Here is a 54,404-nt window from a genome sequence, read left to right on the forward strand (position 1 = left end):
CATGCGGTGGAAGGGCGTCCGCCCGACCGTCCGTGGTGTCGTCATGAACCCGGTCGACCACCCGCACGGTGGTGGTGAGGGCAAGACCTCCGGTGGCCGTCACCCGGTTTCGCCGTGGGGTAAGAAGGAAGGTCGTACTCGTTCGCCCAAGAAGGCGTCGAACAAGTACATCGTCCGCCGCCGCAAGACGAACAAGAAGCGCTAGGAGCGGGTTTAGATGCCGCGCAGTCTCAAGAAGGGGCCCTTCGTCGACGGCCACCTCGCCAAGAAGGTGGACGCACAGAACGAGGCAGGCACCAAGAACGTCATCAAGACCTGGTCCCGTCGCTCGATGATCGTCCCGGCCATGCTGGGTCACACCATCGCGGTGCACAACGGCAAGATCCACGTCCCGGTGTTCGTCACCGAGTCGATGGTCGGCCACAAGCTCGGCGAGTTCTCGCCGACTCGCACCTTCCGCGGCCACGTCAAGGACGACCGGAAGTCGAAGCGCCGCTAACGCGGAGTGACTGACTATGACTTACACCGAAGGGACAACCATGGAAGCCAGGGCCCAGGCGCGGTACATCCGCGTCACGCCCATGAAGGCCCGCCGCGTGGTGGACCTCATCCGTGGCATGGACGCCACGGAGGCTCAGGCGGTCCTGCGTTTCGCCCCGCAGGCCGCGAGCGTGCCGGTCGGCAAGGTGCTGGACAGCGCCATTGCCAACGCCGCACACAACTACGACCACACCGACGCCTCTTCGCTGGTCATCAGCGAGGCGTACGTGGACGAGGGCCCGACCCTGAAGCGGTTCCGTCCGCGCGCCCAGGGCCGTGCCTACCGGATCCGTAAGCGGACCAGCCACATCACCGTGGTCGTCAGCAGCAAGGAAGGAACCCGGTAATGGGCCAGAAGGTAAACCCGCACGGGTTCCGGCTCGGCATCACCACGGACTTCAAGTCCCGCTGGTACGCCGACAAGCTGTACAAGGACTACGTCAAGGAAGACGTCGCCATTCGTCGCATGATGACGAAGGGCATGGAGCGCGCCGGTATCTCGAAGGTTGAGATCGAGCGCACCCGCGACCGCGTCCGCGTGGACATCCACACCGCTCGTCCGGGCATCGTCATCGGCCGCCGCGGCGCCGAGGCCGACCGCATCCGCGGCGAGCTGGAGAAGCTGACCGGCAAGCAGGTCCAGCTGAACATCCTCGAGGTCAAGAACCCCGAGGTGGACGCTCAGCTGGTGGCCCAGGCCGTCGCCGAGCAGCTCTCCTCCCGCGTCTCCTTCCGTCGTGCCATGCGCAAGAGCATGCAGAGCACGATGAAGGCCGGCGCCAAGGGCATCAAGGTCCAGTGCGGTGGCCGCCTCGGCGGCGCCGAGATGTCCCGCTCGGAGTTCTACCGCGAGGGCCGTGTGCCCCTGCACACGCTCCGCGCGAACGTCGACTACGGCTTCTTCGAGGCCAAGACGACCTTCGGCCGCATCGGCGTGAAGGTCTGGATCTACAAGGGCGACGTCAAGAACATCGCCGAGGTCCGCGCCGAGAACGCTGCTGCCCGTGCGGGCAACCGCCCGGCCCGTGGCGGCGCTGACCGCCCGGCCGGCCGCGGTGGCCGTGGTGGCGAGCGTGGCGGCCGCGGCCGCAAGCCGCAGCAGTCGGCTTCGGCCGCCGAGGCCCCCAAGGCCGAGGCGACCGCCGCTGCTCCGGCTGCTGAGAGCACCGGAACGGAGGCCTGACCGAAATGCTGATCCCCCGTAGGGTCAAGCACCGCAAGCAGCACCACCCGAAGCGCAGCGGCATGTCCAAGGGTGGCACGCAGGTTGCGTTCGGCGAGTACGGCATCCAGGCGCTGACCCCGGCGTACGTGACGAACCGTCAGATCGAGTCCGCTCGTATCGCCATGACGCGTCACATCAAGCGTGGCGGCAAGGTCTGGATCAACATCTACCCGGACCGTCCCCTGACGAAGAAGCCGGCCGAGACCCGCATGGGTTCCGGTAAGGGTTCGCCGGAATGGTGGATCGCCAACGTCAAGCCCGGACGCGTCATGTTCGAGCTGTCGTACCCCAACGAGAAGATCGCCCGTGAGGCGCTGACCCGTGCGGCCCACAAGCTGCCGATGAAGTGCCGGATCGTCAAGCGCGAGGCAGGTGAAGCGTGATGTCGGCCGGTACCAAGGCGTCCGAGCTGCGCGAGCTGGGCAACGAGGAGCTCCTCAACAAGCTCCGCGAGGCCAAGGAAGAGCTGTTCAACCTCCGCTTCCAGGCGGCGACGGGCCAGCTCGAGAACCACGGTCGGCTCAAGTCCGTCCGTAAGGACATCGCCCGGATCTACACCCTGATGCGCGAGCGCGAGCTCGGTATCGAAACGGTGGAGAGCGTCTGATGAGCGAGAACACTGTGACTGAGACCAAGACCGAGCGCGGCTTCCGCAAGACCCGCGAGGGCCTCGTCGTCAGCGACAAGATGGACAAGACCGTCGTCGTCGCCGTCGAGGACCGCGTCAAGCACGCGCTGTACGGCAAGGTCATCCGCCGTACGAACAAGCTCAAGGCCCACGACGAGCAGAACTCCGCCGGTGTCGGCGACCGTGTCCTCCTGATGGAGACCCGGCCGCTGTCCGCCACCAAGCGGTGGCGCATCGTCGAGATCCTCGAGAAGGCCAAGTAATTCCTGAGGGGGCTTCCCCTCAGGTCAGTTCCGCCAGGCTCGGCAGGGGCGCCCGTTGTCACGGGGCCCCTGCCGGGAACCGGCAGACGATCAGGAGATAGACGTGATCCAGCAGGAGTCGCGACTGCGTGTCGCCGACAACACGGGTGCGAAGGAAATTCTCACCATCCGTGTTCTCGGTGGCTCGGGTCGCCGCTACGCGGGCATCGGTGACGTCATCGTCGCCACCGTCAAGGACGCGATCCCCGGTGGCAACGTGAAGAAGGGTGACGTCGTCAAGGCGGTCATCGTTCGCACCGTCAAGGAGCGTCGTCGCCAGGATGGCTCGTACATCCGCTTCGACGAGAACGCCGCCGTCATTCTGAAGAACGACGGCGACCCCCGCGGCACCCGTATCTTCGGCCCGGTGGGCCGTGAGCTGCGCGAGAAGAAGTTCATGAAGATCATCTCGCTCGCGCCGGAGGTGCTGTAAGCATGAAGATCAAGAAGGGCGACCTGGTACAGGTCATCACCGGCAAGGACAAGGGCAAGCAGGGCAAGGTCATCGTGGCCTACCCCGCTCAGGACCGCGTCCTCGTCGAGGGTGTCAACCGGGTCAAGAAGCACACCAAGGCCGGCCAGACCGCTCGCGGTTCGCAGACCGGTGGCATCGTGACGACCGAGGCCCCGATCCACGTCAGCAACGTGCAGCTGGTTGTTGAGAAGGACGGCAAGAAGGTCGTTACTCGCGTCGGCTACCGCTTTGACGACGAGGGCAACAAGATCCGTGTTGCCAAGCGCACCGGTGAGGACATCTGATGACTACCACCACCGCGCCGCGTCTCAAGACGCGCTACCGCGAGGAAATCGCCGGCAAGCTGCGTGAGGAGTTCTCCTACGAGAACGTCATGCAGATCCCCGGTCTGGTCAAGATCGTGGTCAACATGGGTGTGGGCGACGCCGCCCGCGACTCCAAGCTGATCGACGGCGCCGTGCGCGACCTCACCACGATCACCGGTCAGAAGCCGGCCGTCACCAAGGCCCGCAAGTCGATCGCGCAGTTCAAGCTGCGCGAGGGGCAGCCGATCGGCTGCCACGTCACCCTCCGCGGTGACCGCATGTGGGAGTTCCTGGACCGTACGCTGTCGCTCGCGCTGCCGCGTATCCGTGACTTCCGCGGCCTGTCGCCCAAGCAGTTCGACGGCCGTGGCAACTACACCTTCGGTCTCACGGAGCAGGTCATGTTCCACGAGATCGACCAGGACAAGATCGACCGGGTCCGGGGCATGGACATCACCGTGGTCACCACGGCGACCAATGACGACGAGGGTCGTGCCCTCCTTCGTCACCTCGGCTTCCCGTTCAAGGAGAACTGACCGTGGCGAAGAAGGCTCTGATCGCTAAGGCCGCCCGCAAGCCGAAGTTCGGCGTCCGGGGTTACACCCGCTGCCAGCGCTGCGGCCGGCCCCACTCCGTCTACCGCAAGTTCGGCCTGTGCCGCGTGTGCCTTCGTGAGATGGCTCACCGCGGCGAGCTGCCGGGCGTGACCAAGAGCTCCTGGTAATTCTCCTCCGCCCTCTGGGCGTTGGGAATCACCGGAGACTCTCGGTAAGCATCTGGTCGGCAGGAGCCCGGCCCCGCATGCCGTAGGCTTGCAGGGTTGGGCGCCTGCCGCCCATGACCGACTTACTACGCCGTAGGTCCCCGCACCGCACCCGTCCCGCCTCTGAGCGGGGAGAGGGATGGCGCATACAGGAAACCCCGGCGAGAGAGGCCGAAGGCCAACTCATGACCATGACTGATCCCATCGCAGACATGCTCACGCGTCTGCGCAACGCGAACTCGGCGTATCACGACGACGTCACGATGCCGCACAGCAAGATCAAGTCGCACATCGCGGAGATCCTCCAGCAGGAGGGCTTCATCACCGGCTGGAAGGTCGAGGACGCCGAGGTCGGCAAGAACCTCGTCCTCCAGCTGAAGTTCGGCCCGAACCGCGAGCGCTCGATCGCCGGCATCAAGCGCATCTCGAAGCCGGGTCTGCGTGTCTACGCAAAGTCCACCAACCTGCCGAAGGTCCTCGGCGGCCTGGGCGTGGCGATCATCTCCACGTCCCACGGTCTCCTGACCGGCCAGCAGGCTCAGAAGAAGGGCGTAGGTGGGGAAGTCCTCGCCTACGTCTGGTAGTCGGGAACGGAGGAATAGCTCATGTCGCGAATCGGCAAGCTCCCCATCCAGGTTCCCGCCGGTGTGGACGTCACCATCGATGGCCGGACGGTCAACGTGAAGGGCCCCAAGGGCACCCTCACGCACACCGTCGCGGCGCCCATCGAGGTCACCAAGGGTGAGGACGGCGTCCTGAACGTCGTCCGCCCGAACGACGAGCGTCAGAACAAGGCCCTGCACGGCCTGTCCCGCACGCTGGTGGCGAACATGATCACCGGTGTGACCCAGGGGTACATCAAGGCGCTCGAGATCAGCGGTGTCGGTTACCGCGTCCAGGCGAAGGGCTCCAACCTGGAGTTCGCCCTGGGCTACAGCCACCCGATCCTGATCGAGGCCCCGGAGGGCATCACCTTCAAGGTGGAGACCCCCACGAAGTTCACCGTCGAGGGCATCGACAAGCAGAAGGTCGGCGAGACCGCGGCCAAGATCCGCAAGCTGCGGAAGCCTGACCCGTACAAGGCCAAGGGCGTCAAGTACGCCGGCGAGGTCATCCGCCGCAAGGTCGGAAAGGCTGGTAAGTAGCCATGGCATACGGCGTGAAGATCGCCAAGGGCGACGCGTACAAGCGCGCGGCTCGCAAGCGGCGCCACATCCGCGTCCGCAAGCACATCTCCGGTTCGCCGGAGCGTCCGCGCCTGGTCGTGACCCGTTCCAACCGCCACATGGTGGCTCAGGTCATCGACGACATCGCGGGCCACACGCTCGCGTCGGCGTCGACCCTGGACGCCTCCATCCGTGGTGGCGAGGGCGACAAGAGCAGCCAGGCCAAGCAGGTCGGCGCCCTGGTCGCCGAGCGTGCCAAGGCCGCAGGCGTCGAGGCCGTCGTGTTTGACCGCGGTGGTAACCAGTACGCCGGGCGGATTGCCGCTCTGGCTGACGCCGCCCGTGAAGCCGGGCTGAAGTTCTAGCCCCGGTTCCTACGCACAGCGGACGTAACAGAGAGAGGTAAATCCAATGGCTGGACCCCAGCGCCGCGGAAGCGGTGCCGGTGGCGGCGAGCGGCGGGACCGGAAGGGCCGTGACGGCGGCGCTGCCGCCGCCGAGAAGACCGCGTACGTCGAGCGCGTCGTCGCGATCAACCGAGTCGCCAAGGTTGTGAAGGGTGGTCGTCGCTTCAGCTTCACCGCGCTGGTCGTGGTGGGCGATGGTGACGGCACCGTCGGTGTCGGTTACGGCAAGGCCAAGGAAGTTCCCGCGGCCATCGCCAAGGGCGTGGAAGAGGCCAAGAAGAACTTCTTCAAGGTCCCGCGCATCCAGGGCACCATCCCTCACCCGATCCAGGGTGAGAAGGCCGCGGGCGTCGTCCTGCTCAAGCCGGCTTCCCCCGGTACCGGTGTGATCGCCGGTGGCCCGGTGCGCGCCGTCCTCGAGTGCGCCGGCGTCCACGACATCCTGTCGAAGTCGCTCGGGTCCTCGAACCCGATCAACATCGTGCACGCGACCGTGGAGGCCCTCCAGGGCCTGCAGCGTCCCGAGGAGATCGCGGCCCGCCGCGGTCTGCCCCTCGAGGACGTCGCCCCCGCGGCCCTGCTTCGTGCGCGTGCGGGAGCGGGTGCGTAATGGCTCGCCTCAAGATCACGCAGACGAAGTCGTACATCGGCAGCAAGCAGAACCACCGCGACACCCTGCGTTCGCTCGGGCTCAAGCGCCTGAACGACTCGGTTGTCAAGGAGGACCGCCCCGAGTTCCGCGGCATGGTGCACACCGTCCGCCACCTCGTGACGGTTGAGGAGGTCGACTGACATGGCGGAGAACAAGCCGCTGAAGGCCCATGACCTCCGGCCTGCCCCGGGCGCCAAGACCGCCAAGACCCGTGTGGGTCGTGGTGAGGCGTCCAAGGGTAAGACCGCCGGTCGTGGCACCAAGGGCACCAAGGCCCGCTACCAGGTTCCGGAGCGCTTCGAGGGTGGGCAGATGCCCCTCCACATGCGTCTCCCGAAGCTCAAGGGCTTCAAGAACCCGTTCCGCACGGAGTACCAGGTCGTGAACCTGGACAAGCTCGCGACGCTCTACCCCGAGGGTGGAGAGGTCACGGTGGCCGACCTGGTCGCCAAGGGCGCCGTGCGCAACAACCACCTCGTCAAGGTCCTCGGACAGGGCGAGATCTCCGTCGCGCTGCAGGTTTCGGTCGACGCCGTCTCCGGCTCCGCCAAGGAGAAGATCACCGCCGCCGGCGGTACCGTCACCGAACTCGTCTGAGACAACTCGGACACTGCGGTGACCTGAACACCCGACCGGGGATGCCCACGCAAATGGGGCATCCCCGGTTGGTCGTTCCTAGGGGGGCATGTACGCCGGTAAGGTGGCGTCCGTTGCTGTGGTAACGCCTGGGCTCACCAGCCCGGGGCTCCTTGGCATTTACGTATCCGTCGATCCTCAAGACCGTCACCTCTACGCTCTGCGCGGGGGTCGCAGGAGGCACCGTGCTCACCGGCTTCGCCCGGGCGTTCAAGACGCCCGACCTGCGCAAGAAGCTGCTCTTCACTCTCGGCATCATCGTGCTCTACCGGCTCGGGGCCCACATCCCGGTACCGGGCGTGAGCTACGAGAACGTCCAGACCTGTGTTGATCAGGCCAGCAAGGGCAACAACAGCCTCTTCGGCCTGGTGAACATGTTCAGCGGTGGTGCGCTGCTGCAGATCACGATCTTCGCGCTCGGCATCATGCCGTACATCACGGCCAGCATCATTCTCCAGTTGCTGACCGTGGTCATTCCCCGACTCGAGGCGCTCAAGAAGGAGGGGCAGTCCGGCCAGGCGAAGATCACGCAGTACACGCGTTATCTGACGGTCGCGCTCGCCATCCTCCAGGGCACCGGCCTGGTCGCCACCGCCCGCAGCGGCGCGCTGTTCAGCGGCTGCCCGGTCGCGGACCAGATCGTGCCGAACGACTCGCTGTTCACGACCATCACGATGGTCATCACGATGACCGCCGGCACCGCCGCCGTCATGTGGCTCGGTGAGCTCATCACCGACCGCGGCATCGGCAACGGCATGTCGATCCTGATGTTCATCTCGATCGCCGCCACCTTCCCGTCGGCCATGTGGGCCATCAAGACCAGCGGCAAGCTGGCGGACGGCTGGATCGAGTTCGCCACCGTCATCCTGGTCGGCTTCGTCATGGTGGCCCTCGTCGTCTTCGTCGAGCAGGCCCAGCGCCGTATCCCGGTGCAGTACGCGAAGCGCATGATCGGACGTCGCTCGTACGGCGGCACCTCCACCTACATCCCGCTGAAGGTGAACCAGGCGGGTGTGATCCCCGTCATCTTCGCTTCTTCGCTGCTCTACATCCCGGCCCTGATCGTCCAGTTCTCCAACTCGAAGGCCGGCTGGGCGATCTGGATCCAGGACAACCTGACCAAGGGCACCCACCCGTACTACATGACGGCCTACTTCCTGTTGATCGTGTTCTTCGCCTTCTTCTACGTGGCGATTTCGTTCAACCCCGAGGAAGTGGCCGACAACATGAAGAAGTATGGTGGCTTCATCCCGGGTATCCGGGCTGGTCGACCTACTGCCGAGTACCTGAGCTACGTGCTCAACAGGATCACTTGGCCGGGCTCGCTGTACCTGGGTCTGATCGCTCTGGTGCCGACGATGGCGTTGGCAAGCTTCGGTGGCGCCAACCAGAACTTCCCGTTCGGCGGGACGAGCATCCTCATCATCGTGGGTGTGGGTCTGGAGACCGTGAAGCAGATCGAGAGTCAGCTCCAGCAGCGCAATTACGAAGGGTTCCTCCGCTGATGCGAATCGTCCTCGTCGGCCCGCCGGGTGCCGGCAAGGGAACGCAGGCCGCGTACCTTGCCAAGAACCTGTCGATTCCGCACATCTCCACGGGCGACCTCTTCCGCGCCAACATCAGCCAGGGCACCGACCTTGGCAAGCAGGCCCGCGCCTACATGGACGCGGGGCAGCTGGTGCCGGACGAGGTGACGAACGGGATGGCCAAGGACCGCATGTCCCAGCCGGACGCGGTCGACGGCTTCCTGCTCGACGGCTTCCCGCGCAACGTGGGCCAGGCCGAGGCTCTGGACGTGATGCTCAAGGACGAGGGCGTGAAGCTGGACGCCGTGCTCGACCTGGAGGTGCCCGAGGACGAGGTCGTGAAGCGGATCGCGGGTCGCCGCATCTGCCGCAACGACAGCGCGCACGTCTTCCACGTCACGTACAACCCGCCGAAGTCCGAGGGCGTCTGCGACACCTGCGGCGGCGAGCTGTACCAGCGGGACGACGACACCGAGGAGACGGTGCGTACCCGGCTGGAGGTCTACCACACGCAGACCGAGCCGATCATCGACTACTACCGGGCACAGGACCTGGTGGTCACCATCTCCGCGCTCGGCAAGGTCACCGACGTGACCGACCGGGCGATGGCGGCGCTGAAGAAGTCCGCGGAGGACTGAGCGCCCCGCCCCCAGTACGCGCAGTACAAGCCGGCCGCGGCGTCCTCGGACGCCGCGGCCGACTGCTTGCCGCCGCGTATCGTGGAAGTCCCGCCCCTCCGGGGCCCCGCCCCCCTGAGATCCCGCCCCCGTCACCGTCCCACCGGAAAGGCGCCGCAGCATGGTGCAGATCAAGACCCCCGAGCAGATCGCGAAGATGCGCGAGGCGGGGCTGGTGGTCGCTGCCATCCACGCGGCCACCCGTGAGGCGGCGGTGCCCGGCGCCACCACCCGCGACCTGGACCAGGTCGCCCGCAAGGTGATCGCCGACCACGGCGCGAAGTCGAACTTCCTCGGGTACGGCGGGTTCCCCGCGACCATCTGCACCTCGGTCAACGAGGTCGTCGTCCACGGCATCCCGGACGAGAAGACGGTCCTCAAGGACGGCGACATCATCTCCATCGACGCCGGCGCGATCGTGGACGGCTGGCACGGCGACGCCGCGTACACCGCGTTCGTCGGCACGGGCCACGCTCCGGAGCTGATCGAGCTCTCCCGGGTGACCGAGGAGTCGATGTGGGCCGGGATCGCCGCGATGAAGGTCAACAACCGGCTGGTCGACATCTCGAAGGCCATCGAGTCCTACATCCGCCGCCAGCCCCGTCCCGCCACCGGCAAGTACGGGATCGTCGTGGACTACGGCGGGCACGGCATCGGCACCGAGATGCACATGGACCCGCACCTGCTGAACTACGTCTCCCGCAAGCGCGGCAAGGGCATCAAGCTGGTCCCGGGCGTCTGCCTGGCCATCGAGCCGATGGTCTCGCTGGGCACCCCGCACACGGAGGTGCTGGAGGACGAGTGGACCGTCATCACCACGGACGGCACCTGGTCCTCGCACTGGGAGCACTCCATCGCCCTCACGGAGCAGGGCCCGCTGGTCCTCACCGCCCCGGACTGCGGTCGCGAGAAGCTGGCGCAGTACGGGATCGAGGCCGCCCCGGACCCCCTGGGCTGATCGGGGTCCGCGCAGAGGTCTAAGGATCTCCCCGAGTGGGCAAACTTGACGGATTCGCATTCGGGAGTTCGCTGACGTAGACTGACTCGTCGGCTCTCGTGCATCCGTGTGCCCGCATACGAAGAGCGAAAGTCGATCAAGGTAGCCGATTCGAAGGGCGAAGCGTGGCCAAGAAGCAAGGTGCCATCGAAATTGAGGGCACCGTGATCGAGTCCCTCCCGAACGCCATGTTCAAGGTGGAGCTCCAGAACGGTCACAAGGTCCTCGCGCACATCAGCGGCAAGATGCGTATGCACTACATCCGCATCCTCCCGGATGACCGGGTCGTCGTGGAGCTCTCTCCGTACGACCTGACGCGTGGCCGGATCGTCTACCGCTACAAGTAGATCTTGCCGCCGTCCGCTTCCGCGCGGACGTGGGCACTGACCCGGAGAACCTGACATCCCATGAAGGTCAAGCCGAGCGTCAAGAAGATCTGCGACAAGTGCAAGGTGATCCGCCGTCACGGCCGGGTCATGGTCATCTGCGACAACCTGCGCCACAAGCAGCGCCAGGGCTGACGCACGACCCCCTGCATCTCGCAGTTCGCGCGACGCACGTAACACGTACATACGCAGAGCCCGTCCAAGCCACGGCTGACGACACCTCCGGCGGGGGCCGGGGACCCGGACGTACCACCTCTCCCAGCGAGGGGTCGGCGGTCGGGAGTGGTTCTGCGGAAGACCCCCGATTTAACAACTGGAGCCATTGAATGGCACGCGTTTCAGGTGTTGACATCCCGCGCGAAAAGCGCGTGGAGGTTGCCCTCACCTACGTCTTCGGTATCGGGCGCACCCGGTCCAAGGAGATCCTCGCCGCTTCCGGCGTGAACCCGAACACCCGCGTTCGTGACCTGGCCGAAGAGGACCTGGTCAAGATCCGCGAGTACGTGGACGCCAACCTCCGCACCGAGGGTGACCTCCGCCGCGAGATCCAGGCCGACATCCGCCGCAAGGTCGAGATCGGCTGCTACCAGGGTCTCCGCCACCGCCGCGGTCTGCCGGTCCACGGCCAGCGCACCAGCACCAACGCCCGTACCCGCAAGGGTCCGCGTCGCGCGATCGCCGGCAAGAAGAAGCCCGGCAAGAAGTAGTCCTCAGCGGACGCACTGCGGGCGACCGGCTTCCCGGCCACCGCAGCAACCAGCGGTCTTCGCTGTAGGACCGATCACCTCCCCTCTCCATCTGGAGTCAAGACATGCCCCCCAAGGGACGTCAGGGCGCAGCCAAGAAGGTGCGCCGCAAGGAAAAGAAGAACGTCGCTCACGGCCACGCGCACATCAAGAGCACGTTCAACAACACGATCGTCTCGATCACGGACCCCACGGGCAACGTGATCTCCTGGGCCTCCGCCGGCCACGTCGGCTTCAAGGGCTCGCGCAAGTCCACCCCCTTCGCCGCGCAGATGGCCGCCGAGTCGGCCGCCCGCCGCGCGCAGGAGCACGGCATGCGCAAGGTCGACGTCTTCGTGAAGGGTCCGGGCTCCGGCCGCGAGACCGCGATCCGCTCCCTCCAGGCCACCGGCCTCGAGGTCGGCTCGATCCAGGACGTCACCCCGACGCCGCACAACGGCTGCCGTCCGCCGAAGCGTCGCCGCGTCTGAGCCGTCACGGCCGGTGACGGCCGTGCGCCAGTAGCGTGGGTACGGGCGGTGCGCCCCCTGCGGGGGTGTGCCGCCCGTATCCTTGTTTCACATGTCGGGCGTCAAATAGTGGGCGCCCACGACTGAAGGATTCACATCATGCTGATCGCTCAGCGTCCGTCGCTGACCGAAGAGGTCGTCGACGAGTTCCGCTCGCGGTTCGTCATCGAGCCGCTGGAGCCCGGCTTCGGCTACACGCTCGGCAACTCCCTGCGCCGCACGCTCCTCTCCTCGATCCCGGGTGCCGCTGTCACCAGCATCCGCATCGACGGTGTCCTGCACGAGTTCACCACCGTGCCGGGCGTCAAGGAGGACGTGACCGACCTCATCCTCAACATCAAGCAGCTGGTCGTCTCCTCGGAGCACGACGAGCCGGTCGTGATGTACCTGCGCAAGCAGGGCCCCGGCCTGGTCACCGCCGCGGACATCGCTCCGCCGGCCGGTGTCGAGGTGCACAACCCGGACCTGGTCCTCGCCACGCTGAACGGCAAGGGCAAGCTGGAGATGGAGCTGACCGTCGAGCGCGGTCGCGGCTACGTCTCCGCCGTCCAGAACAAGCAGGTGGGCCAGGAGATCGGCCGTATCCCGGTCGACTCCATCTACTCGCCGGTGCTCAAGGTCACCTACAAGGTCGAGGCGACCCGTGTCGAGCAGCGCACCGACTTCGACAAGCTGATCGTCGACGTCGAGACCAAGCAGGCCATGCGTCCGCGTGACGCGATGGCGTCGGCCGGCAAGACCCTGGTCGAGCTGTTCGGTCTGGCGCGCGAGCTCAACATCGACGCCGAGGGCATCGACATGGGCCCGTCGCCGACGGACGCCGCACTCGCGGCGGACCTGGCGCTGCCGATCGAGGAGCTGGAGCTCACGGTCCGCTCGTACAACTGCCTGAAGCGCGAGGGCATCCACTCGGTGGGCGAGCTGGTGGCCCGCTCCGAGGCGGACCTGCTCGACATCCGCAACTTCGGTGCGAAGTCGATCGACGAGGTCAAGGCGAAGCTGGCCGGTATGGGCCTGGCGCTGAAGGACTCGCCTCCCGGCTTCGACCCGACCGCCGCGGCCGACGCCTTCGGCGCCGAGGACGACGCGGACGCCGGTTTCGTGGAGACCGAGCAGTACTAGTACGCCTCCCGGCTGGGGTGCCCGTCCTCGACGGGCGCCCCGGTCCGGGCGAGGGCTTTGTCCTCAATCGCCGGACGGGCTTGATTTTCGGGCTGGTGCCCGATGTCCAGCGCGTACGGCATTTTCACACTTCCGCGCGGCGGCCGCCGCGCGGGAACTGACATCGGTACCTGACACGGCCGGTGCAGCACACAAGGAGAAAACCCATGCCGAAGCCCGCCAAGGGTGCCCGTCTGGGCGGCAGCGCCGCGCACGAGAAGCTTCTTCTCAACAACCTCGCGAAGTCGCTGTTCGAGCACGGCCGCATCACCACGACCGAGGCCAAGGCCCGCCGCCTGCGTCCGGTCGCGGAGCGTTTCATCACCAAGGCGAAGAAGGGCGACATCCACAACCGTCGCCTGGTGCTGGAGTCGATCACGGACAAGGGCGTCGTCCACACGCTCTTCACCGAGATCGCCCCGCGCTACGAGAACCGCCCCGGTGGTTACACCCGCATCACCAAGATCGGCAACCGTCGTGGCGACAACGCCCCGATGGCCGTCATCGAGCTGGTCGAGGCGCTGACCGTGGCCCAGCAGGCCACCGGTGAGGCCGAGGCCGCCACCAAGCGTGCGGTCAAGGAAGACGCGGCCAAGAAGGACGAGACCCCGGTCGAGTCCGTCGAGGACGCGCAGGACGCGCAGGACGCCTGAGCGTTCCGGAACCACTGAACGGGTCCGCATCACCCTCCGGGGCGGTGCGGGCCCGTTCGGCTGTGCGGGATCTTGAGAGGATGCGCTGGTGAGTGACGAGGTGGAGCCCGGCTTTGTACGGGTACGGCTGGACCTGGCCTATGACGGCAAGGACTTCTCGGGCTGGGCGAAGCAGACCGCGCGGCGGACGGTCCAGGGCGAGATCGAGGACGCGCTGCGGACCGTGACCCGCTCCTCACGCACGTACGACCTGACGGTGGCGGGCCGCACCGATGCCGGGGTGCACGCCCGGGGCCAGGTCGCCCATGTCGATCTGCCGCGCGAGGTGTGGGCCGAGCACGAGGAGAAGCTGCTGAGGCGGCTCGCCGGGCGGATGGCCCCCGATGTGCGGGTCTGGCGGATCAAGGAGGCACCGCCAGGGTTCAACGCCCGGTTCTCCGCGCTGTGGCGCCGCTACGCGTACCGCGTCGCCGACCGCCCCGGCGGCGTGGACCCCCTGGTCCGGGGCCATGTGCTCTGGCACGACCGGCCGCTGGACGTGGCCGCGATGAACGCCGCCGCGGCCCGGATGACCGGGGAGCACGACTTCGCGGCGTACTGCAAGAAGCGCGACGGCGCGACGACGATCCGGACGCTCCAGAAGCTGCACTGGGTGCGGGACCGGGCGACCGGCATCATCACCGGGACCGTGCAGGCGGACGCCTTCTGCCACAACATGGTGCGCGCCCTCGTCGGCGCGATGCTCTTCGTCGGCGACGGGCGGCGCCCCGACCCGTGGCCGGCCGAGGTGCTGGCGGCCGGCGTGCGCGACCCCGGGGTGCACGTGGTGCGCCCGCACGGGCTGACGCTGGAGGAGGTCGCGTACCCGGCGGACGAGCTGCTGGCGGCGCGGGCGGTGGAGGCCCGGAACGTGCGGACGCTGCCGGGGGCGGGCTGCTGCTGAGGCCTGTCCGGCGGCCTCAGGGGTGTCCCGTCGTCCCCGGCGGGCGCACGACGACGGCTCCGGCACCTCGGCGCGTTCTCGGAGCGCCCCGACCCCGGTGGATCAGCGCCTGGCGTCGGGTGCGGGATCGCGGCACACCCTCAGGTGGTCGTGATGTCGGCGGCGGCCGATGCCTGGACCTCGCCGCGGTGGCGGATGCGGCGGAACGTGTAGTCCGTCAGGTCGTCGCCGGTCGCGTACACGTCCTTGTCGGCCTTGGTGGCGTCGCGGCCGTCCGTGAAGCCGCCGACCGTGAAGTAGGCGTACCGGCCGTACGAGTTCGCGGTGCGGCGGCAGATCACGCCGTCGCGGCAGAAGACCGGGACGCCCGACCCGCTCAGCGAGGCCAGCCCGCCGGTCGCCAGTCGCGCGGTCCGCTGCGCCTGGGCCTCCGTGTCGAAGACCGCGACGCCCACGGTGACCGCCACGCCGCCCCGGCTGTAGGTGGCCCGGATGACCTGGTCGCAGCCGTTGGCGGTGAGGATCGCGCCCAGCGCGCCCTGGGTGGTCGCCGCGCACTGCTTGGTGCGGTGGGTGGCGCCCCTGGCGTACGTACGGCCTCCGGCGGTCAGCTCCTCGTCCGGGAAGAAGGCGTCGGTGTCCACCGGCAGCCGGTCCTTCTTCACGTCGGCGATGTAGTCCCGGGGGTCCGGCGGGGGCGGGGGCGCCACGGACGAGAAGGACGGCTCGGGGGCGGGGAGCTCGGTCGGCAGGTCGTCCGCCGTGGGCAGCTCGCTCGCGTGCTTCCCGGTGTCGCGGCGGGAGCCGTCGCCGTTCACGGAGACCACCGCGGTCGCCACGGCCGCGGCGACCGCCGCCGTGGCGAGGGCGCCGCCGCCGATCAGCAGCCACTTCTTGCGCCGGGCGCGGGCCGCGGAGGCGTCGGCCAGCGCCTCCCAGTCGGGAGTGCCGCCGTTCCCAGGCCCCTCGGGCCCCCGGAAGGGCCCCCCGTCCCCAAAGCTCATGCCGCGCATCCTAGACGCCACGTAATCCGGTTGGGCCAACCCCGCGACGCCCGTGACAATGCTCGGCATGGGACATCTCGAAGCGGGCCACCTTGAGTACTACCTTCCGGACGGGCGGGTGCTGCTCGGCGATGCCTCGTTCCGGGTGGCCGACGGTGCCGTCGTCGCCCTCGTCGGGGCGAACGGCGCCGGCAAGACCACCTTGCTGCGGCTGCTCGCCGGGGAGCTCCAGCCGCACGGCGGCTCGGTGTCGGTGAGCGGCGGGCTCGGCGTGATGCGCCAGTTCGTCGGCTCGGTGCGCGACGAGCGCACGGTCCGCGACCTGCTGGTCTCCGTCGCGCAGCCCCGTATCCGGGAGGCCGCGCTCGCCGTCGACCGGGCCGAGGAGCGCATCCTCACCGTGGACGACGAGGCCGCGCAGATGGCGTACGCGCAGGCGCTGAGCGACTGGGCGGAGGCGCGCGGGTACGAGGCCGAGACGGTCTGGGACATGTGCACGATGGCCGCGCTCGGCGTCCCGTACGAGAAGGCGCAGTGGCGCGAGGTGCGCACGCTGTCCGGCGGTGAGCAGAAGCGGCTGGTCCTGGAGGCCCTGCTGCGGGGCCCCGACGAGGTGCTGCTCCTGGACGAGCCGGACAACTACCTGGACGTGCCCGGCAAGCGGTGGCTGGAGGAGCGGCTGAGGGAGACCCGTAAGACGGTGCTCTTCGTCTCCCACGACCGGGAGCTGCTGTCCCGCGCCGCGCAGAAGATCGTCAGCGTGGAGCCCGGGCCGGCCGGCAGCGACGTCTGGGTGCACGGCGGCGGCTTCGACACGTACCACCAGGCCCGCAAGGAGCGGTTCGCGCGGTTCGAGGAGCTGCTGCGGCGCTGGGAGGAGGAGCACAAGCGGCTGAAGGCGCTCCTGCACCGGCTGCGCCAGCAGGCGGCGATCAGCCCCGACATGGCGAGCCGCTACCACGCGATGCAGACCCGGTTCCGGAAGTTCGAGGAGGCGGGCCCGCCGCCGGAGCCGCCGCGCGAGCAGGACATCCGGATGCGGCTGCGCGGCGGCCGGACCGGGGTGCGCGCGGTGACCTGCCAGGGGCTGGAGCTGACCGGCCTGATGAAACCGTTCGACCTGGAGGTCTTCTACGGGGAACGGGTCGCGGTCCTCGGCTCCAACGGGTCCGGCAAGTCCCACTTCCTGCGGCTGCTCGCGGGCGAGCCGGTCGCGCACACGGGGGAGTGGAAGCTCGGCGCGCGGGTGGTCCCCGGGCACTTCGCGCAGACCCACGCGCACCCGGAGCTGCTGGGCCGCTCGCTGGTCGACATCCTGTGGACCGAGCACGCGAAGGACCGGGGCGGGGCGATGTCCGTACTGCGCCGCTACGAGCTGGAGCGGCAGGGGGACCAGCCGTTCGAGAAGCTGTCCGGCGGGCAGCAGGCCCGGTTCCAGATCCTGCTCCTGGAGCTGTCCGGCACGACCGCGCTGCTGCTGGACGAGCCGACGGACAACCTGGACCTGGAGTCGGCGGAGGCGTTGCAGGACGGTCTGGAGGCGTACGAGGGCACGGTGCTCGCGGTGACGCACGACCGGTGGTTCGCGAAGAGCTTCGACCGGTATCTGGTCTTCGGCTCGGACGGGGTCGTCCGCGAGACGGCGGAGCCGGTGTGGGACGAGCGGCGGGTCGAGCGGGCGCGGTAGCGCCGGGCGCGTTTTGACCCGTCCGGGGCCGGACGGGTAGTGTCGAGCGTTGTTATGCGTATGGGCTGCGTCCTGGTGACGCGCAGAGCCCTTGCGCAGGTTCTCTGGAGCAGTTACCAGTGGCTCGCATACGGGCGTCGTCCCGGCATTGTGTGCCCCAGCTGCATGATCGCTTCAGAGGTGTCGTGTGTCTGGACCCCATCCACTGAAGAAGCGAAGGCTACGAAGTGCGTACGTACAGCCCCAAGCCCGGCGATGTGACCCGTCAGTGGCACATCATTGACGCGCAGGACGTCGTCCTGGGCCGTCTCGCCACCACGGCTGCGAACCTCCTGCGAGGCAAGCACAAGGCGATTTACGCCCCCCACATGGACATGGGCGACTTCGTCATCATCATCAACGCCGACAAGGTTCACCTGTCCGGCAACAAGAGGACCCAGAAGATGGCGTACCGCCACTCCGGGTTCCCGGGTGGTCTGCGCTCCGTGCGCTACGACGACCTCCTCGCGAACAACCCCGAGAAGGCCGTCGAGAAGGCCATCAAGGGCATGATCCCCAAGAACTCCCTGGGCCGCCAGATGATCTCGAAGCTGAAGGTCTACGCGGGTGACCAGCACCCGCACGCTGCGCAGCAGCCGGTTCCGTACGAGATCACCCAGGTCGCGCAGTAGTCCCGGCCTCCCCCCAAAGACATAAAGAAAGATCTGAGGAGAATCGTGGCCGAGACCACTGTTGACAGCGTCGAGGGCACCGAGGGCGAGGAGAACTTCGCCGAGGTGACCACCTTCGAGTCCGAGGTCCCCGTCGAGGGTGAGTACACCTCGGAGTCGCTCGCCGGCCGCTTCGGCGACCCGCAGCCCGCCGCCGGCCTTGGCCGTCGCAAGAACGCCATCGCCCGCGTCCGGATCGTTCCGGGCACCGGCAAGTGGAAGATCAACGGGCGCACCCTCGAGAGCTACTTCCCGAACAAGGTGCACCAGCAGGAAGTCAACGAGCCCTTCAAGGTGCTCGAGCTCGACGGCCGTTACGACGTCATCGCCCGCATCGCGGGTGGCGGCGTCTCGGGTCAGGCCGGCGCCCTGCGCCTGGGCGTGGCCCGCGCGCTGAACGAGGCGGACGTGGACAACAACCGCGCGACCCTGAAGAAGGCCGGCTTCCTCTCCCGCGACGACCGTGCGGTCGAGCGCAAGAAGGCCGGTCTCAAGAAGGCCCGCAAGGCCCCGCAGTACAGCAAGCGCTAAACCGCCTGCTCACCCGCTTCACACGTTCGCCCCGGCGGCACCTCTCGTGCTGCCGGGGCGTTCGTTTATCGACATCCTCGGGCATATAACGACATAAGGCGTTCATAGGCTTGTTGGTTGCGTGATCTGACTTTTGCGTTTCGGAGCACTTTCGGAGGACACCAGTGGGACGACTCTTCGGCACGGACGGCGTGCGCGGTGTCGCCAATGCGGACCTGACGGCCGAGCTCGCGCTCGGCCTCTCGGTGGCCGCGGCACACGTACTGGCCGAGGCGGGCACCTTCGAGGGTCATCGGCCGACGGCCGTGGTGGGCCGTGACCCACGCGCCTCCGGAGAGTTCCTGGAGGCCGCCGTCGTGGCCGGCCTGGCGAGCGCGGGCGTCGACGTCCTGCGCGTCGGCGTGCTGCCGACCCCGGCCGTCGCCTACCTCACCGGCGCGCTCGGCGCCGACATCGGGGTCATGCTCTCCGCCAGCCACAACGCCATGCCGGACAACGGCGTCAAGTTCTTCGCCCGCGGCGGCCACAAGCTCGCCGACGAGCTGGAGGACCGCATCGAGACGGTGTACGAGCAGCACCGCACCGGTGAGCCCTGGAACCGTCCCACCGGCGCCGGCGTCGGCCGCGTCACCGACTACGTGGAGGGCTTCGACCGGTACGTCGCCCACCTCATCGGCGTCCTGCCGAACCGGCTCGACGGCCTGAAGGTCGTCCTGGACGAGGCGCACGGCGCCGCCGCCCGCGTCTCGCCCGAGGCGTTCGCCCGCGCCGGGGCCGAGGTCGTCACGATCGGCGCCGAGCCGGACGGGCTGAACATCAACGACGGCTGCGGCTCCACGCACCTGGCACTCCTGCGCGCCGCCGTCGTCGAGCACGGCGCGGACCTGGGCATCGCGCACGACGGCGACGCGGACCGCTGCCTGGCCGTGGACGCGTCGGGCGAGGAGGTCGACGGCGACCAGATCCTCGCCGTGCTGGCCCTCGCCATGCGCGAGGCCGGTCAGCTGCGCCGGGACACCGTGGTCGGCACCGTGATGTCGAACCTCGGCTTCAAGCTGGCCATGGAGCGGGAGGGCATCCAGCTCGTCCAGACCGCCGTCGGCGACCGCTACGTCCTGGAGTCCATGAAGGCCGAGGGCTACGCGCTGGGCGGCGAGCAGTCCGGCCACGTCATCGTCCTGGACCACGCCACGACCGGCGACGGCACCCTGACCGGCCTGATGCTCGCGGCCCGGGTCGCCGCGACGGGCCGCCCGCTCGCCGAGCTGGCCGGGGTCATGGAGCGCCTGCCGCAGGTCCTGGTCAACGTGCCGGACGTCGACAAGTCGCGCGTGCACACCTCGCAGGAGGTAACCGCAGCCGTCGCGGAGGCCGAACGCGAGCTGGGCGCCACCGGACGCGTCCTGCTGCGCCCCTCGGGCACGGAGCCGCTGGTCCGGGTCATGGTCGAGGCGGCGGACATCGAGCAGGCCCGCGCGGTGGCGGGGCAGCTCGCGGACGTCGTGAAGTCGGCGCTGGGCTGACCGGTCGCCGGGGCCCGCGGCGCGCGAACGGCGGGGCTTCGCGGCGGGGCTTTACGGCTGGGCTTTACGGCCGGGCCTCGCAGTCGGGGCTTCGCGGCCGGGCCTCACGGCTGGGCTTCGCGGCCGGGCCTCACGGCGGGGCCTCACGGCGGGGCCTCACGGCGAGGCCGTCACCACGTTCGGAGCCGGCCCGCCGCCGCGGCGCGCGTGGTCGCTGTGGCGCGTAGGGCGGTGCGGCAGGGTTCGGGGGCGGCCCGTACGTGTCCGCGGTGAGGCGCGTGGTCGCTGTGGCGCGGCGGTGCGGCAGGGTTCGGGGGCGGCCCGTACGCGTTCGCGGTGCGGCGCGTGGTCGCTGTGGCGCGTGGGGCGGTGCGGCAGGGTCGGGGGCGGCCCGTACGCGTCCGCCGGGATGCGCGCGGTCGTCGCGTACAGGCAGTGCGGCCCCACCGCCGGGCCCATGACGGACCGCGAACCGGCCTCGTCCGCGGGTCCCGCGCGCAGCGGCCACGGCCGCTCCGGCGCCCCGCCACATCATCGGGCACGCGCGTGGGGCGCACGGAAGTCCCGGCGCCCGTTGGTCACCCCGCCGGTCCGTCGCCGGCGTTTTCACGGGCCGCCGCCGGAGGCTCCTGGGCGCGCTGGCGGCGCTGGGCCGCGCGCCACAGCGTCTTCTGCGCGATCAGGGTCAGCGTGCCGGCGAGGACGATGCCGCCGAGGTTCTCCGCGAGCTGGCGCGCCGAGCCGGACATCTGGGGGTAGTCGCTGTAGCTGAAGGCCACCGCCGCGTTCGCGGCGGCCGGCACGGTCGTCACCGAGATGGCGACGCCGATCAGCGCGCCCGACTTCGCCGAGGTGAGCGAGAGCGTGCCGGCGATGCCCGCCAGGAACGCCACGACGAACGACAGCCAGTCCGGCTGCCAGACGAACGAGGTGTTGGGCCGGTCGGCCTCGATCATTTTCTCGTCGAACAGCCCGAACAGGTCCATCAGCCAGGAGAAGCCGGCGGTCAGCACCATGGCCGCCGCGAAGCCGCCGATCAGCGCCCACAGCGAGCGCCACACCAGACGCGGGGCGCGCTGCACCAGCGCCGTCGAGATCCCGGCCAGCGGCCCGAACTCCGGGCCCACCGCCATCGCGCCGACGATCAGGATCGCGTTGTCGAGCATCACACCGCAGGCCGCGAGCATCGTGGCGACGGCGAGGAACGCCAGATAGGTGACGCTGAACGTGGACTCCTCGTGGGTGGCCTCGGACAGCTCCTCCCACAGCACCGCGTCCGCGCCCTCACCGGGCGCCGCCTCCTCGGCCCGCTCGGCGCGCGCGGAGAGCGTCAGGTCCACGTCGTTCACGGTGATCGCCCCGAACCGGTCGACGCCCAGCCGCCGCAGCGCCCCGATCAGCTCGTCGCCCGCCTCGCGCGCCACGTCGCACAGCACCACGTCGCCCGCCGGGTCGCGGGCGACGCCCGGCAGGACCACGAGGTGGGCGGTGCCGGCCGTCCGCTCCAACAGGCTCGTCACCTCGTCCGTGCGGTCGGCGGGCACGATCAGGCGCAGATGCAGCACGGAGCACCTTTCCAGAAGTCAGAGCTTGCGCAGTGACAGCCGCTGCACCTTGTGGTCGGGCCCCTTGCGCAGCACCAGCGTGGCACGTCCACGGGTCGGCGCCACGTTCTCCACGAGATTCGGCCGGTTGATGGTCCGCCACATGGTGGCCGCGTACTCCATCGCCTCGGCCTCGGAGACCTGCGTGTACTTCCGGAAGTACGAGGACGGGTCCTGGAACGCCGTCTCGCGCAGCTTCCGGAAGCGGTTGAGGTACCAGGTCTCGATGTCCTCCGTCCGGGCGTCGACGTACACGCTGAAGTCGAAGTAGTCGGCGAGCCCCACCCTGGTGCGGCCGTCCTTGCCGGGCAGGGCGGGCTGCAGGACGTTCAGCCCCTCCACGATCAGGATGTCCGGGCGGCGCACGGTGAGCCGTTCGCCGGGCACGATGTCGTAGATCAGGTGGGAGTAGACGGGGGCGGTGACCTCGTCCTTGCCGGCCTTGATGTCGGCGACGAAACGGGTGAGGGCGCGCCGGTCGTACGACTCCGGGAACCCCTTGCGCGACATCAGGCCGCGCGCGTGCAGCTCCTTCATCGGCAGCAGGAACCCGTCGGTGGTGACCAGCTCGACCCGGGGGTGCTCCGGCCAGCGGGCCAGCAGCGCCTGGAGGATGCGCGCGGTGGTGGACTTGCCCACGGCGACGCTGCCCGCGACGCCTATGACGAACGGCGTGCCGCGCTGCGCGCCCTGCCCGTTGCCCGCGTCCCCGAGGAAGGTGTTGAGGGCGCCGCGCAGCCCGGAGGTGGCCTGCACGTACAGGTTCAGCAACCGCGAGAGCGGCAGGTAGACGTCCCGCACCTCGTCGAGGTCGATGACGTCGCCGAGCCCGCGCAGCCGCTCGACCTCCTCGGCGCTCAGCGGCAGCGGAGTCCTGTCGCGCAGCGCGCTCCACTCCGCCCGGGAGAGGTCGACGTAGGGCGTCGCCGCGGGTTCGGTGCGCCGGGGGCTCCGTGCGGGTGAAGTGATCACGTCCTCATTGTCGCGGGAGACGGCCGGGCGTGGAGGGTGGGCTCGGTCACGTGGGGGAGGGGGCGGGACCGGCACGGGCCCGGTCGCGGCGCGCTGGTAGCCTGCCGCCCCTCCTATCTCTCACGCAGCGACGAGGTGCGCATGAAAGCAGGAAGAACCGGGGCCGTGGCCGCGCTCGCGGGGGCTCTGGCCCTCTCGGCGCTCACGGCTCCGACGGCGCGGGCCGCGGACACCGGCACGGTGTCGGGGATCGTCGTCAACGGGGGCAAGCCCATCGTGGTGGGGACCACCGAGGTGAAGAAGGTGCCGGTTCTGTACCGGGTCAGCCTTCCCGCCGGGTACCGGGCCGCAGATCCGTTCCCCTGGAACGCGGGACCGTACCTCTACCACGGGACCACGGCCGTCAAGGGGGCGGGCAGCGGCATCGGTATGAGTGAGTACGGCTGCACCGACGTGAGCGAGAGGGTCGCGCAGTGCGCGGGCACGCTCTCCGTCGACCCCCGCTACGACCTGGACGCGAACGGCGACGCGACCACCTGGACGGTCGGCTACGGAGTCGTGCTGTTCGGCGACGACGACATCAAGTCCGAGAAGTACGTGGCCACATCGGGCCGCGTCCAGATCCGGCGCTACGCCAAGGCCACCGTCAACGCCGCGCCCGAACCGGTGGCGAAGGGCAAGCCGATCACCGTGACCGGCAGCCTGAAGCGGGCGGACTGGGCGAAGCACACGTACACCGGTGTGGCGGACGCGTCCGTGCGGTTGCAGTTCCGGCCCAGGGGCACGGCCTCCTACTACACCGTGAAGACGGTCCGGTCCAGCTCCACGGGTGCGCTGAGGACGACGGTCACCGCCACCCTCGACGGCGACTGGCGCTGGAGCTTCGGGGGCTGGTCCACCACGGGCGGCGCGGTGTCGTCCGGCGACTACGTCGATGTGAGCGGAGCCGGGGGGAACGTCAGGGTGGCGTACGCACGGCCCTGACGGCCTGGCCCGTTTCGCGTGGGACACGCCGCCGGCCGGGCACCCCTCGGGGTGCCCGGCCGGTCGTCGTCCGTGCGGGGGCGGGTCAGTCGGTGCCGGACTCCATCGCCGCGCGGTCCAGCATCTCGTCCTGGTCCGAGACCTCGCCGCGCGAGGCGATGGCCTCGGCGCCGCCCTCGGGGAGCTGGCCGATCAGGCCGGTGGCGGCGGCCTGGGCCGCGCCGATGGCCGGGTTCGCCGTGCCGATCATGCCGAGGCCCGCGTACTGCTCCAGCTTGGCGCGGGAGTCCGCGATGTCGAGGTTCCGCATGGTGAGCTGGCCGATGCGGTCGACCGGGCCGAAGGCGGAGTCCTCGGTGCGCTCCATGGACAGCTTGTCCGGGTGGTAGCTGAACGCCGGGCCCGTGGTGTCGAGGATGGAGTAGTCCTCGCCGCGCCGCAGCCGCAGGGTGACCTCGCCGGTGACGGCCGTACCGACCCAGCGCTGGATCGACTCGCGGACCATCAGCGCCTGCGGGTCCAGCCAGCGGCCCTCGTACATCAGACGGCCGAGGCGGCGGCCCTCGTTGTGGTACTGGGCGAGGGTGTCCTCGTTGTGGATGGCGTTGACCAGGCGCTCGTACGCGGCGTGCAGCAGGGCCATGCCGGGGGCCTCGTAGATGCCCCGGCTCTTGGCCTCGATGATCCGGTTCTCGATCTGGTCGGACATGCCCAGGCCGTGCCGGCCGCCGATGGCGTTCGCCTTCAGGACCAGGTCGACGGCGGTGTCGAACTTCTCGCCGTTGATCGTGACCGGGCGGCCCTGGTCGAAGCCGATCGTGACGTCCTCGGTCTCGATCTCGACCGACGGGTCCCAGAACCGCACGCCCATGATCGGCTCGACGGTCTCCACACCGGTGTTCAGGTGCTCCAGCGTCTTGGCCTCGTGGGTGGCGCCCCAGATGTTGGCGTCGGTGGAGTACGCCTTCTCGGTGCTGTCCCGGTAGGGCAGGCCGTGGGCGACCAGCCACTCCGACATCTCCTTGCGGCCGCCGAGCTCCGTCACGAACTCGGCGTCCAGCCAGGGCTTGTAGATGCGCAGGTGCGGGTTGGCCAGCAGGCCGTAGCGGTAGAACCGCTCGATGTCGTTGCCCTTGAACGTGGAGCCGTCGCCCCAGATCTGGACGTCGTCCTCCAGCATCGCCCGGACCAGGAGCGTGCCGGTGACCGCGCGGCCCAGCGGCGTCGTGTTGAAGTACGCCCGGCCGCCCGAGCGGATGTGGAACGCCCCGCACGTCAGCGCGGCCAGGCCCTCCTCGACGAGTGCGGCGCGGCAGTCGACCAGGCGGGCGAGCTCGGCGCCGTACGTCTTGGCGCGGCCCGGGACCGAGGCGATGTCGGGCTCGTCGTACTGGCCGATGTCGGCGGTGTAGGTGCACGGGACGGCACCCTTGTCGCGCATCCACGCGACCGCGACCGAGGTGTCGAGGCCGCCCGAGAAGGCGATGCCGACGCGTTCGCCGGTGGGCAGGGAGGTGAGGACCTTGGACATAGGAAGATTATGCATCATCTCGCATGATCATGCAACGTCGTTCCTGTGATCATGCAACGTTGCTCCTGTTGCCCCAGGCCGGCCGGCCCGCAGGGCGGCGCCGCCCCGGCCCTCGCCGTCACGGACGCCCTCTTCCATGGCGCACGTCCACCGCCGAGGGCGTACGGGGCTCACTTCCGGGCTCACTTCCGCCAGAACAGGTGGTGGGTCATCCCGCTCGGGCTCGGCACCACGTCCAGGTGGAACCGGTCGCGCAGCTCGTCCGGCGAGTCCCACAGCCGCAGGCCCGACCCCAGCTTCCACGGCGCCACCGCGATGTGCAGGGTGTCGACCAGGCCGGCGTCCAGGAACTCCCGGACGGTCGTCACCCCGCCGCCCAGCCGTACGTCCTTGCCCTGCGCGGCCTCCCGGGCCCGCGCCAGGACCTCGGCGGGCTCGCCGGCCACGAAGTGGAACGTGGTGTCGGACAGCGTGAAGGAGGGCCGCTCGTGGTGGGTCATGACGAACACCGGCGTGTGGAACGGCGGCTCGTCGCCCCACCAGCCCTGCCACTCGTGGTCCTCCCAGGGCCCGCGCTGCGGACCGAACTTGTTGCGGCCCATGATCTCGGCCCCGATGTTGTGCGAGAAGTCCCGCGTCAGGTAGTCGTCCAGGCCCCGGCTGCCGCCCGGGTCGGTCCGGTTCGGCCAGCTCGCCGTCGCCCCGGCCCAGGAGAACAGGTCCCCCGGGTCGACGTGGCCGAAGGGCCGCTCCAGGGTCTGGTTCTCCCCGCAGGCGACGCCGTCGGCGGAGACGGTGAAGTTCTGGACCTTCAACAGCTGAGTCATGGGTGCTCTTCTCCCGGTGGGTGGGTGACTGCGCGAGGGGTGACTCCTCGGACGGCCCGGACTCATCGCCGTACACCGCTCCGATCTCTCATCCCACCGCAGGCACCGGGCCATGGACCGTTCCGGCTCACCGCGCGGACGCGACGCTATCCCCGGAACGGCCGGTACGTCAGCTGCTTCACGCGGCGCAGGAGCGGCATCGACTCCACGTGCTCGACGCCGTCCAGGCTGCCCAGGCGTTCGCTGAGGTAGCGGTACAAGTGGGCCGGGTCGCGGGTGATCACGACCGCGACCAGGTTCGACGGGCCCGTGGTGGCCGCCGTGTACGCCACTTCCCGGTCCGCGGCCAGCGCCGTGCCCGTCGCGTGCAGGGCGCGGGGCGCGGCGGTGACGTACAGCATGCTCGCGTCGCGGTAGCCGAAACGGTCGGAGTCGAACTCCACGTCCACGTACAGCGCACCCGAGGCCGTCAACCGGGCCAGCCGGCGCCGGACCGCCGATTCGGAGAGGCCGGACGCCCGCTGGAGTTCCGGGTACGTGGCGCGGCCGTCCCGTTCCAGCGCCGCGACCAGGGGCTCGTCCTCGGCGGTGATGACGGCCGGGCCGGGCGGGGCCGGGACGGGTGCCGGGGTGAGGGCGGCGGCCTCCTGCGGGGTCAGCGCCCCGCTCTTGTGGAGCCAGCCGGCCGGACCGCCGTAGAAGCGGTGCAGCAGCTGGTGCGCGCGGATGTCCACGATGTGCGGGGTGCGCGGCAGCTTGCCGATGAGCAGGTCGTCCGCGTCGGTCCGGCTGCGCACGTTGACCGTGCACGTCACCTCCGTACCGCCCGACGTCAGCCCGATCCACGACGTGTCGGGCCGCTTGGCCAGGGCCTCCGCGATCGGCATCGCGCCCTCCGGCGCGCACCGCACCCGCAGCAGCCAGTGCTCGAACGACTCCTCGGATGCCGCGCACCGCACCCCCACCACCCGCAGCCCCGCCTCCGCGCGCAGGGAGCGGAAGCGGCGGGCGACCGTCTGGTCGGAGACGCCGAGCACGGCCCCGATCCGGCTGAAGGGTGCGCGGGCGTTCAGCTCCAGCGCGTGCAGGATGCGCAGGTCCAGGGCGTCGCCCCGGGTGGGTGATTCCACCGCTGAAGACCCCTTCCATGTCGGATTCCGGCGCCGGACGGTCACTGGCTGGGGATTCCGGACGCGGTCGTCCGATCGTACGTACGGGGTGGCCGCCGGTCACCCCTCCGAAGCCTTACGGGAGAAGGAGCACGGACATGCGTAAGTGGGGGCCGCTGACCGCGGTCTGTCTGGGGACGTTCATGCTGCTGCTGGACGTCACGATCGTCGTCGTGGCACTGCCCGACATGGCCGAGGCGCTCGACGCCTCGCTCTCCGATCTGCAGTGGGTCATCGACGGCTACGCCCTGGCCCTCGCCGCCCTGCTCCTCGGCATAGGCGCGGCGGCCGACCGGCTCGGCCGGCGCCGGGTCCACGTCGTCGGCGTCGGGCTGTTCGCCGCCGCCTCGCTGGCCTGCGGGATCGCCTCGTCGCCGGGGCTGCTGGTGGCGGCGCGCGGGGTCCAGGGCGTGGGGGCCGCCGCGATGTTCGCGACGACGCTGCCGCTGCTCGCCTCGGTGTACCGGGGCAGGGACCGGTCCGTGGCGCTCGGGCTCTGGGGCGCGGTGGCCGGGGGCGCCGCCGCGATCGGGCCGGTGCTCGGCGGGCTGCTCGTCGAGGGGCCCGGCTGGCGGTGGATCTTCTTCGTCAACCTCCCCGTGAGCGTCGCCGCGATCTGGCTGACCCTGCGGACCGTGCCCGAGTCGCACGGGGCGCGGGACCGGCGCACCGACTGGGCGGGGACCATCGTCTTCGCGGTGTTCGCCGGGACCGCCACGTACGCCGTGGTGCGGGCGGGCAGCGCCGGCTGGGCGTCCGGGCAGACGCTCGCCGCGTTCGGGACCGCCGCGCTCGCCCTGGTCTGCTTCGTCGTCGTGGAGCTGCGCGCCGCGCATCCGCTGCTCGACCTCTCGCTGTTCCGCACCTCCGCGTTCACCGGGGTGATGGCCGGGGCGCTCGCCTACAACATGGCGGCCTTCGGCGTGCTGCCGTACACCTCGATCTGGCTGCAGACGGTCCTCGGACTCAGCCCGGTCCAGGGCGGCCTGGCGGTCCTGCCGCTGGCCGCGACCTCGTTCCTGGTCGCCGCCGCCGGGGGCCGGCTGCTGCACGGGGTGCAGCCGCGGTACACCATCGGCGTCGGGCTCGTCCTCATCGGCGCCGGCACCCTCGCCCAGGCGGTCCTGGGCGCGGGCTCCTCCTGGCCCGCCCTGATCCCGGGCCTGGCGCTCGCGGGCATCGGTGCGGGGCTGGTCGCGCCGGCCATCGCGGGCGCGGCGCTCGCCGCGGTCCCGCCGGAGCGGGCCGGCATGGCGGGCGGCGCGGTCAACACCTTCCGCCAGCTCGGTTACGCCTTCGGGGTCGCCGTGCTCGGGACGGTGCTGACCTCCCGGATGGCGGAGAGCCTGGGCGACGGGAAGTCCCACGCCCTGGCGGGCGGCGGCGCGGCGGGGCTGCGGGCCGCCGGGACGCCGGAGCAGGCGCTGCGGACGGCGTTCGCCTCGGGGCTCAACACGGCCGCGGTGGTGGCCGGCGCGGTGGGGATCGTCGCGGGGGCGGCGGTGCTGCTGCTGGTGAAGGGGGAGCGGCCCGCGACCGCGGCCGAGGTGGGGGAGCCCGTGCCGGTACGCGCCGGATAGCGCCCCGGTCGGCTTGAAATAGGGGTTACTTCTGCGACTATGCGAAGAACAGGGGCTGGTGTCCAGGAAGGGACCACTATGTGCGGAATCGTGGGTTACGTCGGCGGGCAGTCGGCGCAGGACGTCGTCGTCGCGGGCCTCAAGCGGCTGGAGTACCGGGGGTACGACTCCGCCGGCATCGCGGTCCTCGCCGACGGCGGGCTCGCCGCCGCCAAGAGGGCCGGGAAGCTGGTCAACCTGGAGAAGTCGCTGAGCGAGCACCCGATCCCGGCCGGCACCGCCGGGATCGGGCACACCCGCTGGGCCACCCACGGCGGACCCACGGACGCCAACGCCCACCCGCACCTGGACAACGCCGGCCGCGTCGCCGTCGTCCACAACGGGATCATCGAGAACTTCGCCGCCCTGCGCGCCGAGCTCGGCGAGCGCGGCCACGACCTGCTCTCCGAGACCGACACCGAGACCGTCGCCCACCTCCTCGCCGAGGCGTACAGCCAGAGCGGGGAGCCGGCCGAGGCCATGCGCCAGGTGTGCCGCCTCCTGGAAGGGGCGTTCACCCTGGTCGCGGTCTTCGCCGACGCGCCGGACGTGGTGGTCGGCGCCCGGCGCAACTCCCCGCTCGTCGTGGGCCTCGGGGACGACGAGTCCTTCCTCGCCTCCGACGTCGCCGCGTTCATCGAGCACACCCGGTCCGCGATCGAACTCGGCCAGGACCAGGTCGTGGAGCTGCGCCGGGACGGCGTCCTCGTCACCGGCTTCGACGGCCGGCCCGCCGAGGTGCGCGAGTACCACGTGGACTGGGACGCCTCGGCCGCCGAGAAGGGCGGCTACGCCTCCTTCATGCTCAAGGAGATCGCCGAGCAGCCGAAGGCGGTCACCGACACCCTCCTCGGCCGCATCGACCCCGAGGGCACGCTCCACCTGGACGAGGTCCGCATCACGCGCGGCGAGCTGCGCGAGGTCGACAAGGTGGTGATCATCGCCTGCGGCACCGCGTACCACGCCGGGATGATCGCCAAGTACGCCATCGAGCACTGGACCCGCATCCCCTGCGAGACCGAGCTGGCCAGCGAATTCCGCTACCGCGACCCGATCCTGGACCCGCACACCCTGGTCGTCGCCATCTCGCAGTCCGGCGAGACCATGGACACCCTGATGGCCCTGCGGCACGCCCGTGAGCAGGGCGCGAAGGTGCTCGCCATCTGCAACACCAACGGCTCCACCATCCCCCGCGAGTCCGACGCCGTCCTCTACACCCACGCCGGCCCCGAGGTCGCCGTCGCCTCCACCAAGGCGTTCCTCACCCAGCTCGTCGCCTGCTACCTCGTCGCCCTCTACCTCGGCCAGGTGCGCGGCACCAAGTGGGGCGACGAGATCCGGACCGTGATCCGGCAGCTCTCCGAGATCAGCGGCTCGGTCGAACGGGTCCTGGAGACCATGGAGCCGGTACGGGAGCTGGCCCGGTCGCTCGCCTCCCACGACACCGTGCTCTTCCTCGGCCGCCACGTCGGCTACCCGGTCGCCCTGGAAGGCGCGCTGAAGCTCAAGGAACTCGCGTACATGCACGCCGAGGGGTTCGCCGCCGGCGAGCTGAAGCACGGGCCGATCGCCCTCATCGAGGACGGGGTGCCCGTCGTCGTCGTGGTCCCCTCCCCGGCCGGACGGTCCGTGCTGCACGGCAAGATCGTGTCGAACATCCAGGAGATCCGGGCCCGGGGCGCCCGCACCGTCGTCATCGCCGAGGAGGGCGACGACGAGGTCGTCCCGTACGCCGACCACCTCATCCGCGTCCCCGCAACGCCTACGCTGCTTCAGCCGCTGGTCGCCGCCGTGCCGTTGCAGGTCTTCGCCTGCGAACTCGCGACGGCCCGCGGCAACGAGGTGGACCAGCCGCGCAACCTGGCGAAGTCCGTCACCGTGGAGTGAGCCGAGACGAGCAGTGAGGGTGGGTACGTGATCATCGGGGTCGGGATCGACGTGGCGGAGATCGAGCGGTTCGACGCGGCGCTGGAGCGTACGCCGCAGCTCGCGGCGCGGCTCTTCGTGGACGGGGAACTGCTGCTGCCGAGCGGCGAGCGGCGCGGCATCGCCTCGCTGGCCGCCCGGTTCGCGGCCAAGGAGGCCCTGGCCAAGGCGCTCGGCGCGCCCGGCGGGCTGCTGTGGACGGACGCCGAGGTGTACGTGGAGGAGAGCGGGCAGCCCCGGCTGCGGGTGCGCGGCACGGTGGCGGCTCGCGCCGCCGAGCTGGGGGTGCGGCAGTGGCACGTGTCGCTCAGCCACGACGCGGGGGTCGCGTCCGCGGTGGTGATCGCGGAGGGGTGACCCCGGGGCGCGGGCGTCTGCGGCCCCGGGTGCTCCGGCGGGCCGGTTCCGTCCTCGATCGCCGGACGGGCTCGAAGGCGCGGCCGGTCCTCGGTTCCGTCACAGATGTCCTCGACCGCCGGACGGGCTCGATGTGGCCGCCCGCCGTTGGAGCCTGCGCGGGACGCCGTATCTGCGTACGTTGAAGGCATGCGTACCGCCTACAGCGTTGACACCGTACGGGCCGCCGAAGCGGCCCTCATGGCACGGCTCCCCGAAGGCGCGCTGATGCAGCGCGCCGCCGCCGGGCTCGCCGCCGCCTGCGCCGATCTGCTGCGCCGGGCCGGCCGGGTCTACGGCTCCCGCGTCGTCCTCCTCGTCGGCACCGGCGCCAACGGCGGCGACGCCCTGTACGCCGGGGCCCGGCTCGCCCGGCGCGGCGCGGGCGTGGTCGCCGTGCGGGTCACCCCCGGCCGGGCCCACGAGGGCGGCAGCGCGGCCCTGCTCGCGGCCGGCGGACGCGTCGTGGACGGGGCGGAGAGCACCGCCCACGCGGACTGGGCCGGGCGCATCGACCTCGTCGTGGACGCGATCACCGGCATCGGCGGACGCGGCGGACTGCGCCCCGAGGCCGCCGAGCTGGTCCGGAAGTACACCGCGCACGGCGCGCCCGTCGTCGCCGTCGACCTGCCCAGCGGGGTCGAGGCGGACACCGGCGAGGTGACCGGCGACGCGGTGCGCGCGGACGCCACCGTCACCTTCGGCGCCTACAAGCCCGCGCTGCTCGTGGACCCGGCCGCCGAACGGGCCGGGGCGCTGCGCCTCGTGGACATCGGCCTCGGGCCGGAACTCCCCGAGGCGCCGGAGCTGGAAGCCCTCCAGTACGCGGACGTGGCCGCGCTGCTGCCCGTGCCGGCCGCGGAGAGCGACAAGTACCGGCGCGGTGTCGTCGGCATCGCCGCCGGTTCGACGCGCTACCCGGGCGCCGCCGTGCTCGCCGTCTCCGGGGCACTGCGCGCCGGGGCCGGGGCCGTGCGCTACGCGGGCCCCGGCGGCGAGGCGGTCATCGCCCGGCACCCGGAGACCCTGGTCCACGCGGGCCGCCCCTCGGACGCCGGGCGGGTGCAGGCGTGGGTCGTCGGCCCCGGGCTCGGCGACGGCACCGAGGCCGTGGCTGCCGTCTCCGACGTCCTGGCCGCCGAAGTGCCGGTCCTGGTCGACGCGGACGGGCTGCGGCTCCTCGACCCGGACGCGGGGCGGGCCCGCACCGCGCCCACCGTCCTGACCCCGCACGCCGGGGAGGCCGCCGCGCTGCTCGGCGTGGCGCGCGAGGAGGTCGAGGCGGGGCGGCTCGCCGCCGTACGGGAGCTGGCCGGGCGGTTCGGCGCGACGGTGCTGCTCAAGGGCTCGACCACCCTGGTCGCCACCGACACCCCGCGCACCCCGGTCCGGGTCAATCCGACCGGCACCCCGTGGCTGGCCACCGCCGGCAGCGGCGACGTGCTCTCCGGGATCACCGGCTCCCTCCTCGCCGCCGGCCTCGCCCCGCTCGACGCCGCCTCCGTCGGGGCCTATCTGCACGGGCTCGCCGCCCGGCGCGCGGCGGACGGCTCCCCGCTCGCCGCGATGGACGTCGCCGACGCGATCCCCGGGGCGTGGCGGGACGTCCGGGCCTGAGCGAAGCTGAGGGGAACGACCGCCGAGGAGCCGATGAAGGGGTGACCGGCCGTGAGCAGCAGCGGTGACGTGCGCGTACGCCGGGTGTACGACGGGGCGGAGGAGGGCGACGGCACCCGTGTCCTGGTGGACCGGCTGTGGCCGCGCGGGGTGTCCAAGGAGAAGGCCGCGATCGACCGCTGGCTCAAGGACCTCACCCCGTCGGACGAGCTGCGCTCCTGGTACCACGCGGACCGCTCCGCCGCCCGCTACGACACCTTCGTCGAGCGCTACCGCGCGGAACTCGCCGGCCCGGCCGAGGCGGCGGCCGTGGACGAGCTGGCCGGGCTGGTCCGCGCGGGTGGCCCGGTGACGCTCGTGACGGCTGTCAAGGATGTCGGGCACAGTCACGTGCCGGTGCTCGCCGAGCACCTGGAGCACGAGTTGCGCCACGGCTGACGCGCCCCGCTGGGCTGGTTGGTGCGGGTGGCCCGGTGACGCTCGTGACGGCTGTCATGGATGTCGGGCACAGTCACGTGCTGGTGCTTGCCGAGCACCTGGGACACGAGCGAGCCACGGCCGATGCGCCCCGCCGGACCGGTTTGCGCGGGTGGCCCGGTGTCGCTCGTGACGGCTGTCAAGGGTGTCGGGCACAGCCATGTACCGGTGCTCGCCGGCCACCTGGAGCACGAGCTGCGCCACGGCTGACGTACCCCGCTGGGCTGGTTCGTGCGCGTGGCCCGGTGACGCTCGTGACCGCTGTCAAGGACGTCGGGCACAGTCACGTGCCGGTGCTCGCCGGGCACCTGGGACACGAGCTGCGCCACGGCCGATGCGCCCCGCTGGGCTGGTGGGTGCGGGTGGCCCGGTGTCGCTGGTGACGGCTGTCGAGGATGTCGGGCACAGTCACGTGCCGGTGCTCGCCGGGCACCTGGGACACGAGCTGCGCCACGGCCGATGCGCCCCGCCGGACCGGTTTGCGCGGGTGGCCCGGTGTCGCTGGTGACCGCTGTCGAGGATGTCGGGCACAGTCACGTACCGGTGCTCGCCGAGCACCTGGGACACGAGCTGCGCCGCCGCTGACGCGCCCCGCCGGACCGGTCCGCGCGGGCGGCTCTGAGAGACTGGGCGCGATATGAACGAGACAGCGTCCTTGCGAGCCCGTGCCGAGATCGACCTCGCCGCACTCCGCGCCAACGTGCGCGTCCTGCGTGCCCGGGCGGCCGGGGCACAGCTGATGGCCGTGGTCAAGGCCGACGCCTACGGGCACGGCGCGGTCCCCTGCGCGCGCGCCGCGCGGGAGGCGGGCGCCGCCTGGCTGGGCACCGCGACCCCGCAGGAGGCCCTGGCCCTGCGCGCGGCCGGGCTCGACGGCCCGATGCTGTGCTGGCTCTGGACGCCGGGCGGACCCTGGCGCGAGGCGATCGAGGCCGGCATCGACGTGTCGGTCAGCGGGATGTGGGCGCTGCGCGAGGTCACCGAGGCCGCCGCGGCGGCCGGCCGGCCCGCCCGTATCCACCTCAAGGCCGACACCGGACTCGGCCGGGCCGGCTGCCAGCCCGCCGACTGGCCCGAGCTGGTCGCCGCCGCCCGCACCGCCGAGCGCGCGGGCACCGTCCGGGTCACCGGCCTCTGGTCCCACTTCGCCTGCGCCGACGAGCCGGGCCACCCCTCGATCACCGCCCAGCTGGACACCTTCCGCGACATGGTCGCGTACGCCGAGAAGGCCGGTGTCGAGCCCGAGGTGCGGCACATCGCCAACTCCCCGGCGACCCTGACCGTCCCCGAGTCCCACTTCGACCTGGTGCGGACCGGGATCGCCATGTACGGCATCTCGCCCAGCCCCGAGCTGGGCACGCCCGCGGACTTCGGGCTGCGCCCGGTGATGACGCTCGCCGCGTCCGTCGCCCTGGTCAAGCAGGTCCCGGCCGGCCACGGCATCAGCTACGGCCACCACTACACGACGCCCCGAGAGACCACCCTCGGCCTGGTGCCCCTCGGCTACGCCGACGGCATCCCGCGCCACGCGTCCGGCCGGGGCCCGGTCCTGGTCGGCGGGGTGCGGCGGACCATCGCGGGCCGGGTCGCCATGGACCAGTTCGTCGTGGACCTGGACGGCGACGAGGTGGCGGCGGGCAGCGAGGCGGTGCTCTTCGGGCCCGGCGACCGGGGCGAGCCGAGCGCCGAGGACTGGGCGGAGGCCGCCGGCACCATCGCGTACGAGATCGTCACCCGGATCGGCGGCCGGGTACCGCGCGTCCACCGGGGCGCCACGACCGACTGACACGACCCACTGACACGACCCACGAGGAGCGGGCACGGGTGAGCGACATCAGCACGGGTGACGTGGTGGCGACGGCTGCCGCTCCGGGGGCCGGCTGGCGCCGGGCGGGCCTCGCCGGCGCCGCCATAGGCGTGCTGGCCGCCGGTGCCGCGGCCGGAGTCGCGGTGGAGCGGCTGACCGTCGGCCGCGGCATGCGCAGGCGCGCCCGCCTCGCCCTGGACGCCACCGGCCCGTACGGCTCGCTGCGCGGGACGCCCGGCCGGGCCACCGCCGACGACGGCACCGAGCTGTACTACGAGGTGGACGAGGTCGATCCGCCCGAGGACACCGCCCCCACGGGCTCCCGCCGGCGGCGGCTCTTCGGGCGCAAGGAGCCCGCCCCCGTGACCGTCGTCTTCAGCCACGGCTACTGCCTCGGCCAGGACTCCTGGCACTTCCAGCGCGCCGCCCTGCGCGGCATCGTGCGCACCGTCCACTGGGACCAGCGCAGCCACGGCCGCTCCGAGCGCGGTCGCGCCCAGGCCCGCGCCGGGGGCGGGGTGCCCGTCGGCATCGACCAGCTCGGCCGCGACCTCAAGGCCGTCATCGACGCCGCCGCGCCCGAGGGCCCGCTCGTCCTCGTCGGCCACTCGATGGGCGGCATGACGATCATGGCGCTCGCCGAGCAGTACCCGCAGCTGCTCCGCGACCGGGTCGCCGCCGTCGCCTTCGTCGGTACGTCGAGCGGCCGGCTGAACGAGGTCAGCTTCGGACTGCCCGTGGTGGGCGTCAACGCCGTGCGCCGCGTGCTCCCCGGGGTGCTGCGGGCGCTCGGCTCGCAGGCGGAGCTGGTGGAGCGGGGGCGCCGGGCGACCTCCGACCTGTTCGCCGGGCTGGTCAAGCGGTACTCCTTCGGCTCCCGGGACGTGGACCCGGCCGTCGCGCGGTTCGCGGAACGGCTCATCGAGTCCACCCCGATCGACGTGGTCGCCGAGTTCTACCCGGCCTTCGCGGAGCACGACAAGAGCGCGGCCCTGCCCCTCTTCCGCGGCCTCCCGGTCCTCATCCTGGCCGGCGACAAGGACCTGGTGACGCCCGGCTCGCACAGCGAGGCCATCGCGGACCTGCTGCCCGACGCGGAACTCGTCATCGTCCCGGACGCCGGCCACCTGGTGATGCTGGAGCACCCCGAGACGGTGACCGACCGGCTCGCGGACCTGCTGGTGCGGGCCGGAGCCGTACCGGAGTCCTCTAACGTTGGCGGGCATGGAACCGCAGAACAGCCCGGCGGCCACTGAGGCCGCCGCGTACGAGAACGCCCCCGGCGCCGTCAGCGTGCGCCTCGCCCTCGACTCCCCCGAACAGATGCAGGCCCTGGGCCGCCGGCTCGCCGCCGCGCTGCGCCCCGGCGACCTCGTGATGCTCACCGGCGAGCTGGGGGCCGGCAAGACGACGCTGACCCGGGGGCTCGGCGAGGGCCTGGGCGTACGGGGCGCGGTGACGTCCCCCACGTTCGTGATCGCCCGCGTCCACCCGTCGCTCTCCGGCGGACCCGCGCTGGTCCACGTCGACGCGTACCGGCTGGGCGGCGGTCTCGACGAGATGGAGGACCTGGACCTCGACGTGTCGCTGCCGGAGTCCGTGGTGGTCGTGGAGTGGGGCGACGGCAAGGTCGAGGAGCTCTCGGACGACCGGCTCCAGGTGTTCATCGACCGCGCGGTGGGGGACACCGACGACGAGCGGCGCACGGTGACCCTGGTGGGCGTGGGGAGGCGCTGGGCCGGGCTGCGGAACGAGTCCTGGGCGCCCTGGGCCTGACCGGGCCGCGGTTTCCGACGCGGTGTCGGCAAATTGTTGCGCGGGACGGGGCGGGCGTGGTGACATGGAGGACGAGAGCGTAGTTAGGTCTACCTAACCACGCCTTCCACCGGAGCCGGAGCCCCAGGAGGCGCCATGCCGACATCCGACCGCGTCCCGGAGCCGCCGCGAGCGGCGGTCCCGATGAGCACCCTGCTGGCCGCGAACGCGGCGGCGACCGCGGTATCGACACCCCCACCACCGCGCGACGAAGCCCACCCGGCACCCCCCGAGCACACAACCGCCCACGCACACACGGGCAACCCCGCGCCCGGGACGAACCCCGCACACACGGGCAGCCCCGCGCGCGGAGCGAAACCCGCCCACGCGGCCAACACCGCTCACGCGGCGAAACCCGCTCACGCGGCGAAACCGGCCCGCACGTCCAAATCCGGACGGGCGGCAAATTCAAGCCCGTCCGGCGATTGAGGACATCCGTGACACGGGCCGACGGCGGCCGGCAGAAGACAAGCCCGTCCGGCGATTGAGGACGCCCCCCGGCTAGGGGACCACCACCACCGTGGCCCCCACCGTGGCGAACCGCCACACCGCGTCCCCGTCGGCCCGAGACATCCGCACGCCCCCCGCCTTCACCGTGGGGTCCGGCTCCTCCATCGACCCGTCCAGCGCGGCGCTGAAGCCGATCGTCACGTCATCCACCGTGGCGAACCGCACCACGTGCTCGATCGGCACGCCGTCGGACCCCTTCACGCTGCCCGAGCGCGACGTCACGTGATACGTGCCCGGCACCGCGTGCACCGGGCTCGGCATCACCTTGAACGTCCGCGACGCCTTCCCGTTCGCCTCCACCAGCCACACCCGGCGGTCGTGCAGCGCGTAGACGACCCGCGCCCCGGTGCCGGAGCCGGCGGGGACGGTGAGCGGGTCCTTCTTCGGCTTGGCCTTGCCCTGCGCGCCGGCCGGGGCGGTCGGCGAGGCGCTGCTCGACGCCTTCGGCTTCGCGGCCAGGTCGTCCGGTACGTTCGCGGAAGCCTGGTAGGCCAGGAAGCCGACCGCCGCGACGGCCGCCGCGGTGAGCGCGGCCACGATTCCCGAGCTGCCCCTTGCCACCGTGCGTGCCTCTTTCGCCGTCGTGAGCCGTAAGACGCGGACCGTACGTCGCGCGCGAGCCGTAAGTCGTACAAGCGTTTACACGTACTCCGCGTATACCCGGTGACGGTAGCAGCCGGGACCGCCCGGGCCGGGACGCCGTACGGGGCGCGGGGCGGGCCGCGCCGGAGCCGTAGGCTGTTTGCGTGCTCTTGCTCGCAATGGATACCGCCACCCCCGCCGTCACCGTCGCCCTGCACGACGGGACCCGCGTCGTCGCCGAGTCCGTCCAGGTCGACGCCCGCAGGCACGGGGAGCTGCTGCTGCCCGCCGTCGACCGGGTCCTCGCGGACGCCGGGGTGAAACTCGACGCCGTGACGGACGTCGTCGTGGGCGTCGGCCCCGGCCCGTACACCGGACTGCGCGTCGGCCTGGTGACGGCCGCCACCTTCGGCTCGGCGCTCTCCGTGCCCGTGCACGGCCTGTGCACCCTGGACGGCCTCGCGTGCGCCGCCGGGCTCGAAGGACCCTTCGCCGTCGCCACGGACGCCCGCCGCAAGGAGGTCTACTGGGCGCGGTACGAGGACGCCCGCACCCGGACCGCCGGGCCCTGCGTCGACCGGCCCGCCGACATCGCGGACCAGCTGGCGGGCCTGCCGGTCGTCGGGGCGGGCGCGGTGCTCTACCCCGAGGCCTTCCCGGACGCGCGCGGCCCCGAACACCTCGCGGCGGGCGCCCTCGCGGGCCTCGCCGCCGAACGCCTCGCGGCCGGTGAGGAGCTGCTGCCGCCGCAGCCGCTCTACCTGCGCAGGCCCGACGCGCAGGTCCCGAAGAACTACAAGGTGGTCACCCCGAAGTGACCGTCACGACCGCGGTGCTGCGCGAGATGCGCTGGTGGGACATCGACCCCGTGCTCGCCCTAGAGCACGAGCTGTTCCCGGAGGACGCCTGGTCGGCGGGCATGTTCTGGTCCGAGCTGGCGTACGCGCGCGGCCCGGCGGCCACCCGCCGCTACGTCGTCGCCGAGGAGCCCGGCACCGGCCGGATCGTCGGATACGCGGGTCTCGCCGCCGCCGGCGACCTCGCCGACGTGCAGACGATCGCCGTCGCCCGCGACCACTGGGGCGGCGGGCTCGGCTCCGAGCTGCTGACCGACCTGCTCAGGCACGCCACCGCCTTCGAGTGCGCCGAGGTGCTGCTCGAGGTCCGCGTCGACAACACACGCGCCCAGAAGCTCTACGAGCGCTTCGGCTTCGAACCGATCGGCTTCCGCCGCGGCTACTACCAGCCGGGCAACATCGACGCGCTCGTCATGCGCCTCCACGTACACGAAGAAGAAAACGGGATCCACTGATGGCTGACGAACCGCTCGTACTCGGCATCGAGACCTCCTGCGACGAAACCGGGGTCGGCATCGTCCGCGGGACCACGCTCCTCGCGGACGCCGTCGCGTCCAGCGTCGACACGCACGCCCGCTTCGGCGGCGTCGTCCCGGAGATCGCCTCCCGCGCCCACCTGGAGGCGATGGTCCCCACCATCGAGCGCGCCCTGAAGGAGGCCGGGGTCAGCGGCCGGGACCTCGACGGGATCGCCGTCACCGCCGGACCCGGCCTCGCGGGCGCCCTGCTCGTCGGCGTCTCCGCCGCCAAGGCCTACGCGTACGCCCTGAACAAGCCGCTGTACGGGGTCAACCACCTGGCGTCCCACATCTGCGTCGACCAGCTGGAGCACGGCCCGCTGCCCGAGCCCACCATGGCGCTCCTGGTCAGCGGCGGGCACTCCTCGCTGCTGCTCGCGCCGGACATCACCAACGACGTCCGGCCGCTCGGCGCGACCATCGACGACGCGGCCGGCGAGGCGTTCGACAAGATCGCCCGGGTCCTGGACCTGGGCTTCCCCGGCGGCCCGGTCATCGACCGGCTCGCCAAGGAGGGCGACCCGGCGGCCATCGCCTTCCCGCGCGGCCTCACCGGCTCGCGCGACCCCGCGTACGACTTCTCGTTCTCCGGCCTGAAGACCTCCGTCGCCCGCTGGATCGAGGCCAAGCGGGCGGCCGGCGAGGAGGTGCCGGTCCGGGACGTGGCCGCCTCCTTCCAGGAGGCCGTGGTGGACGTGCTCACCCGCAAGGCCGTCCGCGCCTGCAAGGACGAGGGCGTCGACCACCTGATGATCGGCGGTGGCGTCGCGGCCAACTCCCGGCTGCGCGCGCTCGCCGAGGAGCGGTGCGAACGGGCCGGCATCCGGCTGCGCGTGCCCCGCCCCAAGCTGTGCACCGACAACGGGGCGATGGTCGCCGCGCTCGGCGCCGAGATGGTCGCCCGCAACCGGCCCGCCTCCGACCTGGAGCTGTCCGCCGACTCCTCGCTGCCCGTCACCGAGACCCACGTCCCGGGCGCCCACACGCACGACCACGACCACGTGCACGAGATCAGCAAGGACAACCTCTACTCATGAGCGCCCCGGTCACCGCCCTGATGTGGGAGGCCCGCGCCGCCGAGGGCCGGGGCGGCGAGCTGGCGGAGTGGGCCCGCGCCCGAGCCGCCGCGCTGCCCCGGCCCCCGCTCCGCGGCGAGCTGCTGCGCGCCCCGCAGGACCGGGTCCTCGTCATCACCTGGTGGCAGGGCGGGTACGGCGACGAACTGCCGGAGCTGCCCGAGCCCGACCCGGACCTCGTCACCCGGCCGGTCCACCGCTGGCGCTTCGAATCGCTGGGAGCGATCTAGACGCGGCCCGTCGATGAGTTCCGCACCCCCGCCCGGTCTACCCTTCACGACACTTCGCCCCCGTACGTGAGGAGAGGACCATGCAGAAGGTCACCACGTTCCTGTGGTACCCGAAGGGCGTGATCGAGGAAGCGGCCGACTACTACGTCTCCGTCGTCGGCGGCGACTCGCGCGTCCTGGAGACCACCCGCTGGACCCCCGCCGGCCCCGGCGAGGCGGGCGAGGCGATGACCGTACGGTTCCAGCTGGACGGCGCCGAGTACATCGCGTTCGACGGCGGGCCGGAGTTCACCTTCACCGAGGCCGTCTCGCTCTCCGTCGAGTGCGACTCGCAGGAGGAGGCGGACCGGCTGTGGAACGAGCTCACCTCCGGCGGCGGCCAGGAGAGCCAGTGCGGCTGGCTCAAGGACAAGTACGGCCTCTCCTGGCAGATCGTCCCGCCGGGCCTCGGTGACGCCCTGGCCGACCCGGACCCGGAGAAGGCCGCCCGCGCGATGAAGGCGATGCTCGGCATGAGGCGCCTGGACATCGAAGCCATCCGCAACGCCTGACCCCCGCCCGGGACTTGGGGCCAGGGGTGCTCGATAGGGTCGGGCCCCATGTCCCCTCGCTTCGTGCTGCCGCCGCCCCCGCCGCCCGTGGAGATACGCGCCTGGCCCGACCGGGACGCGCTGCTCGCCGACCGGTCCTTCCTGCTCGGCGTGCTGGTGAAGGCCCACATCGGACCCGGCCGGCTGGGGCTGCTGTGGCTGTGGGGGGTGGTGGGTGCGATCGGCTGGTCGTTCATCGGGACGGCGGTCATCACCTTCGAGGAGTCGTACGACGCGATCAGCGCGATCATGGGCGTGGTGATGGCCGCGCTGGGCGCCGCCGCCCTGATCCCGGCGGTGATCCTGGCCGTCGTCGGGCTGCGCCGGGACGTGGCGGTGCGCCGGCTGCTCACGCGGTGGGGCGAGCTGGACCGCGACCCCGCCCGCGACGCCGCGCTCCGGCTGCCCGGCACGACGCTGGGGTGGCTGCTGCCCTCCTTCGCGCTCGGCGCGCTGGGCCTCTGCCTCTGCGTCGTCGTGCCCGCCGGAGCGGTCCGGGGCGAGGACACGTACGGGCTGATGGCGCTGATCATGGGGCTCGGGCTGCTGGCCTGGCTCATCGGGCTCATCGGCGTCTTCAAGGCGTTCTGGCACCGGCGCTGGATCGTGCGGACGCTGGCCGGGGCCGCGGCGCCGCCGCCCCTGGTGTCCCGGGGCCCCCACGGCTGAGCCCCGCGCCCTGTCCGGCCGCCCCGGTGTTGAGCCACCCGGGGGAGCGCGCGCGCCCGACGGCGGTGTCGGAGCCGATGCCCCGTCACGTACTGGCAGGATCCGGCGCCATGCAGCCAGTACGACAAAAGGACAAATTGGTCATGAATGGGTGTGAACCGGGTGCGGTGACGGGCGGGTGGCGGCGGGTGCGGGGCGGCCTGCGGCGCAGACCGGGTTACGCGGTCCTCGCCGCGCTCCTGGTCGCCGCCGCCGCGTCCGGCTGCGCGGCCGGGGACGACCCGGACACCGCCGCCCGGAGCGCGAAGGCCCAGGCCGGCCAGGCGGGCCCGCAGGCGGAGCCGGCGGCCGGGGCGCTCGGTACCCGCGCGGCGCAGGCGGAGCGGGCCAAGCTGGCGCAGGCCGCCCGCGCGGTCGCCGCCAAGAAGTGGGGCCTGGCGGGCACGCCGCTCGCGGCGCCCGTACCGCCCGCGAAGAAGCCGCCCCTCACCACCCGCAAGGGCTTCGAGGTGGAGGGCCAGGACGACTCGCTGCCGCCGGTCTTCACCCGGGTCCCCACCACGGACAAGGTCGTCTTCCTGACGATGGACGACGGGGACGACAAGGACCCCGAGCTGCTGAAGATGATGTCGGAGCTGAACATCCCGTACAGCGCCTTCCTCAGCGACTACCTGGTGCGCGACGACTACACGTACTTCAAGGACGCCCAGTCGCGCGGGACGGTGCTCAGCAACCACACGCTCAACCACCGCTATCTGCCGGGCCTCTCGCACGACGAGCAGAAGCGCGAGATCTGCGGCCAGCAGGACATCCTCCAGGAGCAGTTCGGCAAGCGGCCCCGGCTCTTCCGGCCGCCGTACGGCAACTACAACACCGACACGCTGAAGGTCGCCAAGTCCTGCGGCATCACCGCCGTACCGCTGTGGGCGGCGGAGGCGTTCCCCGACCGCATGGAGTGGCGCGAGGAGGACCGGAAGCTGCACCCGGGCGACATCATCCTCACGCACTTCCGCGGCAAGGAGGACTGGAAGGGGAGCATGCCCGACCTGGTCAGGTCCGTCATGAAGGTCGTCACGGACCAGGGTTACGCCGTGGCCCGCCTGGAGGACTACGTATAGGAGGCGGCGTACGCGCGGGCGGCCCCCGGCTCCGGGTGCGCGTCCTCGTGGGCGCGGTGCCAGGCCGTCAGCGTGAGAACCAGCAGCAGGCATACGCCGATCAGCTGGACGACGCCCGCGATCGGCAGCCCGTGGCGCAGCAGCACCGCCGCGATCACACAGGCCGCCGCGGTGACGGCGGCGAGGACGAGAGTGCCGGACCAGTCCATCCCGGGCGGTCCGGCCTCCGCCGTGTCCGGGCTCGGCGGCCGGGGATCGGAGCCGGTGTACACGTACAGGAGCATCGCGCCGATCACCGCCTCCAGCGCGATGAGGAGCACCCCGAGCACCACGTCCAGGCAGCCGGTCAGCACCGGCCCGGGGCGCGAGGGGGCCGGGCGGTCCGGGCCGGAGGTTCGTATGCGCATGCCGCCACCGTCCACCGGAACGGCCCGGGCGGCCCCGGCGTTGTCCCGACGGTGTCCGGAACGTTGCACGGCCGCAGCCGTACGGGGCCGGGGGGCCGGCGGGTACGCCACGAGGGGCGTGAATTGGCACTCCGCTTGACCGAGTGCTAATCGCGGTCATAGTCTCGGTTCTGGCACTCCCCAGTGGAGAGTGCCAGCAGTACTGTGCGACCGGCAGGTCCGGCACCCGCGACGACGGGCTCACCTGGTCGCCACCCCAAAGACTGTTAAACCCCGTGAGATCTCCGAAGGGGGAGACCGGATCGTGTCGACCGCCAGCTCCAAGGTTGCGATCAAGCCGCTCGAGGACCGCATCGTGGTCCAGCCGCTCGACGCCGAGCAGACCACGGCCTCCGGCCTGGTTATCCCGGACACCGCCAAGGAGAAGCCCCAGGAGGGCGTCGTCCTGGCCGTGGGCCCGGGCCGCTTCGAGAACGGCGAGCGCCTGCCGCTCGACGTCAAGACCGGCGATGTCGTGCTGTACAGCAAGTACGGCGGCACCGAGGTGAAGTACAACGGCGAGGAGTACCTCGTCCTCTCGGCGCGCGACGTGCTCGCGATCATCGAGAAGTAATTCACCCACGTTTGCTTCTGTTCCGCGCCCCTGGCCCCCTGCGAAATAACCAGCCGGGCGGCTAGGGGCGCGGTTCTTGTTTTGTGAGAGGACAGTTCAGCTCCATGGCGAAGATCCTGAAGTTCGACGAGGACGCCCGTCGCGCCCTTGAGCGCGGCGTCAACAAGCTTGCCGACACGGTCAAGGTGACGATCGGCCCCAAGGGCCGCAACGTCGTCATCGACAAGAAGTTCGGTGCCCCCACCATCACCAACGACGGTGTCACCATCGCGCGCGAGGTCGAGCTCGACGACCCGTACGAGAACCTGGGTGCCCAGCTGGTGAAGGAGGTCGCCACCAAGACCAACGACGTCGCGGGTGACGGCACCACCACCGCCACCGTCCTGGCCCAGGCGCTCGTCCGCGAGGGTCTGCGCAACGTCGCCGCCGGCGCCTCCCCGGCCGCCCTGAAGAAGGGCATCGACGCCGCGGTCAAGGCCGTGTCCGAGGAGCTCCTCGCGACCGCCCGCCCGATCGACGACAAGTCCGACATCGCCGCCGTCGCCGCGCTCTCCGCGCAGGACCCGCAGGTCGGCGAGCTCATCGCGGACGCGATGGACAAGGTCGGCAAGGACGGTGTCATCACCGTCGAGGAGTCCAACACCTTCGGCCTGGACCTCGACTTCACCGAGGGCATGGCCTTCGACAAGGGCTACCTCTCCCCGTACATGGTGACCGACCAGGAGCGCATGGAGGCCGTCCTCGACGACCCGTACATCCTGATCCACCAGGGCAAGATCGGCTCGATCCAGGAGCTGCTGCCGCTCCTGGAGAAGGTCATCCAGGCCGGTGGCTCCAAGCCGCTGCTGATCATCGCCGAGGACGTCGAGGGCGAGGCCCTGTCGACCCTGGTCGTCAACAAGATCCGCGGCACGTTCAACGCCGTCGCCGTCAAGGCGCCGGGCTTCGGTGACCGCCGCAAGGCCATGCTCGGCGACATCGCCACCCTCACCGGTGCGACCGTCATCGCCGAGGAGGTCGGCCTCAAGCTCGACCAGGCCGGTCTGGACGTGCTGGGCACCGCCCGCCGCGTGACCGTCACCAAGGACGACACCACCATCGTCGACGGCGGCGGCAAGGCCGACGAGGTCACCGGCCGCGTCAACCAGATCAAGGCCGAGATCGAGGCCACGGACTCCGACTGGGACCGCGAGAAGCTCCAGGAGCGCCTGGCGAAGCTGGCCGGCGGGGTCTGCGTGATCCGCGTCGGTGCCGCCACCGAGGTCGAGCTCAAGGAGAAGAAGCACCGTCTGGAGGACGCCATCTCCGCGACCCGCGCCGCGGTCGAGGAGGGCATCGTCTCCGGTGGTGGCTCCGCCATCGTCCACGCCGTCAAGGTCCTCGAGGGCAACCTCGACAAGACCGGCGACGAGGCCACCGGTGTCGCGGTCGTCCGCCGCGCCGCCGTCGAGCCGCTGCGCTGGATCGCCGAGAACGCCGGCCTCGAGGGCTACGTCATCACCTCGAAGGTCGCCGAGCTCGACAAGGGCCAGGGCTTCAACGCCGCCACCGGCGAGTACGGCGACCTGGTCAAGGCCGGCGTCATCGACCCGGTCAAGGTCACCCGCTCCGCCCTGGAGAACGCCGCGTCCATCGCGTCGCTGCTGCTCACGACCGAGACCCTGGTCGTCGAGAAGCCGGCCGAGGAGGAGCCGGAGGCCGCGGGCCACGGCCACGGCCACTCGCACTGACGCACGGCTGACCGCCTGAAGCGGTGAAGGCCCGGCTCCCCCGAGGGGGCCGGGCCTTTTCGTCGGCTATGCCGATCGGTTCAGCGCCGCCGGGTGCACCGGCTCCGCGAACGGGCGGCCCTGGGCGTAGCGTTCCAGTTCGTCCAGGGCGTGGTCGGTCATCCGGTGCAGTTCGTTGCCGAGGGAGCCCGCCACATGCGGGGTCAGCAGGACGTTCGGCAGGTCGTACAACGGGGAGTCGGCGGGCGGGACTTCGGGGTCCGTCACGTCGAGTACGGCGTGCAGGCGGCCCGGGACCAGCTCGCGCAGCAGGGCCGCCTCGTCGATCAGGGAGCCCCGGGCCGTGTTGATCAGCGTCGAGCCGGTCCGCATCAGGGCCAGCTGGCGGGCGCCGATCATGTGGTGGGTCCCGGGGAGCTGGGGGGCGTGCACGGAGACGGTGTCGGCGCGGGCGCACAGCTCGTCCAGGGCGACCGGTTCGACGCCGAGGCGCGCCGCCTCGGACGCGGTGACGAAGGGGTCGTGCAGCAGGACCGCCAGGTCGAAGGGGCGGAGCAGCTCGATGACGCGGCGGCCGATGCGGGAGGCGCCGACGATGCCCACCGTGCGGCGGTAGTTGCCGGCGCCGTCCAGCTCGGCGCGCCAGTCGTGGGCGGCGCGGACCTCGCGGTAGACGCGGGCGGAGTGCGGGACGCGCTTGTTGGCCAGCAGGATCGTGGCCAGGGTGTACTCCGCCACCGGCAGGGCGTTGGCCCCGGCCGCCGAGGAGACGGCGAGGCCGCGCTCCCAGCAGGCGTCGGTGATGTGGTGCTTGACGGAGCCGGCCGCGTGGATCACCGCCTTCAGGCGGGGCGCGGCGGCGAGGACCCGTTCGGTGAGCGGGGTGGCGCCCCAGCAGGTGAACAGGACCTCCGCCCCGGCGAGCGCGGCGGCGACGCGGGGGTCGGGGCCGGCCAGGTCGTGGGCGACGAGGCCCGGGTCCGTACGGGCGAGGGCGGCGAGCCGGTCGCGGTGGCGGGGCGCGAAGAGGCGGTCGTGGATGTCCGGGCCCATCGCGAGCAGGACGGACGGCCGGGAGCTGCGAACTGTCGTGGGTTGCGTGCGCATGAGTGAGTTGTAGTACCCGAAGGCGCCACCCCGTGCGGCGGTGCCAGGACCGCCGGCACCGCCGCCCGCCCCCGGCATCGGCACACAGACGGGTCCCGGCGCGGAGCAACCCCGCTACTGCGGCCCGTACTTGCGGCCCGTGCGCGAGGTCAGTCCGCCGAGCAGGCCGCGCGGGGCCAGCTTCACCGCGCCCATCAGCACCTTGTAGCGCGGGTCCGGGATCGACACGGACTTGCCGCGCGCCAGGTCCGCGAGCGCCGCGCTCACCAGCTTGTCCGCGTCGAGCCACATCCAGCCCGGGATGTTGCCCGTGCCCATCCCGGCCCGCTGGTGGAACTCCGTACGCACGAAGCCCGGGCACAGCGCCATCAGCCGCACCCCGGACCCGGCCAGGTCCTTCGCCGCGCCCTGGCTGAACTGCACGACCCACGCCTTCGAGGCGCCGTAGGTGCCGCGCGGCACGAACGCGGCGACCGAGGCCACGTTGACGATGCCGCCCCGGCCGCGCTCCCGCATCGAGGCCGCCGCCGCCGAGGTCAGCCGCAGCACCGCCTCGCAGTGCACCTTCAGCATCGCCAGCTCGTCGGCCATCGGGACCTCCAGATAGCGCCCCTTGTTGCCGAAGCCCGCGTTGTTCACCAGCAGGTCGACCGGGCGCCGGGCGTCCCCGAGGCGTTCCTCGACCGCGCGGATGCCCTTGTCGTCGGACAGGTCGGCCCGCAGCACCTCGGCCTCGATGCCGTGCCGGTCGTGCAGTTCGGTCGCCTGCTCGCGCAGCCGCTCCGCGTCCCGGGCCACCAGGACCAGGTCGTACCCGTCGGCGGCGAGCCGCCGGGCGAAGGCGGCACCGATGCCCGCCGTCGCGCCCGTGATCAGTGCAGTCGTCATACGCGGCACGGTAGAGCATCCGGGAACGGCGTTTCCCGGTGCTCCCGGGTGGCTCAGGAAGCGGTGAGCTCCGCCGCGTACGCGCGCGCCTTGCGCAGCGTCGACGGGGTCAGCGCCTCGCCGGCCGGGAGGAGCAGCGGCAGCAGGTCACGGCGGGTCGTCACGGCCCGGAACTGCAGCTCCACCGTCACCTCGTGGTCCGGCCGGTGCACGATCTCGACCGGGTCGCCCGCCCGGACGAACCCGGGAGTGATCACCCGCAGATACGCCCCCGGGGCCGCCGCCTCCGTGAACCGCTTCACCCAGCGGGCCTCGCCGAGATGCCCCTGGAACGTACGGCACGGGACGCGGCCCGAGGCGACCTCCAGGACCAGCTCCCCGCCGATCCGCCAGCGCTCACCGATCAGGGCCTCGCCGACCGGCAGCCCCGCCGTGGTCAGGTTCTCGCCGAACGAGCCGTTGGGCAGCGCGCGGCCCAGCTCCCGTTCCCAGGCGTCCAGGTCCTCGCGGGCGAAGGCGTACACCGCCTGGTCGGAGCCGCCGTGGTGGCGCAGGTCGCACACCGCGTCCCCGGCGAGACCGCTGCCGCCCGCACCCCTGGGCCCGGGGTCGGACACCCGCACGGGCCCGTCGACGGGCCGCTTGTCGATACCGGTCCTGCCGCCCGGGGCATCGGTGTAGGACGCCGCCGTGGGACGCCCCGCGTTCACGGTCAGCACAGTCATCGCGGTCATACCGGCACGGTATCCAAAGAGTGGCCCAAAGCCACACCTCGATACTTCGCCCTCACCCCAAGCGTTGCTTATGCTGGAGGGGTGATCGAAGCCCGCCACCTCCGCGTCCTGCGCGCCGTCGCCGCCACCGGCTCCTTCTCCGCCGCCGCCCGGGAGCTGGGCTGCACCCAGCCCGCCGTCAGCCAGCAGATGAAGGCCCTGGAGTCCTCGGCGGGGACCACGCTGCTCATCCGGACCGGCCGTGAGATGCGGCTGACGGAGGCGGGCGAGGCGCTGGTGCGGCACGCCTCCGGCATCCTCGCGGGGCTCACCGCCGCCGAGGAGGAGGTCGCCGCGATCGCCGGACTGCGGGCCGGCCGGGTCCGGCTCGTGTCGTTCCCGAGCGGCAGCTCGTCCCTGGTCCCGGGCGCCCTCGCCGCGCTCCGCGCCGCCCACCCCGGCACCCGGGTCTCCCTCGTGGAGGCCGAGCCGCCCCGGTCGGTGGAGATGCTGCGCGACGGCGACTGCGACATCGCCCTCGCCTTCCGCTACGGGGACCCGGGCGCCGAATGGGACGACCTGGTGGTCCGCCCCCTGCTCACCGACCGGCTCACGGGCCTCGTGCCCGAGGGGCACGCCCTGGCGGACCGGGACGAGGCCGGCATCGCGGAACTCGCCGGGGAGTCCTGGATCGCCGGGTGCCCCCGGTGCCGCAGGCAACTGGTGGAGGTGTGCGAGGAGGCCGGGTTCACCCCGCGCATCGACTTCGCCACCGACGACTACCCGGCGGTGATCGGCCTGGTCGGCGCGGGCCTGGGGGTCGCCGTGCTGCCGGCGCTGGCCATCGAGTCGGTACGCCCCCGAGGGGCCAGGACCCTCACGGTGGTGCCGGCCATCGAGCGCGAGATCGTCGCCCTGACCCTGCCGGACCTGGCCAGGGTCCCGGCGGTGGCGGCCACCCTGGACCAGCTGGCACTGGCGGCGGCCGCATCCGACCCCGCCGCGTCATCCGGCCCCGCCGGCGTCTGAGGCGCGGGGTCCGGGGCGGAGCCCCGCTTCCGGGAAGGGGCGGGATGGGGCGGTGGGGTGAAGAAACGTTTCTTCCCTGGTACGCGCGGTGACGGTCAGCCGTCCCCCGGCGGCGGCGCCGGCGCGGCGGCGGTGACCAGCCGATTGCGCGCCCGCCCCATCAGCTCCTCGCGCTCGTCCTCGGTCAGCCCGCCCCACACCCCGTAGGGCTCACGGACGGCCAGCGCGTGCGCCGCGCACTCCGCGCGTACGGGGCACCGCATGCAGACCTCCTTCGCGGAGGTCTCGCGGGCGCTCCGGGCGGCCCCGCGTTCCCCCTCGGGATGGAAGAAGAGCGAGCTGTCGACCCCTCGGCAGGCCGCCAGCAGCTGCCAGTCCCACAGATCGGCGTTGGGTCCGGGAAGTCGGGAGAAATCGGCCATTGCTTGTCCCCTCGAAACCGTGCTGGGTCGGAAACGTCGTGTTCGTCGTGGGTGGGTGCTCGTCCGATGACCGTGTACAAGACCGTACATCTACGGTGTTAGTAGATGTAAATATGACTGATTGCGAATCTAGCCACAGACACCACCAAAAGGGAAGAAATCCCGCTAAATGGGGCACGGAGCCGCCAAAAGTTTCGGTTGACGACTGGACGACCCGTGGCGCTCTGCTCTGTGAGCGCGCACTCACGTAGAGTGCCGAACTCGGTCTTCCGACCCGTAACTCTTTCGAGTGACCATCGTTGAGAGTGCGGAGGCGGTTGGCAGAAAGAGCGATCGGGCAGATGTCCGAGAGCGTCAACCGCACAGGTGACGACTTGTAACAGCCTGGAGGCTCAAGGTGACGCGCATCAGCTGCGGAGGACGGTCATGACTTCCGTCCTCGTCTGCGACGACTCCCCGCTTGCCCGAGAAGCGCTCCGTCGCGCGGTCGCGACCGTGCCCGGCGTCGAGCGTGTGACGACGGCCGCCAACGGCGAGGAAGTCCTCCGCCGCTGGGGCGCCGACCGTTCGGATCTGATTCTCATGGACGTACGCATGCCCGGGCTCGGGGGGGTGGAGACGGTCCGGCGGCTGCTCTCCGCCGACCCCGGTGCCCGGATCATCATGCTGACCGTCGCGGAGGACCTGGACGGCGTCGCGCTCGCGGTCGCCGCCGGTGCCCGCGGCTATCTGCACAAGGACGCCTCCCGGGCCGAGCTCCGGGCGACGGTGACCCAGGCGCTGGCCGATCCGACGTGGCGGCTCGCCCCGCGCCGGCTGCGGTCGGCCGAGATGGGGGCGGCGCCCACGCTCACGGCGCGTGAGATCCAGGTGCTGGAGGGGATGAGCCACGGCCGCTCCAACGCGGAGATCGGCCGCGAGCTGTTCCTCTCCGAGGACACGGTGAAGACGCACGCCCGGCGGCTCTTCAAGAAGCTCGGTGCCTCGGACCGCGCCCACGCGGTGGCCCTGGGCTTCCGGTGGGGCCTGGTGCGCTGACGGTCGGCCCGGGCCCGCGGGCCCGGGTCCGGGGGGTGCGGTGCGGGCCGTACCCCGCCGATCGGGCGGTATGTGACGCTTCCCGGCCGATGCCGCATCCTTGAGAGGTGGAGTTCCTCGGGAACGATTCGGTCGAGCGGAAGGGGAGGGCGCAGGACATGACTTCCGGCGCACCCGCTCATAACGCTTCGGTGCACAACTACGGACGCGGTGCCGCGGATGAGGCGGGGCCGGGGCACCATGGTTCGATGCGCGAGGACGGGACGACGGTGATCGGTGGTCTGGTGCACCGCGCCGTCGAGGGCGACGCGCAGGCCACCCACGACCTGCTGGCCCACGTCCACCCCCTCGCCCTGCGCTACTGCCGGTCCCGGCTGAACCGGCTGCCCGGTGACGCCCGCCACTTCGTGGAGGACCTGGCGCAGGAGGTCTGCGTCGCCGTCCTCATGGCGCTGCCGCGCTACAAGGACACGGGCCGGCCCTTCGAAGCCTTCGTCTTCGCCATCGCCGGTCACAAGGTGGCCGACCTCCAGCGTGCCGCCATGCGGCACCCCGGCTCGACCGCCGTGCCCTCCGACGAGATGCCGGAGCGCCCCGACGACTCGCTCGGCCCCGAGGAGCGCGCGCTGCTCAGCAGCGACGCCGCCTGGGCCAAGAAGCTCCTGGCCAACCTCCCGGAGAACCAGCGCGAACTCCTCGTGCTGCGCGTCGCCGTCGGGCTGACCGCCGAGGAGACCGGGCAGATGCTCGGCATGTCCCCGGGCGCCGTCCGGGTCGCCCAGCACCGGGCGCTGAGCCGGCTCCGCGCCCTCGCCGAGCAGTGAGAGCGGTGAGCCGAGCGGTGGGCCGGGCGCCTCGGAGCCGTACGCCACAGCGGTAGAAAGCTACAGAAACAGCGGGTGATCTTGCTCGTGGAATGAGACGCCTCCCGAGGCCGTTAGCATGGACATCCGCACCGATCAAGGCCATTTGGGGAAGGTGTCATGACTGCAAACGTCGACGGAGTGCCCGAGAAATTCGCGACGCTCGGGCTGACATACGACGACGTGCTGTTGCTGCCGGGCGCATCCGAAGTGCTGCCCAACGCGGTCGACACCTCGACGCTCATCTCGCGCAACGTCCGCGTCAACATCCCGCTGCTGTCCGCCGCCATGGACAAGGTCACCGAGGCCCGCATGGCCATCGCGATGGCCCGCCAGGGCGGCGTCGGCGTACTGCACCGCAATCTCTCGGTCGAGGACCAGGTCAACCAGGTCGACCTGGTCAAGCGGTCCGAGTCCGGCATGGTCAGCGACCCGATCACGGTCGGCCCGGACGCCACGCTCGCCGAGGCGGACGCGCTCTGCGCGAAGTTCCGGATCAGCGGTGTCCCGGTCACCGACCCGGCGGGCAAGCTGCTCGGCATCGTGACCAACCGCGACATGGCGTTCGAGTCGGACCGCTCCCGCCAGGTGCGCGAGGTCATGACGCCGATGCCGCTGGTCACCGGCAAGGTCGGCATCTCCGGCGTGGACGCCATGGAGCTGCTGCGCCGCCACAAGATCGAGAAGCTGCCCCTGGTGGACGAGGCGGGCCTCCTCAAGGGCCTCATCACGGTCAAGGACTTCAAGAAGGCCGAGCAGTACCCGAACGCGGCCAAGGACGCCGACGGCCGGCTGCTCGTCGGTGCCGCCGTGGGCGCCAGCCCCGAGGCGCTGGACCGCGCCCAGGCGCTGGCGGCGGCGGGCGTCGACTTCCTCATCGTGGACACCTCGCACGGCCACAACAGCAACGCGCTGAACTGGATGTCCAAGATCAAGTCGGCCGTGGGCATCGACGTCATCGGCGGCAACGTGGCGACCCGCGACGGCGCCCAGGCCCTGATCGACGCCGGCGTGGACGGCGTCAAGGTCGGCGTCGGCCCCGGCTCCATCTGCACCACCCGCGTCGTCGCCGGCATCGGCGTCCCGCAGGTCACCGCGATCTACGAGGCCGCGCTGGCCGCCCGCGCGGCGGGCGTCCCGGTCATCGGCGACGGCGGCCTGCAGTATTCGGGCGACATCGGCAAGGCGCTCGCCGCCGGCGCCGACAGCGTGATGCTGGGCTCGCTCCTCGCGGGCTGCGAGGAGTCCCCGGGCGAGCTGCTGTTCATCAACGGCAAGCAGTTCAAGTCGTACCGGGGCATGGGCTCGCTGGGCGCGATGCAGTCCCGGGGCCAGGGCCGCTCCTACTCCAAGGACCGGTACTTCCAGGCCGAGGTCGCCTCGGACGACAAGCTCGTCCCCGAGGGCATCGAGGGCCAGGTGCCCTACCGCGGTCCCCTCGCCAACGTGCTGCACCAGCTCGTCGGCGGCCTCCGCCAGACCATGGGCTACGTGGGCGCCGCGACCGTGGACGAGATGGAGAGCAAGGGCCGCTTCGTGCGGATCACCTCGGCGGGCCTCAAGGAGAGCCACCCGCACGACATCCAGATGACGGTCGAAGCACCGAACTACAGCAAGAAGTAGCGCGACGGCGCAGGTGAGGGGCGGTCCGGGGTTCCCGGGACCGCCCCTCACCCATGTGTCGGGGATACTGGACAGCGCAGACGCAGAGGGAAAGGCCACATCATCGTGACTGAGATCGAGATCGGGCGCGGCAAGCGCGGCCGCCGGGCATACGCATTCGACGACATCGCCGTCGTCCCGAGCCGCCGGACCCGCGACCCGAAGGAGGTCTCGATCGCCTGGCAGATCGACGCCTACCGCTTCGAGCTGCCGTTCCTGGCCGCCCCCATGGACTCCGTGGTGTCCCCGCAGCACGCCATCCGCATCGGTGAGCTCGGCGGCCTCGGCGTCCTCAACCTGGAAGGGCTGTGGACCCGGCACGAGGACCCGCAGCCGCTGCTCGACGAGATCGCCGAGATGCCCGTCGAGACGGCCACCCGCCGGCTCCAGGAGATCTACTCCGCGCCCATCCAGGAGGAGCTGATCGGGCAGCGCATCAAGGAGGTGCGCGACTCCGGCGTCGTCACCGCCGCCGCGCTCTCCCCGCAGCGCACCGCCCAGTTCTCCAAGGCCGTGGTCGACGCGGGCGTGGACATCTTCGTCATCCGGGGCACCACGGTCTCCGCCGAGCACGTCTCCGGCGCGGCCGAGCCGCTGAACCTGAAGCAGTTCATCTACGAGCTGGACGTCCCGGTGATCGTCGGCGGCTGCGCCACCTACACCGCGGCCCTGCACCTGATGCGGACCGGCGCGGCCGGTGTCCTCGTCGGCTTCGGCGGTGGCGCCGCGCACACCACGCGCAACGTGTTCGGCATCCAGGTCCCGATGGCGACCGCCGTCGCCGACGTGGCCGGTGCCCGCCGCGACTACATGGACGAGTCCGGCGGCCGTTACGTGCACGTCATCGCGGACGGCGGCGTCGGCTGGTCCGGCGACCTGCCGAAGG

At 71.3% G+C, this 54,404-nt stretch carries 66 protein-coding genes (2 of these 66 only partly in view); 54 read left to right on the plus strand and 12 right to left on the minus strand.

The features are described 5' to 3' along the window. The 27 genes from rplB to truA all read left to right on the plus strand — a co-directional run. On the plus strand, window positions 1-205 hold the final stretch of the coding sequence (gene rplB, locus FKN01_RS16800) for a 50S ribosomal protein L2 (protein ID WP_073964434.1). It extends 632 nt beyond the left edge of the window; 205 of the gene's 837 nt are visible here — the last part of the coding sequence; its start codon lies off the left edge, out of view; its stop codon occupies window positions 203-205. A gap of 12 nt (window positions 206-217) precedes the next feature. Further along, entirely contained in the window at window positions 218-499 is a 282-nt protein-coding gene (rpsS, locus tag FKN01_RS16805; RefSeq protein WP_073964433.1) for a 30S ribosomal protein S19, read from the plus strand. Between the two features lie 40 nt (window positions 500-539). Further along, entirely contained in the window at window positions 540-887 is a 348-nt protein-coding gene (rplV, locus tag FKN01_RS16810) for a 50S ribosomal protein L22 (RefSeq protein ID WP_004571827.1), read from the plus strand. Continuing rightward, window positions 887-1,723 (plus strand): 30S ribosomal protein S3, encoded by an 837-nt coding sequence (gene rpsC, locus FKN01_RS16815; protein ID WP_143621224.1) that lies wholly within the window; start codon window positions 887-889, stop codon window positions 1,721-1,723. The genes rplV and rpsC overlap by 1 nt, the downstream gene beginning before the upstream one ends. 5 nt (window positions 1,724-1,728) lie before the next feature. Next, entirely contained in the window at window positions 1,729-2,148 is a 420-nt protein-coding gene (gene rplP, locus FKN01_RS16820; RefSeq protein ID WP_018101222.1) for a 50S ribosomal protein L16, read from the plus strand. After that, window positions 2,148-2,372: a 50S ribosomal protein L29 gene (rpmC, locus tag FKN01_RS16825; RefSeq protein ID WP_014047786.1), complete on the plus strand. Its 225-nt coding sequence runs from the start codon at window positions 2,148-2,150 to the stop codon at window positions 2,370-2,372. Before rplP ends, rpmC begins: the two co-directional genes overlap by 1 nt. Continuing rightward, complete coding sequence (rpsQ, locus tag FKN01_RS16830) at window positions 2,372-2,656, plus strand: 30S ribosomal protein S17 (RefSeq protein ID WP_136317111.1); 285 nt, start codon at window positions 2,372-2,374, stop codon at window positions 2,654-2,656. The genes rpmC and rpsQ overlap by 1 nt, the downstream gene beginning before the upstream one ends. A gap of 103 nt (window positions 2,657-2,759) precedes the next feature. Beyond that, window positions 2,760-3,128, plus strand: coding sequence for a 50S ribosomal protein L14 (gene rplN, locus FKN01_RS16835; RefSeq protein ID WP_003966950.1), 369 nt, complete (start codon window positions 2,760-2,762; stop codon window positions 3,126-3,128). A gap of 2 nt (window positions 3,129-3,130) precedes the next feature. Then, the gene (gene rplX / locus FKN01_RS16840) at window positions 3,131-3,454 is read left to right on the plus strand and encodes a 50S ribosomal protein L24 (RefSeq protein WP_073786786.1); all 324 of its coding nucleotides are present in this window, start codon (window positions 3,131-3,133) and stop codon (window positions 3,452-3,454) included. Continuing rightward, window positions 3,454-4,011, plus strand: a complete 558-nt coding sequence (gene rplE / locus FKN01_RS16845) for a 50S ribosomal protein L5 (RefSeq protein WP_018550615.1) — start codon at window positions 3,454-3,456, stop codon at window positions 4,009-4,011. Before rplX ends, rplE begins: the two co-directional genes overlap by 1 nt. Window positions 4,012-4,013: 2 nt before the next feature. Beyond that, complete coding sequence (locus FKN01_RS16850; protein ID WP_003948630.1) at window positions 4,014-4,199, plus strand: type Z 30S ribosomal protein S14; 186 nt, start codon at window positions 4,014-4,016, stop codon at window positions 4,197-4,199. Between the two features lie 224 nt (window positions 4,200-4,423). Beyond that, on the plus strand, window positions 4,424-4,822 hold the full coding sequence (rpsH, locus tag FKN01_RS16860; RefSeq protein ID WP_143621227.1) for a 30S ribosomal protein S8: 399 nt from the start codon (window positions 4,424-4,426) through the stop codon (window positions 4,820-4,822). A gap of 21 nt (window positions 4,823-4,843) precedes the next feature. Beyond that, window positions 4,844-5,383: a 50S ribosomal protein L6 gene (gene rplF / locus FKN01_RS16865; protein ID WP_143621230.1), complete on the plus strand. Its 540-nt coding sequence runs from the start codon at window positions 4,844-4,846 to the stop codon at window positions 5,381-5,383. A 2-nt stretch (window positions 5,384-5,385) separates the two neighbouring features. Continuing rightward, window positions 5,386-5,769, plus strand: a complete 384-nt coding sequence (gene rplR / locus FKN01_RS16870; protein ID WP_143621233.1) for a 50S ribosomal protein L18 — start codon at window positions 5,386-5,388, stop codon at window positions 5,767-5,769. Window positions 5,770-5,815: 46 nt separating this feature from the next. Next, complete coding sequence (gene rpsE / locus FKN01_RS16875) at window positions 5,816-6,421, plus strand: 30S ribosomal protein S5 (protein WP_143621236.1); 606 nt, start codon at window positions 5,816-5,818, stop codon at window positions 6,419-6,421. Then, window positions 6,421-6,603, plus strand: coding sequence for a 50S ribosomal protein L30 (gene rpmD, locus FKN01_RS16880; protein ID WP_003966943.1), 183 nt, complete (start codon window positions 6,421-6,423; stop codon window positions 6,601-6,603). Before rpsE ends, rpmD begins: the two co-directional genes overlap by 1 nt. Before the next feature lies 1 nt (window position 6,604). After that, window positions 6,605-7,060, plus strand: a complete 456-nt coding sequence (gene rplO / locus FKN01_RS16885) for a 50S ribosomal protein L15 (protein ID WP_018519290.1) — start codon at window positions 6,605-6,607, stop codon at window positions 7,058-7,060. Window positions 7,061-7,284: 224 nt separating this feature from the next. Beyond that, window positions 7,285-8,604: a preprotein translocase subunit SecY gene (gene secY, locus FKN01_RS16890; RefSeq protein ID WP_143621239.1), complete on the plus strand. Its 1,320-nt coding sequence runs from the start codon at window positions 7,285-7,287 to the stop codon at window positions 8,602-8,604. After that, entirely contained in the window at window positions 8,604-9,263 is a 660-nt protein-coding gene (locus tag FKN01_RS16895; RefSeq protein ID WP_143621241.1) for an adenylate kinase, read from the plus strand. The genes secY and FKN01_RS16895 overlap by 1 nt, the downstream gene beginning before the upstream one ends. Before the next feature lie 160 nt (window positions 9,264-9,423). Further along, a complete protein-coding gene (map, locus tag FKN01_RS16900; protein WP_143621243.1) occupies window positions 9,424-10,260 on the plus strand; it encodes a type I methionyl aminopeptidase in 837 nt (278 codons plus the stop codon). Between the two features lie 164 nt (window positions 10,261-10,424). Further along, complete coding sequence (gene infA, locus FKN01_RS16905) at window positions 10,425-10,646, plus strand: translation initiation factor IF-1 (protein ID WP_003956442.1); 222 nt, start codon at window positions 10,425-10,427, stop codon at window positions 10,644-10,646. A gap of 60 nt (window positions 10,647-10,706) precedes the next feature. Further along, on the plus strand, window positions 10,707-10,820 hold the full coding sequence (gene rpmJ / locus FKN01_RS16910; RefSeq protein ID WP_003956441.1) for a 50S ribosomal protein L36: 114 nt from the start codon (window positions 10,707-10,709) through the stop codon (window positions 10,818-10,820). A 191-nt stretch (window positions 10,821-11,011) separates the two neighbouring features. Further along, entirely contained in the window at window positions 11,012-11,392 is a 381-nt protein-coding gene (gene rpsM / locus FKN01_RS16915) for a 30S ribosomal protein S13 (protein WP_018101211.1), read from the plus strand. A gap of 104 nt (window positions 11,393-11,496) precedes the next feature. Then, a complete protein-coding gene (gene rpsK, locus FKN01_RS16920) occupies window positions 11,497-11,901 on the plus strand; it encodes a 30S ribosomal protein S11 (protein WP_003948617.1) in 405 nt (134 codons plus the stop codon). A gap of 138 nt (window positions 11,902-12,039) precedes the next feature. Next, on the plus strand, window positions 12,040-13,062 hold the full coding sequence (locus FKN01_RS16925) for a DNA-directed RNA polymerase subunit alpha (RefSeq protein WP_019526960.1): 1,023 nt from the start codon (window positions 12,040-12,042) through the stop codon (window positions 13,060-13,062). Window positions 13,063-13,268: 206 nt separating this feature from the next. Beyond that, complete coding sequence (gene rplQ, locus FKN01_RS16930) at window positions 13,269-13,754, plus strand: 50S ribosomal protein L17 (protein WP_143621246.1); 486 nt, start codon at window positions 13,269-13,271, stop codon at window positions 13,752-13,754. 88 nt (window positions 13,755-13,842) lie between these two features. Further along, on the plus strand, window positions 13,843-14,697 hold the full coding sequence (gene truA, locus FKN01_RS16935) for a tRNA pseudouridine(38-40) synthase TruA (protein ID WP_143621249.1): 855 nt from the start codon (window positions 13,843-13,845) through the stop codon (window positions 14,695-14,697). Window positions 14,698-14,837: 140 nt separating this feature from the next. Here the strand turns inward: truA and FKN01_RS16940 are convergent, their stop codons facing one another. Then, the gene (locus tag FKN01_RS16940) at window positions 14,838-15,701 is read right to left on the minus strand and encodes a hypothetical protein (protein ID WP_185992868.1); all 864 of its coding nucleotides are present in this window, start codon (window positions 15,699-15,701) and stop codon (window positions 14,838-14,840) included. Window positions 15,702-15,768: 67 nt separating this feature from the next. Here FKN01_RS16940 and FKN01_RS16945 point away from each other — a divergent pair, with 67 nt between their 5' ends. The 4 genes from FKN01_RS16945 (at window position 15,769) to glmM (ending at window position 20,152) form a co-directional block, all read left to right on the plus strand. Next, on the plus strand, window positions 15,769-17,388 hold the full coding sequence (locus FKN01_RS16945; RefSeq protein ID WP_143621252.1) for an ABC-F family ATP-binding cassette domain-containing protein: 1,620 nt from the start codon (window positions 15,769-15,771) through the stop codon (window positions 17,386-17,388). A 227-nt stretch (window positions 17,389-17,615) separates the two neighbouring features. Next, complete coding sequence (gene rplM / locus FKN01_RS16950) at window positions 17,616-18,059, plus strand: 50S ribosomal protein L13 (RefSeq protein ID WP_018101206.1); 444 nt, start codon at window positions 17,616-17,618, stop codon at window positions 18,057-18,059. Between the two features lie 45 nt (window positions 18,060-18,104). After that, the gene (gene rpsI, locus FKN01_RS16955) at window positions 18,105-18,629 is read left to right on the plus strand and encodes a 30S ribosomal protein S9 (RefSeq protein WP_143621255.1); all 525 of its coding nucleotides are present in this window, start codon (window positions 18,105-18,107) and stop codon (window positions 18,627-18,629) included. A 164-nt stretch (window positions 18,630-18,793) separates the two neighbouring features. Then, entirely contained in the window at window positions 18,794-20,152 is a 1,359-nt protein-coding gene (glmM, locus tag FKN01_RS16960; RefSeq protein WP_143621257.1) for a phosphoglucosamine mutase, read from the plus strand. Between the two features lie 578 nt (window positions 20,153-20,730). On the opposite strand, the gene FKN01_RS16965 is transcribed toward glmM, so the two are convergent. Together FKN01_RS16965 and coaA are read right to left on the minus strand one after the other, a co-directional pair. Continuing rightward, the gene (locus FKN01_RS16965; RefSeq protein ID WP_143621260.1) at window positions 20,731-21,717 is read right to left on the minus strand and encodes a DUF389 domain-containing protein; all 987 of its coding nucleotides are present in this window, start codon (window positions 21,715-21,717) and stop codon (window positions 20,731-20,733) included. An 18-nt stretch (window positions 21,718-21,735) separates the two neighbouring features. Beyond that, window positions 21,736-22,728 carry a type I pantothenate kinase gene (gene coaA / locus FKN01_RS16970; RefSeq protein WP_143621264.1) on the minus strand — a complete coding sequence of 331 codons (993 nt, stop codon included), beginning with the start codon at window positions 22,726-22,728 and terminating at the stop codon, window positions 21,736-21,738. 141 nt (window positions 22,729-22,869) lie between these two features. On the opposite strand from coaA, the gene FKN01_RS16975 reads away from it, so the two are divergent. Further along, window positions 22,870-23,712 carry a hypothetical protein gene (locus FKN01_RS16975; protein ID WP_185992869.1) on the plus strand — a complete coding sequence of 281 codons (843 nt, stop codon included), beginning with the start codon at window positions 22,870-22,872 and terminating at the stop codon, window positions 23,710-23,712. Between the two features lie 85 nt (window positions 23,713-23,797). On the opposite strand, the gene argG is transcribed toward FKN01_RS16975, so the two are convergent. The 3 genes from argG to FKN01_RS16990 form a co-directional block, all read right to left on the minus strand. Next, a complete protein-coding gene (gene argG, locus FKN01_RS16980; protein ID WP_143621266.1) occupies window positions 23,798-25,243 on the minus strand; it encodes an argininosuccinate synthase in 1,446 nt (481 codons plus the stop codon). A 182-nt stretch (window positions 25,244-25,425) separates the two neighbouring features. Beyond that, window positions 25,426-26,070: a dihydrofolate reductase family protein gene (locus FKN01_RS16985; protein WP_143621269.1), complete on the minus strand. Its 645-nt coding sequence runs from the start codon at window positions 26,068-26,070 to the stop codon at window positions 25,426-25,428. Between the two features lie 146 nt (window positions 26,071-26,216). Then, on the minus strand, window positions 26,217-27,200 hold the full coding sequence (locus FKN01_RS16990) for an Lrp/AsnC family transcriptional regulator (protein ID WP_143621272.1): 984 nt from the start codon (window positions 27,198-27,200) through the stop codon (window positions 26,217-26,219). A gap of 137 nt (window positions 27,201-27,337) precedes the next feature. Here FKN01_RS16990 and FKN01_RS16995 point away from each other — a divergent pair, with 137 nt between their 5' ends. From FKN01_RS16995 to tsaE, 8 genes are all read left to right on the plus strand, one after another. Then, complete coding sequence (locus FKN01_RS16995) at window positions 27,338-28,819, plus strand: MFS transporter (protein ID WP_143621275.1); 1,482 nt, start codon at window positions 27,338-27,340, stop codon at window positions 28,817-28,819. 78 nt (window positions 28,820-28,897) lie between these two features. Further along, window positions 28,898-30,745: a glutamine--fructose-6-phosphate transaminase (isomerizing) gene (glmS, locus tag FKN01_RS17000; RefSeq protein ID WP_143621278.1), complete on the plus strand. Its 1,848-nt coding sequence runs from the start codon at window positions 28,898-28,900 to the stop codon at window positions 30,743-30,745. 27 nt (window positions 30,746-30,772) lie between these two features. Continuing rightward, window positions 30,773-31,141, plus strand: coding sequence for a holo-ACP synthase (locus FKN01_RS17005; RefSeq protein WP_143621281.1), 369 nt, complete (start codon window positions 30,773-30,775; stop codon window positions 31,139-31,141). Window positions 31,142-31,330: 189 nt separating this feature from the next. Next, window positions 31,331-32,797 (plus strand): NAD(P)H-hydrate dehydratase, encoded by a 1,467-nt coding sequence (locus FKN01_RS17010; RefSeq protein WP_143621284.1) that lies wholly within the window; start codon window positions 31,331-31,333, stop codon window positions 32,795-32,797. Between the two features lie 51 nt (window positions 32,798-32,848). Further along, window positions 32,849-33,235 carry a DUF488 domain-containing protein gene (locus tag FKN01_RS17015; RefSeq protein ID WP_143621288.1) on the plus strand — a complete coding sequence of 129 codons (387 nt, stop codon included), beginning with the start codon at window positions 32,849-32,851 and terminating at the stop codon, window positions 33,233-33,235. A gap of 676 nt (window positions 33,236-33,911) precedes the next feature. Next, a complete protein-coding gene (alr, locus tag FKN01_RS17035) occupies window positions 33,912-35,060 on the plus strand; it encodes an alanine racemase (RefSeq protein ID WP_143621292.1) in 1,149 nt (382 codons plus the stop codon). Between the two features lie 38 nt (window positions 35,061-35,098). Further along, a complete protein-coding gene (locus FKN01_RS17040; RefSeq protein ID WP_143621295.1) occupies window positions 35,099-36,337 on the plus strand; it encodes an alpha/beta fold hydrolase in 1,239 nt (412 codons plus the stop codon). Beyond that, window positions 36,306-36,857: a tRNA (adenosine(37)-N6)-threonylcarbamoyltransferase complex ATPase subunit type 1 TsaE gene (gene tsaE / locus FKN01_RS17045; RefSeq protein WP_143621297.1), complete on the plus strand. Its 552-nt coding sequence runs from the start codon at window positions 36,306-36,308 to the stop codon at window positions 36,855-36,857. Before FKN01_RS17040 ends, tsaE begins: the two co-directional genes overlap by 32 nt. 540 nt (window positions 36,858-37,397) lie before the next feature. Here tsaE and FKN01_RS17050 read toward each other — a convergent pair. Next, entirely contained in the window at window positions 37,398-37,943 is a 546-nt protein-coding gene (locus tag FKN01_RS17050) for a hypothetical protein (protein WP_143621300.1), read from the minus strand. Window positions 37,944-38,167: 224 nt separating this feature from the next. On the opposite strand from FKN01_RS17050, the gene tsaB reads away from it, so the two are divergent. The 7 genes from tsaB to FKN01_RS17085 all read left to right on the plus strand — a co-directional run bounded on the left by tsaB (window position 38,168) and on the right by FKN01_RS17085 (window position 43,046). Beyond that, window positions 38,168-38,806, plus strand: coding sequence for a tRNA (adenosine(37)-N6)-threonylcarbamoyltransferase complex dimerization subunit type 1 TsaB (gene tsaB / locus FKN01_RS17055; protein ID WP_143621383.1), 639 nt, complete (start codon window positions 38,168-38,170; stop codon window positions 38,804-38,806). Next, window positions 38,803-39,300 carry a ribosomal protein S18-alanine N-acetyltransferase gene (rimI, locus tag FKN01_RS17060; RefSeq protein ID WP_143621303.1) on the plus strand — a complete coding sequence of 166 codons (498 nt, stop codon included), beginning with the start codon at window positions 38,803-38,805 and terminating at the stop codon, window positions 39,298-39,300. The genes tsaB and rimI overlap by 4 nt, the downstream gene beginning before the upstream one ends. Then, a complete protein-coding gene (gene tsaD / locus FKN01_RS17065; protein ID WP_143621306.1) occupies window positions 39,300-40,400 on the plus strand; it encodes a tRNA (adenosine(37)-N6)-threonylcarbamoyltransferase complex transferase subunit TsaD in 1,101 nt (366 codons plus the stop codon). Before rimI ends, tsaD begins: the two co-directional genes overlap by 1 nt. After that, window positions 40,397-40,669 (plus strand): hypothetical protein, encoded by a 273-nt coding sequence (locus FKN01_RS17070; protein WP_143621310.1) that lies wholly within the window; start codon window positions 40,397-40,399, stop codon window positions 40,667-40,669. The genes tsaD and FKN01_RS17070 overlap by 4 nt, the downstream gene beginning before the upstream one ends. Window positions 40,670-40,749: 80 nt before the next feature. Continuing rightward, window positions 40,750-41,220 (plus strand): VOC family protein, encoded by a 471-nt coding sequence (locus tag FKN01_RS17075; protein WP_143621313.1) that lies wholly within the window; start codon window positions 40,750-40,752, stop codon window positions 41,218-41,220. Window positions 41,221-41,268: 48 nt separating this feature from the next. Next, on the plus strand, window positions 41,269-41,928 hold the full coding sequence (locus FKN01_RS17080) for a hypothetical protein (RefSeq protein ID WP_143621315.1): 660 nt from the start codon (window positions 41,269-41,271) through the stop codon (window positions 41,926-41,928). A 143-nt stretch (window positions 41,929-42,071) separates the two neighbouring features. Next, complete coding sequence (locus FKN01_RS17085) at window positions 42,072-43,046, plus strand: polysaccharide deacetylase family protein (RefSeq protein WP_398932626.1); 975 nt, start codon at window positions 42,072-42,074, stop codon at window positions 43,044-43,046. Here the strand turns inward: FKN01_RS17085 and FKN01_RS17090 are convergent. After that, complete coding sequence (locus tag FKN01_RS17090; protein ID WP_260696919.1) at window positions 43,037-43,453, minus strand: DUF6234 family protein; 417 nt, start codon at window positions 43,451-43,453, stop codon at window positions 43,037-43,039. The two genes, FKN01_RS17085 and FKN01_RS17090, sit on opposite strands and share 10 nt — an antisense overlap. Window positions 43,454-43,757: 304 nt before the next feature. On the opposite strand from FKN01_RS17090, the gene groES reads away from it, so the two are divergent. Both groES and groL read left to right on the plus strand, forming a co-directional pair. Further along, the gene (groES, locus tag FKN01_RS17095; RefSeq protein ID WP_018101172.1) at window positions 43,758-44,066 is read left to right on the plus strand and encodes a co-chaperone GroES; all 309 of its coding nucleotides are present in this window, start codon (window positions 43,758-43,760) and stop codon (window positions 44,064-44,066) included. A 104-nt stretch (window positions 44,067-44,170) separates the two neighbouring features. Beyond that, window positions 44,171-45,796, plus strand: coding sequence for a chaperonin GroEL (gene groL, locus FKN01_RS17100; protein ID WP_143621319.1), 1,626 nt, complete (start codon window positions 44,171-44,173; stop codon window positions 45,794-45,796). Window positions 45,797-45,862: 66 nt separating this feature from the next. On the opposite strand, the gene FKN01_RS17105 is transcribed toward groL, so the two are convergent. The 3 genes from FKN01_RS17105 to FKN01_RS17115 form a co-directional block, all read right to left on the minus strand. Next, a complete protein-coding gene (locus tag FKN01_RS17105; protein ID WP_143621322.1) occupies window positions 45,863-46,903 on the minus strand; it encodes a hydroxyacid dehydrogenase in 1,041 nt (346 codons plus the stop codon). A 114-nt stretch (window positions 46,904-47,017) separates the two neighbouring features. Continuing rightward, window positions 47,018-47,791, minus strand: coding sequence for an SDR family oxidoreductase (locus tag FKN01_RS17110; RefSeq protein WP_143621324.1), 774 nt, complete (start codon window positions 47,789-47,791; stop codon window positions 47,018-47,020). Window positions 47,792-47,844: 53 nt separating this feature from the next. Further along, a complete protein-coding gene (locus tag FKN01_RS17115) occupies window positions 47,845-48,516 on the minus strand; it encodes an MOSC domain-containing protein (protein ID WP_185992870.1) in 672 nt (223 codons plus the stop codon). Window positions 48,517-48,606: 90 nt separating this feature from the next. Between FKN01_RS17115 and FKN01_RS17120 the strand changes: the two genes are divergently transcribed. Further along, window positions 48,607-49,533 (plus strand): LysR family transcriptional regulator, encoded by a 927-nt coding sequence (locus FKN01_RS17120; protein ID WP_143621330.1) that lies wholly within the window; start codon window positions 48,607-48,609, stop codon window positions 49,531-49,533. 95 nt (window positions 49,534-49,628) lie between these two features. On the opposite strand, the gene FKN01_RS17125 is transcribed toward FKN01_RS17120, so the two are convergent. Then, window positions 49,629-49,955 (minus strand): WhiB family transcriptional regulator, encoded by a 327-nt coding sequence (locus FKN01_RS17125; protein ID WP_143621333.1) that lies wholly within the window; start codon window positions 49,953-49,955, stop codon window positions 49,629-49,631. Between the two features lie 426 nt (window positions 49,956-50,381). On the opposite strand from FKN01_RS17125, the gene FKN01_RS17130 reads away from it, so the two are divergent. The 4 genes from FKN01_RS17130 to FKN01_RS17145 all read left to right on the plus strand — a co-directional run. Continuing rightward, window positions 50,382-50,993, plus strand: coding sequence for a response regulator transcription factor (locus FKN01_RS17130; protein WP_003948568.1), 612 nt, complete (start codon window positions 50,382-50,384; stop codon window positions 50,991-50,993). 248 nt (window positions 50,994-51,241) lie between these two features. Next, window positions 51,242-51,817 (plus strand): sigma-70 family RNA polymerase sigma factor, encoded by a 576-nt coding sequence (locus tag FKN01_RS17135; protein WP_143621336.1) that lies wholly within the window; start codon window positions 51,242-51,244, stop codon window positions 51,815-51,817. Between the two features lie 159 nt (window positions 51,818-51,976). Continuing rightward, the gene (guaB, locus tag FKN01_RS17140; RefSeq protein WP_143621338.1) at window positions 51,977-53,479 is read left to right on the plus strand and encodes an IMP dehydrogenase; all 1,503 of its coding nucleotides are present in this window, start codon (window positions 51,977-51,979) and stop codon (window positions 53,477-53,479) included. A 105-nt stretch (window positions 53,480-53,584) separates the two neighbouring features. Then, window positions 53,585-54,404: the 5' portion of a GuaB3 family IMP dehydrogenase-related protein gene (locus FKN01_RS17145; protein ID WP_018101158.1), read on the plus strand. The gene runs 305 nt beyond the window's last position; only the first 820 of its 1,125 coding nucleotides appear in the window; its start codon is at window positions 53,585-53,587; the stop codon falls past the right edge of the window.

This window comes from Streptomyces sp. 130 (assembly GCF_007096885.1).
GTDB lineage: Bacteria > Actinomycetota > Actinomycetes > Streptomycetales > Streptomycetaceae > Streptomyces.

Coding starts and splice junctions, on each gene's coding strand:
- FKN01_RS16940 (WP_185992868.1), bottom strand. CDS start 15,701: ATGAGCTTTGGGGACGGGGGGCCCTTCCGGGGGCCCGAGGGGCCTGGG.
- FKN01_RS17070 (WP_143621310.1), top strand. CDS start 40,397: ATGAGCGCCCCGGTCACCGCCCTGATGTGGGAGGCCCGCGCCGCCGAG.
- rplR (WP_143621233.1), top strand. CDS start 5,386: ATGGCATACGGCGTGAAGATCGCCAAGGGCGACGCGTACAAGCGCGCG.
- rpmD (WP_003966943.1), top strand. CDS start 6,421: ATGGCTCGCCTCAAGATCACGCAGACGAAGTCGTACATCGGCAGCAAG.
- rplP (WP_018101222.1), top strand. CDS start 1,729: ATGCTGATCCCCCGTAGGGTCAAGCACCGCAAGCAGCACCACCCGAAG.
- rplV (WP_004571827.1), top strand. CDS start 540: ATGGAAGCCAGGGCCCAGGCGCGGTACATCCGCGTCACGCCCATGAAG.
- FKN01_RS17075 (WP_143621313.1), top strand. CDS start 40,750: ATGCAGAAGGTCACCACGTTCCTGTGGTACCCGAAGGGCGTGATCGAG.
- tsaE (WP_143621297.1), top strand. CDS start 36,306: ATGGAACCGCAGAACAGCCCGGCGGCCACTGAGGCCGCCGCGTACGAG.
- rplO (WP_018519290.1), top strand. CDS start 6,605: ATGGCGGAGAACAAGCCGCTGAAGGCCCATGACCTCCGGCCTGCCCCG.
- rpsC (WP_143621224.1), top strand. CDS start 887: ATGGGCCAGAAGGTAAACCCGCACGGGTTCCGGCTCGGCATCACCACG.
- rpmC (WP_014047786.1), top strand. CDS start 2,148: ATGTCGGCCGGTACCAAGGCGTCCGAGCTGCGCGAGCTGGGCAACGAG.
- FKN01_RS16975 (WP_185992869.1), top strand. CDS start 22,870: ATGAAAGCAGGAAGAACCGGGGCCGTGGCCGCGCTCGCGGGGGCTCTG.
- FKN01_RS16985 (WP_143621269.1), bottom strand. CDS start 26,070: ATGACTCAGCTGTTGAAGGTCCAGAACTTCACCGTCTCCGCCGACGGC.
- FKN01_RS17115 (WP_185992870.1), bottom strand. CDS start 48,516: ATGACTGTGCTGACCGTGAACGCGGGGCGTCCCACGGCGGCGTCCTAC.
- FKN01_RS17130 (WP_003948568.1), top strand. CDS start 50,382: ATGACTTCCGTCCTCGTCTGCGACGACTCCCCGCTTGCCCGAGAAGCG.
- tsaB (WP_143621383.1), top strand. CDS start 38,168: ATGGATACCGCCACCCCCGCCGTCACCGTCGCCCTGCACGACGGGACC.
- rplQ (WP_143621246.1), top strand. CDS start 13,269: ATGCCGAAGCCCGCCAAGGGTGCCCGTCTGGGCGGCAGCGCCGCGCAC.
- rpsH (WP_143621227.1), top strand. CDS start 4,424: ATGACCATGACTGATCCCATCGCAGACATGCTCACGCGTCTGCGCAAC.
- map (WP_143621243.1), top strand. CDS start 9,424: ATGGTGCAGATCAAGACCCCCGAGCAGATCGCGAAGATGCGCGAGGCG.
- FKN01_RS17125 (WP_143621333.1), bottom strand. CDS start 49,955: ATGGCCGATTTCTCCCGACTTCCCGGACCCAACGCCGATCTGTGGGAC.
- rpsQ (WP_136317111.1), top strand. CDS start 2,372: ATGAGCGAGAACACTGTGACTGAGACCAAGACCGAGCGCGGCTTCCGC.
- FKN01_RS17080 (WP_143621315.1), top strand. CDS start 41,269: ATGTCCCCTCGCTTCGTGCTGCCGCCGCCCCCGCCGCCCGTGGAGATA.
- tsaD (WP_143621306.1), top strand. CDS start 39,300: ATGGCTGACGAACCGCTCGTACTCGGCATCGAGACCTCCTGCGACGAA.
- rpsS (WP_073964433.1), top strand. CDS start 218: ATGCCGCGCAGTCTCAAGAAGGGGCCCTTCGTCGACGGCCACCTCGCC.
- rplE (WP_018550615.1), top strand. CDS start 3,454: ATGACTACCACCACCGCGCCGCGTCTCAAGACGCGCTACCGCGAGGAA.
- FKN01_RS17090 (WP_260696919.1), bottom strand. CDS start 43,453: ATGCGCATACGAACCTCCGGCCCGGACCGCCCGGCCCCCTCGCGCCCC.
- guaB (WP_143621338.1), top strand. CDS start 51,977: ATGACTGCAAACGTCGACGGAGTGCCCGAGAAATTCGCGACGCTCGGG.
- rplX (WP_073786786.1), top strand. CDS start 3,131: ATGAAGATCAAGAAGGGCGACCTGGTACAGGTCATCACCGGCAAGGAC.
- FKN01_RS17085 (WP_398932626.1), top strand. CDS start 42,072: ATGAATGGGTGTGAACCGGGTGCGGTGACGGGCGGGTGGCGGCGGGTG.
- FKN01_RS17110 (WP_143621324.1), bottom strand. CDS start 47,791: ATGACGACTGCACTGATCACGGGCGCGACGGCGGGCATCGGTGCCGCC.
- glmS (WP_143621278.1), top strand. CDS start 28,898: ATGTGCGGAATCGTGGGTTACGTCGGCGGGCAGTCGGCGCAGGACGTC.
- rplF (WP_143621230.1), top strand. CDS start 4,844: ATGTCGCGAATCGGCAAGCTCCCCATCCAGGTTCCCGCCGGTGTGGAC.
- groL (WP_143621319.1), top strand. CDS start 44,171: ATGGCGAAGATCCTGAAGTTCGACGAGGACGCCCGTCGCGCCCTTGAG.
- rpmJ (WP_003956441.1), top strand. CDS start 10,707: ATGAAGGTCAAGCCGAGCGTCAAGAAGATCTGCGACAAGTGCAAGGTG.
- FKN01_RS16925 (WP_019526960.1), top strand. CDS start 12,040: ATGCTGATCGCTCAGCGTCCGTCGCTGACCGAAGAGGTCGTCGACGAG.
- alr (WP_143621292.1), top strand. CDS start 33,912: ATGAACGAGACAGCGTCCTTGCGAGCCCGTGCCGAGATCGACCTCGCC.
- argG (WP_143621266.1), bottom strand. CDS start 25,243: ATGTCCAAGGTCCTCACCTCCCTGCCCACCGGCGAACGCGTCGGCATC.
- FKN01_RS17010 (WP_143621284.1), top strand. CDS start 31,331: ATGCGTACCGCCTACAGCGTTGACACCGTACGGGCCGCCGAAGCGGCC.
- FKN01_RS16895 (WP_143621241.1), top strand. CDS start 8,604: ATGCGAATCGTCCTCGTCGGCCCGCCGGGTGCCGGCAAGGGAACGCAG.
- FKN01_RS16995 (WP_143621275.1), top strand. CDS start 27,338: ATGCGTAAGTGGGGGCCGCTGACCGCGGTCTGTCTGGGGACGTTCATG.
- FKN01_RS16945 (WP_143621252.1), top strand. CDS start 15,769: ATGGGACATCTCGAAGCGGGCCACCTTGAGTACTACCTTCCGGACGGG.
- rpsE (WP_143621236.1), top strand. CDS start 5,816: ATGGCTGGACCCCAGCGCCGCGGAAGCGGTGCCGGTGGCGGCGAGCGG.
- FKN01_RS17135 (WP_143621336.1), top strand. CDS start 51,242: ATGCGCGAGGACGGGACGACGGTGATCGGTGGTCTGGTGCACCGCGCC.
- rpsK (WP_003948617.1), top strand. CDS start 11,497: ATGCCCCCCAAGGGACGTCAGGGCGCAGCCAAGAAGGTGCGCCGCAAG.
- FKN01_RS17105 (WP_143621322.1), bottom strand. CDS start 46,903: ATGCGCACGCAACCCACGACAGTTCGCAGCTCCCGGCCGTCCGTCCTG.
- rpsM (WP_018101211.1), top strand. CDS start 11,012: ATGGCACGCGTTTCAGGTGTTGACATCCCGCGCGAAAAGCGCGTGGAG.